Raw genomic sequence first — 57,671 nt, 5'->3', positions numbered from 1 at the left:
TCAGCCACGCCATATCCAGTGATCGCCATTTTGATTTCCAGAGGCGCGTATTCCGCAACGGGAATATTGGATTCGGCCAGCGCCAACAATATCACACCGCGCGCCTGCCCCACTGAAATCGCCGTAGTTACATTGCGCTGAAAAAAAAGTTTCTCCACCGCGCCGCGCTCCGGCCGGTGGAGAAACAATAATTCTTGCATTTTGTGGTACAGCTCCAAGAGACGCAGCTCCATGGGAGTACCGGCTTGGGTTTCGATCACACCGTAATCGGCTACAACCAGTTCACCGCGCTCGGTTTCATCCACAAGGCCAAAACCGGTGGTCGCCGTTCCCGGATCTATCCCCAGAACGCGCATGGACTAATCCTCTTCCAGCGCCGCCATGGCCTCCTCGGAAATGCGCATGTTCGAGTACACATTCTGCACATCGTCCAGGTCTTCCACAGCTTCAATGGTGCGCATCACTTGCAGCGTATCTTCAACACCCAGAGTGAGTTCTTGTTTCGGCACCATTTTCAGACCAGCTTCGTTGAATTTAATGCCCTGTTTATCCAGCAGGATGCTGAGCGCCTTGAATGATTCGACTGGGGCAATCACCTCAATGAGGTCGTCTTCCATGGTAACATCATCGGCTCCGCCTTCCACCGCGATCTCGAAAATCTTGTCAAAATCAACGCCTTCCGCGGGGATTTCAAAAAACGAGACGCGATCAAATTGCCACGCGACAGAACCCGATTCGCCCAAACTGCCACCCGACCGTGAGAGCACATGGCGTAACTCAGCCACCGTGCGGTTTCGGTTTTCTGTGAAGCATTCAATCATTAACGCCACAGCGTTAGGACCGTAGCCTTCATAGGTGATCTGCTCGAAAGTCTCACCGTCTTTGCTCTCACCCGTGCCACGTTTGATGGCCCGGTCTATGCTGTCTTTGGGCATGTTCTGCAGGCGCGCTTTATCAACCGCAAGCCTTAACCGGAAGTTGGCGTTCGGGTCTCCCCCGCCTTCGCGGGCTGCCATAACAATTTCGCGTGCCAGTTTGGTGAAGATCTGACCACGTTTTGCGTCAGCTGCACCCTTCTTCCGTTTAATGGTTGACCACTTAGAATGACCAGACATACCTTTTTCTCCACAAAGATCCTAAACAGGATGAATATGATTGAACAAATTATACCATGCAATCCGGCGGCGCACCTCTTCGTTAAGCGTCTCAATCCAGACTGGACATCTTCCCTCTCAACGCCGCCCCCCTGCCGGCGATCCGTCCGCTGGTGAGCGCCCAATGCAGGTTATACCCTCCACACGGGCCGTTCACGTTCAGCACTTCTCCGGCAAAGAATATCCCCGGGACGATTTTTGACTCCATCGTGCTTCCATTCACTTCAGACACGGCCACACCGCCAGTCGAACATTGCGCGTGAGAATAGCCCTTTACCCCCAGCACTTTCAGCGAGGTGGAGGTGAGCTTCCGGGCCAACGTGTTAGCCTGCTCTGGGGACAAATCACCTGCTAACTGGTTGGGTTCGATATCCAGGCCATCCATTGCCCAGCTAACGACCTTCTCAGGCAGCAGTCCCAACAACACGGCGCGGGTGCTCAATCCATTTTGCGCTCCTTGTTGAAGAAAATCAAAAAGAAGCGATTCCTTGCCTGGCAGAAAATTAACGACAAGCCGGTAATCTTCCTGCTCAGGTTTTTCTATCCAGTGGCTAAGGTCCATCACGCCGGGTCCATTCATGCCCCACTCGGTGAAAATGACGTTGCCAACCGTGGACTCAACGACCTTTTCATTCTTCACCAGCATACAGCCGGCGTCCAGGCGAACCCCTTTCAACAAGCTAGTTGTCCCGCCTTCCAGCAGCACAGGAGCCAGCGCAGGACGGGTAGGTAGAATTCGGTGTCCCAGCCCGCGAATGATGGGAAAGAGGCTGCCGTCGGACCCTGTTTGCGGATAAGCCTTCCCTCCGCTCGCCACGACCAGGCTGTCCACGTACACCGGCTTCTCTTTATTCCCACAATAAACCTTGAAACCGTAACCAGCCGGAGAAATCTGAACCACTCTGGATTCAGGGACGAACTCCACCCCGGCCGCCACCAGAAGCTCGATCAAAATTTCCGCCACATTCGCGGCCGAATTGGAAAGTGGGTAATACCAGCCGTCGTCTGTTGCGTAAAGCGGAATGCCCAACTCACCAAGCAGATTGACTAAATCAGCTTGAGAAAACTCTGCCCAAGCCCGGCTTAAAAAATCCGATTCGTCGCAGGTATAACGCTCTGGGGCGCATTTCGTATTGGATAAGTTGCATCGTCCACTGCCTGTAATCAGCAGTTTTTTACCGGGCCGTGCGTTGGAATCAAAAAGCACCACCCGCGTGCCGTGCTTTGCGGCCTGCCAGGCGGCCATCATTCCTGCCGGACCGGCTCCAATCACACCTACCCGCATCGCCCACCTAAATTTTGCATAAATATCATCCGGATTCGCTGGCTATTTTACTGATTTCGTATTACAATCAAACCAGTTCATTACCTGAAATTCACACCTTTTACTGGTATCACCACAGTGATTTTGGTAACGATCATTATTAAACAATTTTTCTGGTCATCATAACGGTATTGAGGAGTTTTAACACCCCGCCAGACGCTGCCGCTTCATTGCACTATCCAAGCCAACACTCCTCGCCCTGCCCTCAAGGCAGGGCTTTTCATTTCTGCGCGGGAACAGCCACAATAATCAAACGGTGTGTGTTCGATTCAAACGGCCAGCAAGTAACCAGGGTAAGCCTCTCATCGTCGGATTTCATAATCCAGCGAGCGTTTTCCAAACGAACTTCAGGCGCCGCGTTCTTTTCAGGCAAAATCATCTTATTCACCACCACATAAGAAAAAGGAATTCCATTCCCGTACACTATAATTTCATCACCGGTCTCCAATTTTTCCAGGTCGCGAAAAACTTGACCGTGGATGTTGTGGTGACCATTCAGAACCGTGTTTCCAACCTCTCCCAAACGGGCCGAATCGCCATGCCAGCCAACCGCGAACTCATCGGGGGCCAGCCATTGTTCATACTGCTCGGCTGCCATCCAGGTTTTCCGCGATTTTGCCTCAATCACTGGGGCAACCAGTTCAATTTTTGGAATCACTACACGGTTGGGATCAGCGGGCGGTGGCGGTGTAGGTGTAGGCATCGGCGTTGCCTGGTCATCTTCCTTCCCTGAGAGGCGGATATCCGCCTTTTCGATCATAGGCGCCAGCCCCGAGCCGCCTTCGAGTTTGGTAGCTTCTTCCAGAATAGCCAGGGATTCTTCGTCCAACGGCACAGAATACGGCACAAATCCCTCGCCATCGGCCTGCACGCCGCCGTTGAAGATATTCTGCAACCCTCCCGATTCAAACACCCCTGCCGCGCCAATCACCCCCCAAACGACCAGCACTAAGCCAACCATGACCAGCCAGTTTTCGTTGATGCTGAATTGCCTGGGCGTTTTCATTTTGACACCTTTAACTCCACACGCGGCAGATTCCTGACAGGATAACGATTAATTCTCCGTTTGCAGTTTGTATCCCAGGCGGTCCACATTGAGAATCAGCTGGGATCCAGATGAAATCTTATCAAATTTTTGGCGCAAAAGATAGATCAGATATTTGGTGCGCTTGCGCACGTCCGATGAATCTTCTCCCCATACCAGGTGGGAGATCTTTTCGTACGGCACAATCGCCGGCGCGTTTTTTGCCAACACCGATAACACCGAAAATTCTTTGGGTGTCAGGCGAATACTGTTGCCCAAAAGCTCAACTTCCTGATTAATCAGGTCAATCGTCAGGCCCACCGACGGAAAGACCAGGCGCGTAATTTCTTGCGGCCGGTTGGTGCGGCGCAATACGGCGTTCACCCGCTCAATCACCTCAGCGTTATAAAACGGTTTGGGAATATAGTCATCAATCCCCTGCCGCAGCCCATCAACAATATGATCTTTGGAGGTCAGCGCGGAAACGACAATCACCGGTACATTGGTCATGCGCTTTAAATACTCAAAAGTCTGCCATCCATCCATCTCCGGCATCATGATGTCCAGCAAAATCAAGTTTGGAGAGTATTCCATGGTCTTCTTGATGGCTTCGGCGCCATTTGCCGCCGATAAAACGTTGTACCCGGCAATCCGTAAAATTTGTTTTAAGAGATAGCTGGTATCGGCCTCATCGTCAATCACCAGAATTCGCTGCCGCTCCTGACCGTCAACCTGGTCCAAGTCGACGCCAATACCACTCGATACTTCTTGTTTTACCTCTTTGGATGTCAATTCTTCCATGCAGTGTTTCCCTCCTCAAAGATATGCTGAATTAAACAAAAACGGCCGCTAAGGCCGGTTTCGCTACTTTGCTCCCCAGACACTCCGCTCAATGTGAGCAAAGCGACCAATTAAAATGTCTGGATCGACGCATCCTGTAATGAAATGCAGGGGTTTACTAATTATGTGATTAGCAAATTTTTACCTGTTAAATAATAAATCAATTATAAAAAAATTATACAAACGCAACCAATAATTGTCAACTTTTTCACCACAACCAATCCTCTTCTCTACATGCCAACCCGATATCCTGTAACCACCCCATAGTAAGATTCCATGTTCAAATCTACACGCCGTTCAAATACATGCCCTTTTATGTGGAAATCTGCTTTCTTAAAGAGTATAATTCTCCTCAATGGGAGATATGCTTTCATCCATTTTCATCCAGGGGAGGCAAACCCCATCAGGTATTATTTACTTTCAGTTGAAATGAAGTAATTCCCAAGAAAAGGAGCGTAATTCAATATGAGCAACAAAAAAGTACGCGTAGCGATCATTGGGGTTGGTAACTGTGCCTCATCGCTCGTGCAAGGTGTCCATTTTTATCGCAATGCCAAAGACACCGATCAGGTTCCCGGTTTAATGCATGTTAACCTGGGCGGGTATCATATTAGCGACGTCGAGTTTTCAGCTGCCTTTGACGTTGTTACTACCAAAGTGGGCAAAGACTTGTCTGAGGCGATATACGCTTACCCAAACAACACTTACAAATTCTGCGACGTTCCGCACATGGGTGTTAAAGTCAACCGAGGCATGACCCATGATGGTTTGGGAAAGTATTTATCGGAAGTGGTAGAAAAGGCGCCTGGCCCCACTGACAATATTGTGCAAATTCTCAAAGACACCAAAACCGATGTGGTGGTCAACTACCTGCCGGTTGGCTCCGAGATGGCCACCAAATGGTACGTTGAGCAGGTATTGGAAGCCGGCTGTGCGTTTGTGAACGCCATTCCAGTGTTCATTTCCAGCTCGGAATACTGGTCGAAGCGCTTTGTTGAGCGCGGACTGCCCATCATCGGTGACGACATTAAGAGCCAGGTTGGCGCCACCATCACCCACCGCGTGCTGACCAGCCTCTTTGTAGACCGCGGCGTGCGCCTCGACCGCACTTACCAGCTCAACTTTGGCGGAAACACCGACTTCCTCAACATGCTCGAGCGCGAGCGCCTAGAATCCAAGAAAATTTCCAAAACCGGCGCGGTAACCAGCATGCTGCCTTACGAGATTGACCACAACAACATTCATGTTGGCCCTAGCGATTACGTGCCGTGGCTGACTGACCGAAAATGGTGCTACATCCGCATGGAAGGCACGACCTTTGGTGAGGTGCCGCTCAACGCCGAACTCAAGCTTGAAGTGTGGGATTCGCCCAACTCTGCCGGCGTGATCATCGACGCCGTCCGCTGCGCCAAACTGGCGCTGGACCGCGGCATGTCCGGTCCCATTTACGCCCCCGCGTCTTACTTCATGAAGACTCCACCCAAACAGTTCAAAGACTCAATTGCCCGCGATATGACTGAAGCCTTTATCCGCGGCGAGGTCAGCGAGTAAGTAGAGATTAACGGTTCCTATTTTTGAAATCTTTAATGCGATTTCCACAGAGCACTTGGATCAGGCGGCTTCTCGCGTTGCCAGTATGCTTACTGGCAGGTGGGCTGGCCGCCTGCTCTGCTTCCTCCAGCCAGGCCAGCGCGGACCTGACTGCAACGCAGGTCTTTGAATCGGCGCTGCTGACGGCGACTTGGTCGGTGCCGACAGCCACACCCCTGCCGACTCAAACCCCCACCCCTCAGCCAACTCCCACCGTTGTGCGAACGCCGCCCGCTTTGCCGGGTGTCTTTCAGACCAGCCTGCTCAACAAAGCAGACGCTCCCCGCTCCTACGAACAGGACGTGTGCGCGTACTTAAAAAACCGCCTCGACCCTGCCAAAGCCCAACCCGGCACCGTGGTGATGCCGATCATGTTCCACTCCATCACCGACGGCCCGGCCGATAAAGTTTATCAGATCTCCCATGAGACCCTGGACCGCTTGATGCGCGACCTGAAAGATCAGGATTTTGAAATTATCAGTATGGATCAACTGGTCGAATTTTTATATGAAAACGAATGGATACCGCCCCGATCGGTTGTCTTGATCTCAGACGACCTCCACTTTGCTGATTACTATGAAAGTCATTTCAAACCATTTCTCGCGGAGAGCGGCGGTGTGGTCGTTAACGCCTGGATCAGCAAAACAGACCCCAACCCGCAGGTAATCCAGGAAAACCAGCGCCTGCAAACCGAGGGCTGGGTGGATCACCAGGCGCACGGCGTTGTGCACAATATCAATATTTCCGCCCTCTCTGATGAAGCCTTTATTCGTTCCGAACTGCAGGGCTCCCGCGATTCGATTCTGGCAACCTTTGGCAAGGCCCCGGTTGCTTACATCTGGCCGGGCGGCGGCTTCACCCCCCAGGCTGCCGAAATTGCCCTGGAATTGGGATATAAGGTGGGCTTCACCACCAACCCGCGCGGTCCGTTGATGTATAACTGGATTCCCAACGCGCAAGAAAAAGACGCCAACCGCCCCGCGCTCATTCCCGAAGGGGACGTTGCCAACCCGCTGATGGTTCTTCCTCGCTTTTGGGACGCGGACGCTTCCCGCTATATCGATATAGTCCGCAGAATTGGGCAAGACGCGGCTCTGGCCGCCCAGGAAACCCACGCGGTGGAGATGGAGTATTACCAGATTGTTTGTCAGGAAGAATACGGGGCTCTTTCCGTTGAGCCGGAATAAAACCACCGGCATAGATCTTGCACATTTTTACAAATGGACACCTGCGTTTTCTGCAAAATTGTCGCGAACGAAATTCCTCATCGCCGCTTTTATCACGATGAGCTGGTAACCGCGTTCGAAGACCGCTCTCCAATCGCGCCGGTGCACATCCTTATCGTTCCCAACCACCACATTGAATCGCTGAACCAGGCCCAGGCCGGGGATGAACAGCTCTTCGGTCACATGCTGCTGGTCGCCCGGCAAATGGCCGCTCAAATGAAACTGGATCAATCCGGCTACCGGCTGGTGATCAACACCGGCCCCGACGCCGGGCAATCGGTATTTCACCTCCACCTGCATATCATCGGCGGTCGCAAATTGTCCTTTTCTGGCCAATGAAAACAGGATACTTCCTCCAGCGTGCGATTACCTTCATTACCCTGACCGTTCTCGGGGTCAGCGGCGTCGCTGGCTGTACCACCGGACCGGATGAGATTGATCCTCAATGGCAAGCCACGCTGCAAATCACACCGGCCAACTTGCAGCCCATCCAGCCCGATGTTGCGCACTCCATCCTCAGCACCTTGCTGCCCCCCACCCGCGTACCTGGTTCGCCATATCTGACCCCTACGCCAGACCCCACCCGTGAGCAGCCCACCCTGCGCATCGAGACCCTTTCTTATTACGTCCAGCCCGGCGACTCGCTGGCGCAGATCGCCTGGGCGCATAACGTTTCGGTTGAGGCGCTGATCCAGGCCAACCAGCTTCTCAACCCAGACGTCATCGAGGTTGGGCAGCTCATCCTGATTCCGCCCCCAACCCCGCGCGGCGAAGGCCCATCCTTCAAAATCATCCCCGACTCCGAGCTGGTCAACGGCCCGCTGGAAGCCATCATTGACTTTTCTGCCTGGGTCGAGCGCCAGGGCGGACGCTTGAGCAGTTACCAGATGATATTGGACGAGGAGCCCTACACCGGCGCGGAAGTGCTGCTGCGTATCGCGCGTGAATACAGCGTCAACCCGCGCCTGCTGGCCGCGATTCTCGAATACCAGAGCGGTTGGGTGACCAACGCCAACCCACCCGCCGAATTTGAAGATTACCCCTTTGGGTATTTTGACCCACAAAAAAGCGGCTTGTATCACCAGGCTGCCTGGGCGGCCAACCTGCTCAACCGCGGCTACTATCTTTGGAAAATCAATGCCATTTCAGGATATGTGCTCACCGATGGCTCGGTGGTTCCCCCCTCGCCAGCCATCAACGCGGCCACGGCCGGGGTGCAGAATTTATTCAGCCACTTATACAACTACGACGGCTGGTTGGCTGCCGTGTCTGAAAATGGCCTTTTCTCAACCTACCGGGGATTGTACGGCTATCCTTTTGATTTTTCCATTGATCCTCTGCTTCCCGCCGATCTCATCCAGCCGCCCATGCAGCTTCCGTTTGAACCCGGGGCAGTCTGGTCTTTCACCGGCGGGCCGCACGGCGGTTGGGGTGACGGTTCCGCTTGGGCTGCCATCGACTTTGCCCCTCCCGGCGGTGGGCAGGGCTGCGTGCCGAATGATGCCTGGGTAACCGCTGTTGCCGATGGCGTGGTTACCTATGCGAAAAACGGGCTCGTTCTGCTCGACCTGGATGGCGACGGTCTGGAACACACCGGCTGGACCGTAGTTTATTTACACATCGCGTCCTATGATCGGGTCAATGCCGGCGACACCCTGCGGACAGGTGACCGAATTGGACACGCCTCCTGTGAAGGCGGTTTTTCCACCGGCACCCATATACACCTCGCCAGAAGGTATAATGGTGAGTGGATAGCTGCCGACGGCGACCTGCCCTTTAACCTGGATGGCTGGATCTCGCAGGGCGCGGGTGTTGAATATAACGGATCATTGGTCAAGAGTGGTCAAAGCGTAGAGGCATTGGATTACCGCAGCGATGCAAACCAAATCTGGCGTTAAACCCTTCCTGAAAATATGCCTGCTCCTCAGCGCCGGTCTGACACTGCTGGCTTGTGGTGTGTTTAATCCCTCTGCCAACCGCACCCTGCTGCCAACGCCCACCTTTGCGCCAATGGCCGTTGCCCTCACCCCCACCCCGGTGGACACGTCCACCCCCACACCAGATCCGCTTCAACCCACCCAGCCTTCTTCGCTGGGCACCGGCGGGGCTGCCGAGGCTACCCCTCTCGCGGAATACACCCCCTCCATGCAGTTGTACTACACTCAATCCGGCGACACCCTGCCATCTTTAGCTTCCCGCTTTGGCGTCCTACCCAATCAGATTACCTCGCCCGAAGCCTTGCCCCCTGATGCTTTGCTCAATCCGGGCCAGCTGCTCATCATTCCGGCGATATTTGAAAAAACCAGCCCGTCCGCTCAGCTATTGCCTGACAGCGAAATTGTTTTTTCACCTTCCGCCGTGGATTTCGATGTGCAGGCGTATGTCAATGAGGCCGGTGGATATCTGAGCGAATATCGCCAGGAATTAACCACCGGCTGGCTGTCTGGCGCGCAGGTCATAGAGCGCGTCGCCATTGAAAATTCCATCAATCCGCGCCTGCTGCTTTCCATTCTGGAAGTTCAATCAGGCTGGGTTTTTGGCCAGCCCACCAACCTTGCCCAGGAAGATTACCCGCTGGGCTGGACTGATTACCGCACGAAAGGTCTGTACAAACAGCTCAGTTGGGCCGTGCAGCAGCTTTCCATCGGCTATTACGGTTGGCGCGCTGGCATTCTTAACGACCTGACCTTTCCCGATAAGACTATGCTGCGCATTTCGCCGGATTTAAATGCCGGCAGTGTCGCTCTCCAGGTTCTCTTCTCAAAACTGCACAACCAGGACGATTGGAACGCCTATTTATACGGGCAGGAGAGCCTGCCAGCCGTCCACGAGCAGATGTTTGGCAACCCCTGGGTGCGCGCCCAAACCGTGGAACCGCTTTACCCGCCAAACCTGAAACAGCCCTTGCTGGAATTACCCTTCACGCCCGGGCACACCTGGTCGTTAACCGGTGGGCCGCATTCCGCCTGGGGACCCGACGGCGCCCTGGCGGCCGTGGATTTTGCCCCCATGTCGGTTACTTCCGGTTGTGTCCCTTCGGATGAATGGATTGTCGCATCCGCGCCCGGCCTGGTGGTGCGGGCGGAAAACGGCGCGGTGATCGTGGATCTGGATGGTGACGGCCGCGAGCAAACCGGATGGGCTTTACTGTACATGCATGTTGCCAGCGAAGGTCGCGTAAGCGTGGGGACCTTCCTGGACCTGAACGATCCCATTGGCCACCCATCCTGCGAAGGCGGCGTGTCGACCGGTACGCACGTTCACTTCGCGCGTAAGTATAATGGGGAATGGATTCTGGCAGACGGCCCCATGCCAATGAATCTCAGCGGCTGGATCGCCCATGCCGGCGGCAAGCCCTATGAGGGCAGTATGACCAACGCAGACAACACCTGCACCGCTTCGGTTTTCGGCTCATTTGAATCACGCATAAAACGGCCGAACGGTGATATCATCGAATAAACACCCATGAAATTCAACTTACCTTATTGGTTCCCTCAACGCCTGAGACATAACGGTCTCAAGATTCTTCTCGCGATCCCTGTTTTGATCTCCGCCTGCGCCCCCAGTTCTCCGCGCATTTCCTTTGACTTGCTTCAGGAACAAACCGAGCAGGCCGCTCAAGCCGAGAGTATCAGCCCCACCCCGCTGCCCACCCGCCCGGCATACGAGCCCGGCGAATTGGTTGAGTATTCCGTCCAGCCCGGAGACACCCTGCCAGCCCTGGCCGTGCGCTTCAACACCACCGAAGCCGAAATCCGCGAAGCCAACCCCATTCTGCCTGCCGAGCTGTCTACCCTCCCCCCTGGCATGCCCATGCAAATTCCAATCTACTACCAGCCGTTGTGGGGCAGTTCGTACCAGATTTTGCCCGACCGGTTGTTTGGCTACGGGCCAGCGCAGGTTGGTTTTGATACGGTTGAGTTTGTCAACAGCCAGCCAGGCTGGCTGAAAGACTACACCGGCGTGGCGGGGGGATTGCCGAAATCGGGAGGTGAGCTGGTTGAAATTGTGGCCACCAATTTCAGCATCAGCCCGCGCCTGCTTCTGGCATTGATTGAGTACCAAACAGGTGGGCTGACCAATCCGCAGCAGCCCGACCCGGATAATCCGTATGTTCTGGGCTACGAGGATCGCAAGCATCCGGGCCTTTACCAGCAGCTGCTCTGGGCCGCCAACTTTTTGAACGATAAGTTTTACCGCTATCGCCTGGGGAAATTGACATCCTTTGAGCACCTCGACGGACGCCTTGAGCGCCCCGACCCCTGGCAAAATGCCGCCACGGTAGCCCTGCAGGTGTATTTCTCTACTATGCTGGATAAAGATCAGTATTTCACCGCCACTCACGGCGAAGGTCTGCAAAAGACCTACGCGAATTTGTTTGGTGACCCCTGGGCAGACACCACCCCCCACATTCCCGGCAGCCTACAGCAGCCCGCCTTTCGATTGCCCTTCCTGCCCGGAAAAGCCTGGGCGTATACCGGCGGCCCGCACACGGGATGGGGAAGCGACCAGCCATACGCCGCCATCGATTTTGCCCCGCCCAACGTGGTTGGCGGCTGCTCGCCCACCGAAGAGTGGGCCATCGCCATGGCTGACGGTACCATTGTGCGCACAGATACCGGCGTGGCCGTCCTCGATCTGGACGGTGACCAGGACGAGCGCACCGGTTGGGTCATCTTTTACCTGCACCTTTCCACCAAAACCATACCGCCAGTTGGCACCGCGCTAAAGGCCGGTGATCCGATTGGACAACCCTCTTGCGATGGCGGTACCTCGACCGGCACGCATGTGCATATCGCCCGCAAATACAACGGTGAATGGGTCCCCGCAGACAGCCCCGTTCCCTTCAACATGGAAGGCTGGATCACAAAGGATGGAAAAGCCCCCTACCAGGGATTGTTAGTGCAATACGGGCGCACCGTTATCGCTTGCGACTGCTCCAACCAGGAAAGTCTCGTCCAATCGCTTGGCCCTCTTCCTTAAATAAAAAAGGCTGGTCTGGTAAACATCAGACCAGCCTCTTGATTCTGCTTTTCAAACCGATCTACGCGGATTCGTGATCTTCAAGGAAGCGCGTGGCCTGAATGGCCGCTGCCGCGCCCATGCCCGCCGAAGTAATCACCTGACGGTAATTGGGGTCGTTGATCTCACCGGCAGCGAAAACGCCCGGCACACTGGTGCGCATCAATAAATCCGGCACAATATATCCCTTCTCGTCCATCTCCAACTGGCCCTTAAACAACTGCGTGTTGGGGGTATGTCCGATAAAAATGAACACGCCGTCCACCGGAAAGTCCGATTCCTCACCAGTTTTCACGTTTTTGAGATTCAAGGAATTCACTTTCTCAGAGCCGTTGATGCGGGTAACAATGGAATCCCAAATGAAACGCATTTTTTCGTTCTTTTTTGCCCGCTCCTGAAGGATCGCCCCGGCGCGCAATTGATCGCGGCGGTGAATAATCGTTACGCTCTTTGCATAACGGGTCAGGAACAGACCTTCTTCCAGGGCGCTGTCACCGCCACCCACCACGGCCACGTCCTTGTCCTTGAAGAACCAGCCGTCACATGTGGCGCAGTAAGAAACGCCGCGCCCGGTCAGTTCTTTCTCGCCCGGCACATTCAGATGATTCGGGCTGGCTCCGGTCGTAATAATCAGCGTATCCGCCAGATATTCCTTATTGTAACTTTTTAAATAAAAAGGCCGTTTGGAGAGATCCACCTCGGTCGCCACGTCAAATTCAAAGCGCGCGCCGAAACGCTCGGCTTGTTTCTTAAAAAGTTCTGCCAGGTCGCTGCCGCCAACCCCATCCGGAAAACCGGGGTAATTCTCAATGATGTGTGTCAGAGCAGCCTGACCGCCAAATTCCATGCCGCCCAACACCACCGGATTCAATTCAGCGCGCGCCGCGTATAACGCCGCCGAAAGCCCTGCCGGCCCGGACCCCAAAACCAGCACACTGGTATGTACTTTTTCTTGTTTATTGCTTTCTGAAGAAATATTGGACAAATTAAATTCCATGATCATTCGCTCCTGCGTAATCTGTATTCAGGTAATTGGATTCAAATTACCTCGGAAAAGTTACATATTCAATTTCACGATTTCGTGATCGACCTTCGTCAACGCCTTATCGATCAGCGCGAATCCCTCGCGCAGCTCTTCAGGCCGGATAATCAGCGGTGGTATCAACAAAAGAACATTCCAATGCGCATGTATATACAAACCTGCCGATTCCAGGTCATTTACCAAGGTTTTTATCGTGGGGCTGGAGGCGTTATAGTCGGCCAGCGGCTCCCGGGATGAACGATTTTTAACCAATTCAATCGCCCCAAACAATCCGATACTGCGCGCTTCGCCAATGCAGGGATGCTTCTCCATCAACTGTTTTAATTCTTGCGCGAAGACCTGACCGGTCTGCGCTGCCCGATCCACGATATGATCATCCTGCATCATTTGAATGGTCGCAATCGCGGCCGCCAGCGAGACCGGATGCCCATTAAACGTCAACCCGCCCTGATACACTTTTTCATTATACGCCGCGGCCACCTCGGCTTTCATAGCCACCGCCCCCAGCGGAGCGTACGCGCCTGTCAGCCCTTTCGCCATGGTCATGATATCCGGAGTTACGCCCCAATGCTGGCAGGCAAACCATTTTCCCGTGCGACCAAACCCGGCCATCACCTCATCCAAAATCAGACAGATATGGTAGCGGTCACACAACGCACGCACCCCGGCCAGATAACCGTCCGGTGGGATCAGAACGCCGTTGGTTCCGGTAACACTTTCCATCAAAATACCGGCGATGGTTTCTGGGCCTTCAAAGCGGATGATGTTCTCCAGGTGATGCAGATAGTCCCGACAGAGTTGCTCATCCGATATTACTTCTCCGCTTGCGTGCAGCGCGGAACGGTAGCGGTATGGACCAGAAAAATGCACCACGCCGGGCATCACCCCTGGCTCCCAACTTGTGCGCCGCGGATCGCCGGTCAGCGCCAGCGCGCCAAAGGTCGCGCCGTGATATGAGCGGTACTGGCTCAAAATCTTGAACTTGCCAGTATATCCACGCGCCAGCTTGACCGCGTTCTCATTCGCGTCCGCGCCCCCCAGGGTGAAGAGAAATTTCTCCAGCCCGGCAGGCACAATTTCCAACAGCTTTTGGCAGATCCGCGCCCGCGGCAGTGTGGCCATGTGCGGGCCGGCAAAGGTCAAGGTTTCAATCTGCTCGATCATCGCCTGCCGAATGCGCGGCTCGCCATGCCCCACATTGGCACACATCACCATGCTGTTGAAATCCAGGTAGCGTTTGCCGTCCATATCCCAGAAGTAAACGCCCTCCGCCCGCTCCACCGCGATGGGGTGCGCGTGGTTTTGCGCCGACCAGGTCCAGAAATTGTGTTTCATGCAGGTCGCTAAAACTTCATCTTTGTCCATTTCAAATCCTTTTGAGATAGAACCAGATTGAAATTCTCACAGGATCATCATACCATCCCAGCCAGGCCAATCCACATTAATCCAGCAATCACATTGCTTCCAATACCATCCGGGCAGGCGCGCCATCAGCCGCCTTTAGCTTCATGGGCAGGCAAATCATGCGATACATACCAGCGGGCACTTCAGCCAGGTTGACACCCTCAACGATCACTACCCCCCGGGTCAACAATGCCACATGAGTTGGCACACCCGCGTCAAACGGAGCGATGGAGAGGTAATCAATCCCCACCAGTTGAATGCCTGCATCCACCAGAAACAAAGCCGCGTCTTCGCTCAACGCCACAAAATCTTTTTGAAAACGGGTCTCACCTCGCGCCCAAAGATCGGAGTTGCGCGTTTTGAACAACACGCGCCTGACGCCGGGATTGATGGTTGCGCCACGCAGCACATCCGCCGTGATCTGCCCTACCGCCCTATCAATCTCGATCACCTGGGCAATGCCGATCAGCACATCCAGCGCCAGCGACTCTACCGTGGCGGCTCCGGCGACAAAGTGGAACGGCGCGTCCACATGCGTGCCAGTATGCACCCCCATGCTCATCCGCGACACGTTGGCATTTTCACCATCCTCAATTCGGGAGATTAAATCCAGCGACACCAGCGGATCTCCCGGCCAGACCGGCATCCCCGGCTGAATAGACAGGCTTACATCATAAAATTTGGCCATGATCATGCCTCCCAATGAAAATTTGCTGGTCTACCAACCACTTCGTTTATATGCTTCTCTCAAAAATTGGTCTCTTTCTTCGTCTGTCATCGGACGCGGGCGGGCGTAATCTTCCAACACCGCCGTGTACAGTTCCGTGCCCAGGTATCTTCCTTCATAGAAAATGTGGCGGTCCAAAAATTCCAACCGCACACCGGCAATCGGCAGGCCGGCCGAGAAGAACTCAGGCGCGGCGCCATCCGGCATGCGCATCTGGTCAAAGAAGAGGTTGCCCAATCCATAATGAATGAATCCACCCTCATTGGTAAACGCCATCCCCTGCGGGTGATGCGCCTGGCTGCCGCTGACGATCACCGCGCCCGCGTCGGCCAGCATGTTAAACACCCGAATTTGCTCCGCGCCCGGCTCAAACCCATACGACTCAAAAAACTGCTGGGTGGCAATCACCAGATAACCTTCCTCACGCAAACGGCGAATTTCGGCAGCCATCCAATCGTAATCACAGGTTGCCACACCCGGAAATTCCTCAGTTGCCCACACCCGCGCCGGCCCCGCCGGGTTACAGCTGATGAAAGCCAGGTGGTTGCCGTGATGCTCCAGCAGCAGCGGTTGGCGCGCCTCTTCCAGGTTGGCCCCAGCCGCGAACGTTTTCCAACCGCGTTCCTGGTAGATCTGCATCGACTGCGTGAACGGGTCCCAACCCCAATCCATCAGGTGATTACCGCTCAACTCCATAATATCCACGCCGATATAATCCAGCAGTTCCAGATACTCAGGCCGGCTGCAAAACTGCAGCGCTGTTTGGCCAGGGTTGGCCGGCGGGCAGGTATCGGTAAAAGACACTTCATTGCTGATATGCACCAGGTCGGCCTGTTCAAACCAGCCAATCACATCCACCGCCGGGTAGGTCATCCCCTCGGTTTCCATTTTCTTGCCTGTGGCGCGCGTTAACGCGGTAACCCCGGTCATCAACAGGGATGTCATCTTCTGCGTGTCGCGGTTGGAGGGCGGCAATTGAATGGAACCAGCCGCCACCGCGCGCGGACCGGGCAGTAGGCCGTAATGAACGGTCAGGGCGTACGCCTGCGCCGAGAAATCCGCGTCAAATGGAGAAACGCCGTCCACGCGCAACACCTTCCAGCGCGGGTCCAACCGCTCAAACGGCACAATCGCCCAGGCGGTTTTGGCCTGCCACGCCAGGTCTAAAAGGGCATCTGCCGCCGCAGTCTCAACCAGACCGCTGGCAGGTTCGCCCCACTGCGCTTCCAAAGATAATCGGGTGGCCTCATCCACATGTAGCGGCTGCCCTTGCAGATCATCCAGCGGCTCACCGCGCCATAATCCTTTCAACTCCTCCAGCGAGACACCATCCCGCACCGTCGGGAACGGCGCGACCAGCGCGTAAACCCACGCGCTCAAGCTCTCATCCGCGCCCACAACCGAGATCACGGCTTCAGCAGGCTGCCCATCTGGCACCCATGCCACTCCGCCGTTAAGCTGAATGCTGTCTTGCAGAGCCGCCGGAACGCTGCCGTCGACACCCAACCGCACAACCTGAGGGGTGGGTGTTAAAGTTGGCACGGATGGCTGGAACGGCGTCAGCGTGCTTGATCGTGAAATCTCGATTCCCAAGTCTTCCGCCCGCCCTGCTGCACTGCTGGCGCAGCCCGCCAGGCACATACCGGCCAGCAACAACCATAATACGCCCCTATTCTTCCGCATAGAAGCTCCAATCCGCCGCCTGGAAGACGGCGCTCAGCAGTTCGCTGCGCTCTTTGGAAGTCATCGGCCGCGGGCGGGCAGCGTCTTCCAGGCGCGCCGTGTAAAGCCGCGTGCTGATATACCTGCCGTCATACACGAAATGCAAGTCCAGAAATTCACGGTCATATCCGGCGAACATCTGGTCAAAAAACAAATTTCCCAGACCGTAATGGATGAAACGCCTGCCAATCAGGGTCATGCTCTGTGGGGAATGCGCCTGCGATCCGCTGACAATATCCGCGCCAGCGCGCGCCGCGCGTTGAAAGTCAATCCGCTGGCTGGATTGGGGTTTATATTCATCCAGTTCAAAATGCTGAAAAGTGGCGATCACCACATACCCCTCATTTTTTAAGCGTCGAATTTCGCTTTCCATTTCATCCAGATTGCATTCAGCCGGCCCCGGCTGGGTATCGGTTGCCCACACCTGCTGTGGACCAACCGCGTTGCAGCCCAAGAATGCAATTTTATTCCCGTTTTCCTCCAGCAGCAGCGGCTCTCTTCCAGCCTGCGGATTAATTCCCCCACCATAATAAGCATATCCCTTTTCGTCGTAGAGTGCCAGCGTATCCAAAAATGCCTCGGGGCCCCAATCCAGCAGATGATTGCCCGTCAGCTCAATCACATCCACCCCGCTATATTCCAGCAGCTCAATATAGCGCGGATCGCTGCAGAAGCGGGCTTCTTCCCGCAGCGGCACGGCTGGCGGGCAGCCAGTAAACAGCGGAACCTCGTTGCTGATGTGCGTAATATCCGCTGATGTCAGCCACTTGCGAATGTCCCTGGCCGGGTAGGTAATGCCTTTCTCTTCCATCACAAAGGCGGTCGTTCGCGACAGCGCCGTGGTGCCGGTCAGTAGCACCGAAGTCAGCCGGTTTTCATCCCGGTTGGTGATCACGGGCGGCTGTGGCCATGTTACCTGCGCGGACCTTGCCGCGCCCGGGTTTTCCAGCAGACCATAGCGAATCACCAGCGGGTAAGCCTCGCTGTTCAAGCCCTTGTCCAACGGATTCATCCCATCCACCGCCAGCACCTTCAGGCGCGGGTCAAGCGCTTCGAAAGGCACCAGGCCCAATGAACCGCTCGTTTCCCACAGCATGGAAATCATTTCCTCCTGCCCATCCACTTGCTGCACACTGGAAGGGCCCGCTTCTCCCCATATCTGGTTGAAGGCGAGAAGTCCCTCTTCGGTCGTAAAAATCACGGTTTCTCCACTGCTGGCAGAACCTCGCCAAATATCTTTCAACGCTTCCAACGCCAACTCATCCGCGATGGTCGGGAAAGCCGCCGTCAGCGCAAAAACCCGGTTAGCGATTTCAACGCCCTCTCCGCGTGGCAGCACAGTCAGCATCGCATCGGCCTCGCCGGCTGCCGTGGTCGTTTCAAACCCCGGTTTGCCAACAAGCAACGCGCTCACCTCTGGCGGTGTCTGGGCGTCAACCCACACACGCAGCGGACTGGTTTCAGCGCTCTCTGTCGCAGCCGGCAGCGGAGCGGCTACCACCGGTTCTGTGGGTGCGCTTAAAGGCTCCCCCGGCTGCGGCGCGCAGCCAGTCAGGCATCCGACCCACAGCCACATACAGACAATTCGAATAAATCGAGACCTCATACAGTTAGACTTTCTATCGATGCTGGGGATGGCTGTATTATACTTTAGGCGGCGGATAAGATTGATAGTTTCTGATAGAATTTTGTTCTATAATTCAGCTAAATCTTCTTTCAAAGAGGTTGACCATGCGTGAAGTGGCTGTGATTGGAATCGGGCAGACGAAAATTGACGAGCACTGGGATTCTTCGCTGCGTGTGCTGGCTGGAGATGCGGCATTGGCCGCCATCCATGATGCCGGTGTATCCGGTGTGGAAGCGGTATTTGTGGGCAATATGATGTCCGGGTCTGCCAACCACCAGCAACACCTTGGCGCTTACATCGCCGATTGGATTGGCTTGCGCTACACCGAAGCCGTGCGCGTGGAAGCCGCCTGCAGTTCGGGCGCGGCCACTTTTCGTTCCGCTATCATGGCAGTCGCTTCCGGAGAAGTCGATTCAGCGTTGGCAATTGGCGTGGAAAAGATGACCGATTCACCCGGCGCCGAAATCACCGCCGAACTGGCCACCGCCGCCGATGCCGATTGGGAAGGTGAGATAGGCATTTCATTTGTTGCCCTCAACGCTCTGGTGATGCAGCGCTATATGTACGAATACCAATGGAAGCATGACGACTTTGCCAATTTCTCCATCAACGCGCATGCCAACGCCGTTCACAACCCCAACGCGCGCTTTCGCAAAGCCATTTCCTTTTCCACCTATCAAAAATCACCCATGATCTGTGAGCCAATCAGCGTGATGGACGCCTCTCCCATGGGCGATGGCGCCGCCGCTCTGGTCATTGTGCCGGCCGAAATGGCGCGCCGCATCAACCGCCCGGTGATCCGCGTGGCCGGTTCAGGCGCCGCGACCGACGCGCTCGCTGTGCATGACCGCCGCGATCCGCTCTGGCTGAGCGCAGCGGAAAAATCGGCCAAACAGGCTTATCAGCAAGCCGGTATTGGCCCTGAACAAATTAATTTCTTTGAAGTCCACGACGCCTTCACCATCATGGCCACGTTGTCCCTGGAAGCCTGCGGCTTCGCGGAGCGCGGCCAGGGCGTGCGCCTTGCGCTGGAGAATGAAATCACGCCCACCGGGCGCATACCAATTGCCACCATGGGCGGCCTGAAAGGCCGCGGCCACCCGGTTGGCGCGACGGGCATGTACCAGCTTGCAGAAACTGTTATCCAATTGCGCGGCGAAGCCGGCCCCACCCAGATAGAAAACGCCCGTTTTGGCATGACCCAAAACATCGGTGGCAGCGGCTCCAATATCATCACCCACATTCTGCAGCGCGAATCTTGATTCAGAGCCAGCCATGCCCGTCATTTCCCTCCGGCAACTGCAAGCCCACCGCGAAGAGACTTTCCGCCTCCGGCCAGAAGCGCGCCTCCACTCCGCCCAAGACGCGCTCGAATTTGTCAACCAGCGCGGTTTTGTCTTCTTCTGGCCTAATCAAGGCACCATCCTGCCCAGCATCTGGAATGCCACCGTGGGAGACCGCCCGGTGCCTGACAACCACGATGACCCCGGGCATGTAACCTGGGGCTGGAAAGATGACCTCTTGGATAAGCGCGTCTGGTTTTACGGGCGTGTCATTCGCCGCCGCAACGCCATGATCGCCCTGAATCTACTCCCTTCCTTCTACGCGCTGTCCCCTAATTACGGCGATCCCGAACACGACTACCTGGACCAATACCAGCAAGGCGTAATGACCTTTGAAGCCAAATCCATTTATGAAGCCCTGCTACACGAAGGCCCGCTCGACACTCTCTCACTGCGCCGCGCGGCCCGTCTCTCCAGCGAGACCAGCAGCGCGCGCTTTTCCCGCTCGCTGGATGACCTGCAGAAGGAATTCAAAATCCTACCGGTTGGCGTAAGCCGGGTTGGCGGCTGGAATTACGCCTTCATCTATGACATTGTCCCGCGTTATCACCCCGAGCTTCAGGAGCAGGCCCGCTACATCTCGGAATTGGAAGCCCAGCAAACCCTGGCAGCCGTCTACCTGCATTCCGTGGGAGCCCTCCGCGCCAGAGACCTGGTGCACCTTTTCCGCTGGAGCCCGGCAGACGCCGCCCGCGCCCTTCAACGCCTGGCAGCCACCGATCCAGAACTGATCGCTTGTTCCCATCCGACCGAAAAAGGTGAATGGCTGGCTTTGCCCGCGCTGGTCGAATGAGAGCGGGCTGCAAAAAACACTGTCCCCTTTCCTTTCCATGCCATCTGCGGCACAATTGAACCCGGCAGTATAGGAACGTTACCCACTGCTGGATTTCTTGCTGAAAGCTGCAAATGACCATCTTGCAGCGATTACTCGATTCAAAGGGGGATATACTATAATCAAAATACATTTGTTCGTTAAGTCTTTTCATTGGCTAGCACCTGCACACTTTTTAACCACCAGGAGACAGCAAAATGGAGTTTCATATTTCGCGCCAGGCTCGTGACCGGTATGAGTTTGATCAATCCTTATTTGAACTGAATGGCAATGTAATTTTTGCCAATTTTCACGCCGTGCGTAAGTTCACCCAAAAAATGAACCAGAAACGCGACCTGGTGAATTACCCTGAAACCGCTGTCAAAGCCGGGAACATCAACGCCATGGGGCTGATCGATGAGATATTACATTTCGTCATCGCATTGTACCGCCAGCAGAAGAACCCACAGGCCATGCGCCAGGCGTTGTTGTTCATTGAGAGCGCCGTGGGCGCCGAACAATTGGACCGCGTGCTGCTTTATTTTGCCTCCGAATTCCCCGCGGTGGCCGTCTACCAGCGCCAGATCACCCCCAAAGCCTACCTGGAAGGCGAAACCGATGGTGTGCCCAATCGCGAAATCGTCCTGGAAGAAATGATCATGTTGTGGGTCACCAACCGCAACCCGGCCATTTCACCTTACCTGGAACTGTTTGACGACAGCGACCTCTCCTTAAACACCGCCTACCGCCAGGTGATGGAAAGCGCCAGCGATTTCTTCAACACCCAGCCAGCCTTTGGCCCAGAAAACCAGCACCTCATCCAACTTCTTCGCATCCCCGCGATTGCCGTGCCCCATTCGCTTCCCGGCCAGCTTGAATACATCCGTGAGCGCTGGTCCGTTTTCTTGGGCAAATACCTCTACCGGCTGCTCTCCAGTTTGGACCTCATCCGTGAGGAAGAGAAAATGCGCTTTTTTGGCCCCGGAGAAGTGCCGGTGCCCATCTACGATCTATCCATGCTGGAAGACGCTGAGCGCTTCAGCCCCGACCGCGAGTGGATGCCCCGCCTGGTGATGCTGGCAAAAAACACCTACGTCTGGCTCAGCCAGCTTTCTCGCCAGTATAAAGAAGATATCAACCGCCTCGACCAGGTACCCGATGAAGAACTGGACCGTCTGGCGCGCGCCGGCTTCACCGGATTGTGGCTGATCGGCTTGTGGGAGCGCAGCCACGCTTCCGCCAGTATCAAGCGCATGTGCGGCAACCCCGAAGCCATCGCATCAGCCTACTCCTTGAAAAACTACGAAATTGCCTACGATCTGGGCGGTGAAGAGGCATACCAGAACTTGCGCGACCGCGCCTGGCAGCGCGGCATCCGTCTGGCCAGTGATATGGTTCCCAACCACATGGGCATCGACTCCAACTGGGTCGCCGAACACCCTGAGTGGTTTGTTCAGCTCGATTACAGCCCCTTCCCTTCCTACTCTTTCAACGGGCCGAATCTCTCTTCGGATGACCGCGTAACCATCCAGCTTGAGGACCATTATTTCAACCGCACCGACGCCGCGGTTGTGTTCAGGCTCATCGAAAACCATACCGGACGCCACCACTTCATCTACCACGGCAATGACGGCACCAGCATGCCCTGGAACGACACTGCCCAGCTAAATTATCTCATTCCGGCCGTGCGCGAAGCCGTCATCCAGACCATTTTGCACGTCGCCCGCAAATTCCCTATCATCCGCTTCGACGCCGCCATGACCCTGGCGAAAAAGCATTATCAGCGCCTGTGGTTCCCCGAGCCCGGCTCTGGTGGAGATATCCCCTCCCGCGCTGAGTACGGCCTCACCAAAGAGCAGTTTGACCAGGCTTTCCCGCAGGAATTCTGGCGCGAAGTGGTAGATCGGGTAGCCGTAGAAACCCCCGACACACTCCTGCTGGCCGAAGCCTTTTGGCTGATGGAAGGTTACTTTGTGCGCACTTTGGGCATGCACCGCGTGTATAACAGCGCCTTTATGAACATGCTGCGTGACGAAAAGAACGCCGAATACCGCCAGTTGATTAAGAACACCCTGGAATTTGATCCGCAGATCTTGCGCCGCTACGTCAACTTTATGAACAACCCCGATGAGCGTACTGCCATTGACCAGTTCGGTGACGGCGACAAGTACTTCGGAATCTGCGCGCTGATGTCCACCCTGCCGGGCCTGCCCATGTTCGGACACGGGCAGATCGAAGGCTATGCCGAAAAGTACGGCATGGAATTTAAGCGCGATTACTGGAACGAACCCGTCAAAGAATACCTGGTAGACCGCCATCAGCGCGAAATCTTCCCCATCTTGCACCGCCGGGCGCAGTTCGCCGATGTGGTAAATTTCAATCTGTTTGACTTTTTCACCACCGGCGGCGGGGTCAACGAGAATGTGTATGCCTACACGAATGGATTGGGCGATTCCCGCAGCCTGGTGGTGTATAACAACAGCTTCAACAGCACCCAGGGTTGGATTCGCCTCTCGGCGGCGGTATCCATCAAACAAGACGGATCCGACCAGCGCCGCCTCGTGCAGCGCAGTCTGGTAGAAGGTCTCAATCTCCATCCCCAGGCCGACCGCTATGTCATCCTGCGTGACTCACCCCATCACCTCGAATATATCCGCCCCTCGCAGGAACTGGCGCAGAACGGCCTCTACCTGGAATTGGATGGGTACAAATACCTGGTCTTCATGGATATTTCGGAAGTGCAAGACGACGCGGCGCAGTCGTACCGCCACCTTTGCGAGTTTCTTAACGGGCGCGGAGTCCCCAGCATCGAAGAAGCTCTGCAGTCCATGCTGCTCAAAGCGGTGCAAATCCCTTATCGCGAAATTGCCCACCCGGCCTACCTACAATACCTGCTTGATCAGCGCGCTGCCGAATTTGAGGAAGAGAACCGGTTGGCGCTCATCAATGAAGCTGTTGAAAAACAAAGCGGACTGCTGAAAGGCATTCAAACCCACACAAGTGAATTCAACGGCTACCCTGAATCATTGGATCAACTGGCGCGCGAGATGGAAGTCATTCTCTCCCTCGAAAAACTAGAAGCCCTCTACCCCCTGCCCGGCGCGAAGAAATACCAGGCTGCGCTTAAGCTGGTGCAAACCCGGCTGAAGGATGAGAAATATTGGAAAATTCTCTTTGGCTGGCTGTTTGTCAACCATTTGGCCGACCTGAACCCCCAATTGCCCAATACCACACTGTGCCTGAGCCGCTTCGATGAGTGGCAATTTGGCAAAATGCTGGCCTCCGCCTACCAGCAGATGGGTGAAGAGGAATCCGCTGCCTGGGCCATGGTGGCGCGTGTGCGTTTACTGATCTTATTGAGCGGTTGGAAGCTGGACCCAGCCGATCAAACCGCCGCGCAGGCGGTGAAAGCCTGGCTGGCCGAAGAAGACATCCGGCGCTTCCTGGACGTCAACCGATTCAAAGAAGTATTATGGTTCAATAAAGAAGCCTATGAGGAATGGTGCTGGTGGCTGCTGGTGCTGAAAGCCATCCAGAATGCCGCCAATCCGCAGGTGGATGCCAACCGGTTTGTGGAAGAAATGGTGAAAACCAGCCAGTTCATCCAGCAGCTACTGGACGCGAAAGATCAATCCGGCTATCAGGTGGCCGGTCTGATCGATGCTTTGGAACAGGCGGGCGAGTAAATCAGGCTTTTTCAGAAATAGGGCTGCCCGACCGGGCGCGTTGCAGGCGTTCATCAAAAACCACGTCGGCGCGCAGCCCGGTGCGCCAGCTTTGAACCGCGCGCAGATAACCGCGCGCTTTTTCACTTAAATCCACCTGCGTGGCCTGGTACGTCAGCCAGATGGCCTGGGCCGCATACGCCACATTATTGGCCGGCTCAATCCGGTCAAAATCGTCAAAGAACCACCCACAAGAAGTGTACATGCGCTGCCGTTCATATTGCGCCCGCAGCAGCAGATGAATTCGCTCGCTTTCCACTTGTGTCAGCCCGCCCCCCAATTCAGCGCGGACAAAGTCGTCCAGGCTCTGTTTCTGACACAGCACCCGCGAATACCGGTGGCGCAGTTCCCAGGCGTCTTGCGTATAAGGCGCCAACGCGCTGGTGTAAAGATCATCCAATTCCACCGAAAGCGCGTCAAACGCATTCCGCAAATAAGCCTTCCAATCACCGTGAGCGGCACACCCGCAGACACCCTTCCAGCGCATCACCCCGTGATGGCAGCTCCACGATGTGTTTTCTCGAATGCGAATTTCATCCACCGCCGGATGATTTTTAAGCCACAAAGCCGGGTAGGTTACTTCGATGCCCAGGTTATCAAACGACTCGCTCGTCAGATACTGGAGAAATTTGTCACGGAAGCGCTGGTGGTGACCGTACAGCTCGCCATCTGACGCGATCATGTACAGCTGGTCTTTCTGAGATTTTTCCGGGCCGTTGAAAAACCGAGGCTGCACATAATTAATGGCGAACCCATCCGCGTTGCGTGTGGCGCCCGGATCAAAACTCACCCGCATGCTCAGTTCTGCGTCATAGAAAAACACGGTAAAGCGCTTGCCGTCAGGCAGCTGAACCCAATACGGTTTGCTGACGTCCAGGTTCTCGCTGTCGGCTTGCCAGGGAGCTAAAATCGTAAACTCCAATCCGTGGTCGGCCAGCACCTGCAGCGATTTCAAGTCCGCGCCGGTCTCCGGCAGCCACATCCCCTGCGGCTTGCGGCCAAAACGGCATTCAAACTCATCGATTCCCCACCGCACCTGGGTCACTTTATCATAATCAGAAGCCAACGGCAGGATCGTGTGGTTATAGGCCTGGGCAATGGCGTTCCCCACCCCATTACGGCGAACATTCTCCTGATCGGCCTGGATTACCGGCGTAAAAAATTCGGGGTGCTTCTCCTCAAGCCAGAGGTTCAGTGTTGGCCCAATATTAAAACTGACCCGACCAAAATTGCCTTCAGCGGCATTCGGCTCGTAACAATGGGCATAAATCTTTTCATTCCAGTTTTCAAAAGGCGCAGCGCCCCGCTCTAGCGGAATTTCTCCGGTCAATGGGTCTTCTCTTGGCGGCTGGTAAAAATGTCCATGAATGCAAACCGCTTTTTTCCCTGTCATGCGAAAAGCTGCTCCTTATCATCCGTATATACTAATAATATCGTCATTTTTGCAAATAACCTAATAATTGCGTAAATCTGGCGGGCATCAGTCCAAACAAGCGCGGCAGTGTGTCCACGGCGCAGGTACGGTCTGCCGCCAGATAATCCAGCCAATAATAAGAAATCGATTGCTTTGGAGCAATTTGGTCCCAAAATAAACCAAGCAGGCGCAAATAAGCCGGTGACGCAGAGATAAAACCGCGCCGCTTGCCAATTTTTCCAAGAATCTTTTCCATCACTTCTCGAAAGCTCAAATACTCCGATCCCCCAACAGAAAGGGTCTGGCCCACCAGACTCTCATCGCTAAGCGCCAGTTCAAGGCACACCACCAGGTCTTCCACCCATAAAGGCTGGATCACCGTTTCCCCGTCTTCTGGGACAAAGAGGAAAAATGGAGAGGCTTTGATCAGGCGCAGCATCGCGGTGGTGAAGTGATCGCCTTCACCCACCAGCAAACCGCTGCGGAAAATGGTGTAGGGAACGCCGCTCTGCTGAATAGTACTCTCAGCCAGCGCCTTGGCTCGAAACACAGGATACGCCGACAGGCGGTCTGCGCCCAGATGGCTCAGGTAAAAAAGGCGCTCCACGCCAGCCTGCTGAGCTGCCCGCGCAAGATGTTCGGTGCCCTCCACATCCACGCCGTTCAGGTCTGCCTTCCCACCCTTGTGCTCTGCGGTTGCCAGGTGGAACACGGTGTCAACATCTTTCATCGCGGCCCGCAGACCGCGCTCATCCGACAAACCGCACACGGCCACTTCCACAGACAGGCCGCGCGGTAAATTGGGAGATTCCGCCGATGGGCGCAGCAATATTCGCACTGGCCGCCCTGAAGCCACCAGATGCCGCACAAGAGATCGCCCCACAAACCCGGTCCCGCCGGTTACAAGAATCATACGGACAAATTATAGCAGAGGTGAACTTTTCGCGTTGTTTTGGCATGCATCTTGCTACATTAGAGATTGTTAATTCACTGGCACCCAATAACTCCAGAAAGTTGACCGAATATGAGTGAACAAATCCATCCCACTTCTTCCAGCCGAATTGGTTTTCACTACTTCCAGGATCAGAACCACTACCGTGAATTTGACCTGTGCGAATGGCTGCCCCGCCTCCAATCACTCAATGCCTCCTGGCTGGTTTTGCAAGCGACCCTCAACCGGGCAGTGCCCGAAACTTTTCTGCGGGGGCTACTCTCAAGCGGCATCCAACCTGTCATCTTTTCTCCCATGGACCTGCAGAAGCCACCGGCTTTGGAGGAAATCAAGCCCCTATTCACTGCTTACGCCCATTGGGGCGCGCGCTATATCATCCTGGCAGACCAGCCCAACAATCGCGCCGCTTGGAACACCTCCGCCTGGGTTCAAGAAGACCTGGTTGAACGGTTCTTGGACCGCTACCTGCCGGCCGCCAACCTGGCCCTCCAGGAAGGTCTGCAGCCAGTCTTACCGCCGCTGACGCCGGGCGGCAGTTATTGGGATACTGCATTCCTGCGTTCCTTACTGGAATCGCTGCAGCGCCGGCGCCAGGTTGAGCAGTTAGATCACCTCGTTTTAACCGCCTATGCCTGGACGCACGACCGCCACCTCAATTGGGGCGCTGGCGGGCCGGAACGCTGGCCGGCCGCGAAGCCCTATCAATCCACTCCCAACGAGGAAGATCAGCTTGGTTACCACAACTTCGATTGGGTGCAAACCATTGCACGGGCAGTTACCGGCAAAGAGACGCCCACCCTGCTGCTGCAAGCCGGCGCGAAGGGTGTTACTTCCTCATCTGCCGCCGCCGTGGAAACTTCGCTGGTTCAGCAGGAACTGTTAAAAAACCTGTTGGGGCTGCCAGCTGTTGACCCCGCCGATACAGACATCAAGCTCGATCCCCTGCCAGAATCCATCATCGCGTGCAACTTCTGGCTGCTGGCAGATGAGCCCGGGGGAGAATTCGCGTCTGACACCTGGTTCTCAACCCAAGGTGAGCCGCTGCCAGCCGCCCATCTGTGCCAGAACATCACCACGGCTGCCCCTACCCCGGCAGACGAAACACCCGCCTGGATGCAGCAAGAATTTTTCGTCAAAGAAGAAAAAACTGTACAGCGCCGGCCGATCCAACATTACCTGCTCCTGCCGGTTCAGGAATGGGGCATCGCCGAATGGCACCTGGAAGTGATTAAACCGTTTGTCCGCAAACACAAAGCCACCATCGGATTTTCACTCAAAGAAGCTGTTTTGGCTTGCAAAGTAACTGTCATCGGCAATGAAGATGTCTTTCCTGAAAAGGTCTTAAACCAACTGCGCTCAACCGGCTGTCAGGTCGAGCGTATTCAGGGAGATGGCACAACTATTGCAACGATTCTGGCAGAGAGGTGAACCATGACTATGACCATGTCTACAAATCCTGTTGAACGAACACCGCTTGTCGCCCGCCAGCCCGTCCTGAAAGTCATTGGTCTGGGCGGTGGAGGTTCCAACGCCATCAACCGCATGATAGAGCTGGGTCTGACTGGCGTGGATTTTATCGCCGCCAACACCGACGCGCAGGCGCTCAGCCGATCCCTCGCCCCGCGAAAAATCCAGCTCGGCCCATCCCTCACTCGCGGACTGGGCGCGGGCGGAAACCCTGAGATTGGCGCGGCGGCGGCTGAAGAGAGTGTGCGCGAGTTGAAAGAAGCCATGACTGGCGCGGATATGGTGTTCCTTACCGCCGGGATGGGCGGCGGAACCGGCACCGGTTCAATTTCCGTGGCCGCGCGTGTCGCCCGCTCCCTGGGCGCGGTAACCATCGCCGTGGTAACCACTCCCTTCGGGTTTGAGGTTGGCCGCCGGCAGACCAATGCCCGCAATGGTCTCAACATGCTTCGCCCGCACACCGATACCCTCATCACAGTCCCCAATGACCGCCTCTTGCAGGTTGCCCCGCGCGACCTGACCCTGGAATTGGCTTTTCGCCTTGCCGATGATATTCTCCGCCAGGGAATTCAGGGCATCACCGAGCTGATCACCCAAACTGGTGTGATTAATGTGGATTTCTCACATATCCAGAACCTCATGCGCAATGGCGGCGGTGCCATCCTCTCGATTGGCTATGGACAGGGAGAAAATAAAGCCTTGAAAGCAGTTCATCAGGCGCTTCACCATCCCATTCTCGATTCCATCCCCGTGGAAAACGCCAGCGGCATCATTGCCAACTTCTCAGGCGCAAACGACCTCTCTTTCATCGAAGTTTCTGAAGCGCTCTGCCACCTGCAAGAAATGGCGGGCGCAGCCATTGAGATCATCCCCGGCGTGATGAGCGACGAGAACCTGCACGACCGCTGCCAGGTGATCCTGGTCATCACCGGCCTGGGCGCCACCGCGGTAGAAAACGTTCCCGCGCAAGTGACCCAACGGGCCGCCGCCAGTCCGGCAGCCAGTGTATTCCCCAGCAGCCGTCCGGCGAAAACACCCGTACCAGAAATGCAGCTGGCCGCTGCCCAATCAGACCTGGACATCCCCGCTTTCATGCGCCGCCGCATGCATTAATTCGCGCCGCGAGAAAACAGACATGGAAAAACAACTCCTCGACAAAATCTGCGAACAAATTTACCGCCGCTTTCCTGAGGTGAATGGAAAAAAGCCCACGGTCAAGTCTCAGCCCAATGAACAGGTCTTGCTGGTCTTTTCCGCAGTGGCAAAAACATCCGATGGTCATTCCATTCCGCGCACCGTCCGCGTGCTGGTATCTTCTAACGGTAAAGTCCTCAAAACAACCACTTCGCGGTAGTCTAAATGGTAAAAAGGAGTCTGAATGAACGTTCGCCTTACCCAGCAATTTGAAATCGCCTTTTGGGACCTGGTTACCCAATCACTCAGCCAGTCCCGCCTGGTTCGCTATTTTGTTTATCACTTCTACCATCTCTTCCACCAACAACCACCAGAAAAACTTATTTTGACTTTTGCCTGGGTTGGTGCCGCCGGCTTTTTTACCGGAGCTGTCTTAGGCGCGCTGCTCATCCTGCTGCAATGGGGTATGAAATAAAGGAACCATGACCCGTAAAGTCGTTTATCTCGCGCTTGCTCTCGCCCTGCTGCTGGCGGCCTTCCCGGCAACCACCGTGGATGCTGCCCGCGGTGAGCCCGGAAATCCCGAATTTGGCTACGGGATTACTCTTTCGGCCGCCGGTCCGATGGCGAACAACGCGAACTTCTCCACGTTTCAAAATTACGCCCAACAACTGAAACCGGATTGGGTGGCCATTGACTTTGATTGGTCGGCCATTCAACCAGAAGCGCGTCATCCGTTGGCACTCGACTCAATGGACGCGCTGATGAATCTGGCCGCAGAGAACCAGTTGCCCGTACTGCTCAGGTTGGTTAACGCCCCGCCCTGGGCACAAACCGCTTATGGTCCCGAACCGCAGCTGACGGAAGCGCTGCTCCGCGAGCTTTGCGACCGCTACCCCGGGGTGCTGCAAGCCATCGAAGTCTTTCCGGGCGCCAACACTCTTGCCGGTTGGGGCGCGCTGCCAGACCCAGCCGCTTACACCCGCCTCTTCAGCAGCCTGAGTCAGTCCATCAGCCAATCTACACAAGGGAAAGTATTTCTGGTCGCGGCCGGATTACAGATCACCGACCCGGCAAACCGTCACGGTCTGGACATAGACGCACTGGACTTTTTGACTGGGCTTTATCAGAGCGGCATTCAAGCCAGCATGCCTGTCCTCAGCCTGCAATACCAATCCACTGCCGGTGATCCGCTCGACCCCGTTCAAAGCGGCCAAACAACCCTGCGCTATTATGAAGAGGTGCGCCGCATCATGTTGGCCCACGATCACTCATCCGGATTGTTGTGGATCACCCGCCTTGCCACCCCGATTTCTACCGCCGACCCGATTGCCTGGATTGAAAACGCCTGCAAGCTTTTGCGCTCTCAATTGTATATGGGCGCCGTATTTATCGATATCCCATCCACCGCGGCTAGTCAGGCAGGCTCAAATGGAGCGCTGATCTATAATTTGAGCCACGCCGACAAGCTCATCCAGGTTCTGCGCCAATTAATCTTTCAAAACGCTCCCGAGGAATGGCTGACAACTGCCGTTCCATAGAAGTCCATGCAAATGGAAGGATAACTCAAAAATGATCCGATTTCGCAACATGGTTCTCGCCGTTTTTTTCGCCGCTTGCGCCTTGCCGGGAATGCTGCTCTCCAGCCAGATCATGCCTCTGCTAAAACCGGTGCCTCAGGCGGTTCATATAACGCCCGTGCCGCTCAACACCACACCAGAGAGCCAGCCCATTATCAGAGAAGATCAGAAGTGGGTTGTTGTCGCTGTATCGGAAGACGGCAGCAGCCAGCCGCAATTAGCCGCCGTTTGGGGGGTATTCATCAGCTTTGGCGACCGGTCAAACCTCACCTTCAAGGAAATTTACAATCCACACGCGGCCGACACCTATGGATTGGCATCCCAGTTCAACATTTCGCAAGACGGCGCAGTAGACCCCCGCTTTTCCAGCGCGCTCAAACAAATGAATGTCAATTGGAACGGCACCATCCTGATCAACGAGTCTGCCGCGACGATTCTTCGGAATTGGTTGGAACGCGGCCTGACCAACACGGAAGCGCTCTCATCCACCAGCTTGCCGCAGTCCATCTGCGCTTTTCTGACTGTTCCAAACGTAGAAAGACCGCAAACCAGCCTTCCCTGGGAATTGCTGCTCAGCGGCGGATTGAAAACCGATCTCCCCGCCGCCCAATTCACCGGCATTGGAGACCAGCTGCTGCAGGCCAGCCCAGCCCCGTTTTGTGAAGTCATTTCCATTCCTTAAAAAAATGATCTGACACAGTTGAAAGAAAGCGGCGCTCTCTCAGCGCCGCTTTCAATTTGGGGAGTTAAGAAATCATCTCGCGAGGTAAGAAGTCCACCCGGTTCAAATAAAAAATTCTGCGGCTGTCGGGGGTGATCTCCAGCCGCGAAATCGCCGCATTGTTGACCTCAAACCAAAGGCCATCGCTGTCCTCCAACCCAAACACGGCGCACAAAAAATAACGGAAGAAACACCCGTGGCTGACCAATGCTACCCGGTCATCTCCATCACCGTGCAAGCGCATAAGCTGCTCATAAACTCGCCGCGCCCGACCATACCACAACTCCTGGTTTTCATACGGACGGCTCCACCAGCCACTTTCTGGCAGCCCATCGGGCAGTTGAAGCAGCGGAAACCGCTCTGCCAGGGCTTTCGCGGTCTTCCCGGCCAGGCCCACACGCTCGCCGCTGATCTCATCATCCAGGTAAATGCCGCCGCATTCATGCAAATCAACCCACCCGCGCACCGGCAGGCCAATTTCTTCAGCAATGCAATGCGCTGTGCTCAACGCACGGGTCATCAAGCTCGAATACAGGTGGGTTATCTCTAGACCGTTCAGGTTTTGAATATCCGCCGGGTCTTGAACTGCCCCGCCTGGAGTAGAGTTGACAAAATCGGCGACGATCCTGGCCTGTCTCCAGCCCAGATCGGTCAGTTCTGGATCTTCGCTCCGGCCCAGGCTGCTTCCGGTGTTAACCCATAAGGCGTTATTGGAGGATTGCGCGTGACGGATGAAATAAACTTGCATGGTTGGCTCCTTTGAACATGAACTTCTAATTTTACCAGCACCCAGAGCCGCCAGTACCCCAATTTTTCCCTCGCAAACTCAAAAGAAAAGCTTCCCCGATCACGCTGCATTCATGATAGAATCAAGCTCAGAAATTGGCGTATACGAGAATGGAGACTTGAATTGAATAACAAATCCGTACCCACCGTTATTGAAAATGATGTGGTCGTTACCATGGACTACGAACTACTGGTCGATGGTGAATTAATCGATTCCTCGCAAGAAAACGGTCCGATTGATTTTCTGCAAGGGCATGAGAATATTGTCCCCGGATTGGAACGCGAGCTGTACGGCCTTAAAGTGGGTGATAGCGTTTCTGTCACAGTTTCACCGGAAGACGGCTACGGAGAGTACGACGATGACGCGGTCATTGAAGTGCCTCGCAGCGAATTTCCGAATGATTTCACACCAGAACCGGGCATGGAACTGGAAGTGCGCGACGAAGAAAACGAACTTCACGAAGCCACAATTTTGGATGTAACCGACGACGTTGTCGTGTTAGACTTCAACGACCCGTTGGCCGGTGAAACTCTGCAATTCCATGTAACCATCCTGGAACTGCGAGCCGCCACTGCGGAAGAACTGGAACACGGGCACGTACACGACGCCGGGCACGAACACTAGACCGCACACACCGATCTAAGACCACAGACACCCCGCCGGCCGGGGTGTCTTTCATATCGGCCTGTGCTGTATTGGATTATCGCTTGAAACAAGTATAATGGAAAAAAAGACGGCCAATAGACCGATAAGGAGAAGGACGGGGTAATGAACATTTCATATCACCGCTGGTTCAGTGAAAACCTCAATCAGGATATGGAAATCAAAGTATACGGTTCGAAAGGGGTGGCCTTGCTGGCATTCCCTACCCTGGGCGGTCGATTCTATGATTTTGAAAATTTTGGCATGATCGCCGCTGTCGAGGACCAGATCGAGGCGGGCAATCTCACCTGCTTCACTGTCGATAGTTTTGATCACCAATCATGGTTGAATACCAGCCTTGAACCGGCTGAACGCGCCCGGCTGCATGAGCAGTACGCCACTTACATTTTTGAAGAAGTGGTTCCGTTTATCCACCGGCAGTCCACGGACCAGGTCAAAATCTTGCTCACCGGCTGCGACATGGGCGGCTACCACGCCGCTAATTTCTTCTTTCGCCGGCCAGACCTGTTTGCCGGATTTATCTGCCTCAGCGGATTCTTCGATTTGCAGCGCTTCACCGATAACTTTGTCGATGAAACCATTTACTACAATTCGCCCTTGCACTATCTGCCGCGCTTAACCGATATCTGGTATCTGGACCTGTACCGCCAGTCTCATCTGGTGGTGTGCACCGGGCAGGGCATGTGGGAACGCCAGATGGTGGCCAACGCCCATGCCCTTAAACGCGTCCTTCAAGAAAAAGACATTTCTTGCCGTGTGGACTTCTGGGGCTTTGAAGCGGACCACGACTGGTCGTGGTGGAGAAAACAGCTCCCTTATTATCTAAAACCCATCCTCGCGGCTATTGCCTCATCGGAAAATACCGGCGAAATGAACAACCCAACATAGAACTACGGTAAGGCGCCGCAATTCTGTTTTTTCACGGGCGCGGTCAATTTCGGCTAGACGGATCATCAAATCCCCATATAATTAGCATAATTTTCAAGAAGGTTTTCTATGCTCCGAATCGTTGGCGATACCACAAGCGTCCTCCCTCCCAAAATCAGCGCAGAACACGGCATTACCATCATGCCGCAGATCATCAATTTTGGCAGCAAATCTTATCGAGACGACACCGAGCTGGATACAGCCACATTCCTGCGCTTGTTGAGGTCCTCGCGCGATCTGCCTAAAACCGCCGCACCCCCACCCAGTCTTTACACCCCGGTCTACCAGCAGGCGCTGAACGCGGGCGACCAGGTGTTGGTATTGTGCCCTTCTGCCGACACCAGCGGCACCTTCCGCAGTGCGCAGTTGGCCGCGCAAGAATTCAACTCCCCCGATATTCACATCATGGATACCCGTCTGATTGCTGGAGGATTGGGCCGCCTGTTGATCCTGGCGTCTCAATGGTCCAAACAGGGCCTGGATGTAGAAACCATCAAAACCCGCCTAGAAAGCTGGCGCAAGCGCGAGCGCATCTACTTTGTAGTCGACACCCTGGAATACCTGGCCAAGGGCGGCCGCATTGGCAACGCCCAGGCCTTACTGGGCGGCTTGCTGCAATTAAAACCCATTCTCACCATGGAGAACGGAGTCAACACGCCGGTCGAATCACAGCGCACTAAAAAGCGCGCCATCAGCCGCTTCAAAGAATTGGTGCTTGAGGAATGCCCGCCCACCCCCGACTCATACCTGTGCGTCATCCACTCAGACGCAGAAGAAGTAGCCCGCCAATACGCAGCAGAATTTTCTCAAAAATTGGGCATTCCCGATGTTCCCGTCTATGAGCAGTGCGCCTCGATTGTCGTGCACGTTGGCCCTGGTGTGATAGCTGCCAGTTTCTTCTGTCCGGAATAACCCCGCCTTATAAGTAGAATCCTTCGTAGTTATGGATTCTTGAGAAAGAAATCGAACGTTAAAGAAAGTCCTGTCCAATGCAATCCAATCAAGAAACCCTCGTGATGAAATTTGGCGGCACTTCCGTTGGAAGCGCAGACGCCATGGCCCAGGTCGTTCAAATCGCTTTAGAGGCGCGTAAATCCTGGTCAAAAGTTATCCTGGTAACCTCGGCCTTATCTGGGGTAACCAACCTGCTGCTCGACAGTGCCAGCCAGGCCGTTAATGGTGACACGCAAACCTACACCCAGGCAGTTTTTAACCTGCGCCAAAAGCATTTTGAAATTGCCGACCAGCTCATCACCAATCTGGCCCGCCGCGACCAGGTGAAACAAGAAATTAATCACCTGATCAGCGAGTTTTCCAATCTTTGCCACGCCATCTCTGTTTTAGGAGAGGCTTCTCCGCGCGCGCTGGACGCGGTAGCTGCCCTGGGAGAACGCATGTCGGTGCGCCTTCTGGCCGCTGCTACCGAGTCTGCCGGGCAGCCGGCCCAGTTTGTTGAAGCATCTCAATTGATCGTAACCGACCGTCAGTTTCAATCTGCTCACCCCATCATGGAAGCTTCACGGGAAAAAATGCGCGCGGTGTTGAACCCGATCCTCGATGAAGGTGCCATCGCTGTGGTTACCGGTTTTATAGCTGCCACCGAAGATGGCATCATCACCACCCTCGGACGCGGCGGGTCCGATTACTCCGCCGCGCTGGTGGGCGCGCTCCTCCCCTCACAAGAAGTCTGGATCTGGACCGACGTTGACGGCGTCATGACTGCCGATCCGCGCTTGGTGCCCGACGCGCACACCATCCCCACCCTTTCCTACCGCGAAGTGGCCGAGTTGGCTTATTATGGTGCGAAAGTCTTACATCCGCTGACCATTCGCCCGGTTGTGGAAGCGGGTGTAGGGCTGCGAGTGCTCAACACCTTTAATCCTGCCAACCCCGGCACCGAAATTGTGCGCGATATGCAAACCGACTCAGGCAAAGTCATCAAAGCGGTTACCGCAATCAAAGGCTTGCGCCTGATCACGGTTGATGGGCGCGGCATGCTGGGTGTGCCTGGTGTTGCGGCGCGCACCTTTGGCACTGTAGCTGCCACGGGGATCAGTGTTCCGCTCATCTCGCAGGCCTCTTCCGAGCAGTCCATTTGCTTTGCCGTTCCCGCCGAGTCTGCCGACGAAGTGGTTGCCGCCTTGCAAAACACATTTGCTCGCGAAATTGAGCGCAGAGATATTGACCGCATCTGGGCCACCCACAATGTGGGCACCATTACCGTCGTCGGCGCGGGCATGAGTTCCACGCCGGGCGTCGCTGGAAAGGTCTTCAGCGCCTTAGGCAGCAATCAAGTTAACGTCATCGCCATCGCGCAGGGTTCATCCGAAGTCTCCATCAGTCTGATGGTAACCGAAGAAGAGATCAAGCGCGCTGTCGTTACCCTGCACTCGCTCATCGCATAACCTCTGGAGGAATTTTCATGGCATCAAAAATCCCTGTTGTTGTCCTGGCGGCTACTGGCAGTGTTGGCCAGCGATTTGTCCAACTGCTCGACCAGCACCCCTGGTTTGAAGTCGTCGCGCTGACCGCCTCCGAGCGTTCTGAAGGAAAAACCTACCAGGAAGCCTGCAACTGGCTGCTCTCAACCCCCATGCCCGATTGGGCGCGCAGCATGCCCGTTCTGCCTACCCACCCCACCGGTATTCAGGCGAAAATCGCTTTCTCTGCTCTTCCTGCTTCTTCAGCCAAAGACATCGAGCCTGAATTTGCCCGTGCCGGCATGGCGGTCTGCTCCAACGCAGCGGCCTACCGCCGAGAGCCAGACGTGCCCATTTTGCTGCCTGAGATCAACGCCGAGCACATCCACCTGATTCCCGCCCAGCGCAAAAACCGCGGCTGGGACGGCTTCATCACCACCAACCCCAACTGCTCCAGCACCGGCATGACCATCGCCCTGCGACCCATTCTTGACCAGTTTGGCGTGAAACGTGTCTTTGTTACCACCTTGCAGGCTATCTCTGGCGCGGGGTACCCCGGCGTGGCCTCAATGGATATTCTGGACAATGTTGTGCCCTATATCGGCGGCGAAGAAGAAAAAATTGAGTGGGAACCGCGCAAAATGCTTGGAAAAGTGCAGGGAGATCAAATTGCCCTGGCCGATTTTCGCGTTTCCGCTCAGGTGAACCGCGTGCCGGTTGTCGATGGTCATCTGGTTTGCTTATCCATGGAATTGGAGAAGAAAACCTCTCCCGATGAGGTCATCCAGGCCTTGCGCGCCTACCAGCTTCCCGAACTTTGTCAGGGGCTGCCATCCGCTCCCCAGCCGCCGATTGTTGTAATGGACGAGCCCAACCGTCCCCAACCGCGCCTGGACCGCATGAGAGGTGACGGCATGACCACCACCGTTGGCCGAGTGCGTGTTGATCCCTTGCTGGACATCAAAATGGTTGTGCTTTCACACAACACCATTCGTGGAGCCGCAGGCGGTTCCTTGATGAACGCAGAACTCCTGGTGAAAACCGGGTTTGTAAAGTAGCACCAGAGCCGCGATAATCATGAAAACACGATAAGAAAAGCATCGCCTGGTTTGACTTGTGGCAGAGGAAACACACCTCCGTTTCGTTGGTTCAAACCAGGCGATTGATTCAAGCCCTAATCGGCGCATCCTCATACAAGGAGACAAATTTGTCTGATCAAAACACCGGCTATCCAAAGCGCAAGATTTTCATCTGCTCCAACGGCAGTTGTATCGACTCTTCCGTGTCGAGAGATATTTACGCCCAGCTCACCAGCCTGATTCAGGAGCACGGCCTGGATTCTTTTGACGCACCTCGCCAGGTGAAATGCGCCCTCTCTGGCTGCCTGGACCGCTGTATCAACGGCCCGGTGATGGTGGTTCACCCGGACGGCATCTGGTATGAGCGGGTAACTCCCCAGGTTCTGGCTCAAATTTTCAATCAACACATCCTCCACGACCAGCCGGTGGAAGAATATATCTTTCGCAAAAGCAAACCCGCCGGAGACCATTAATCACCCGGCATGAGCAAGAATCTTTTTCCCGTAAAGGTTGCGCCCGCCCATTGGGCAGAGATAGCCTCCGCATTCCTCTGGTTAGGCCTGACCGCTTTTGGCGGACCGGCAGCACATATCGGTATTATGCAAGATGAATTTGTCCGCCGCCGAAAATGGGCAGACGACCGGCAGTTTCTGGATTTGTTGAGTATCACCAACCTCATTCCGGGGCCAAATTCCACAGAAATGGCCATGCACATCGGCTACCTGCGCGCCGGCATACCTGGGTCGCTCCTGGCCGGAGCAGGCTTTATATTCCCTTCCATGATGATGACCATGCTGTTCGCCTGGTTGTATGTTCAGTTCGGCGCGCTTCCGCAAATAAACGGTGTGCTCTATGGCATCAAACCAGTTGTGATTGCCATTATTTTCAATGCGTTCCTCTCCTTTGCGCCAAAAATTCTGAACAATTGGAAGTTAACAGCCATCGGTCTTGCTGTGATGACCTTGTACTTATTGGGAATCAACGAGCTTGTTCTGCTCGCTGTGGGTGGAATCGGATTCATGTTGTACCGCAACTGGAGAAAAGCGGCTTCATCTATCTGGCTGGCCGCCCTTCCGGATTCGTTTCTGCCTGCCGTCTCACTCGCCAGTAAAATACCTTACACGCCTCAGACGCTTTTTTTTACTTTTCTGAAAATAGGGGCGGTTCTCTACGGTAGCGGATACGTTTTGCTGGCTTTTCTACATTCCGACTTTGTCCAGCGCTTGGGCTGGATCACCGACCAGCAGCTCCTGGACGCGGTGGCTGTCGGTCAGGTAACCCCCGGCCCGCTTTCCACCGCCGCCACCTTTATTGGCTTCTTGATGGACGGCATTCCCGGTGCACTGCTGGCAACCCTGGCATTTTTTCTACCGGCAGTCCTTTTAGTTTGGGTGGTCAATCCCCTTGTTCCAGTTCTGAGAAGCTCGCCCTGGACATCTTCCCTTCTCGACGGACTTAATGCTGCTTCGCTGGGCTTAATGGCCGCAGTTATCTTGACACTCGTACCAACCTCCCTGCCAAACTTGCCCGCGGGGTTCATCCTGGCCATTGCAGCCCTCTTCCTGGTGAAATGGAAAGTGAACGCGACCTGGTTAATCCTGGCTGGCGGACTGGCCGGATGGCTGCTAACATCTTTGGGTTGAGCGGCAATCTCCCCCTGGTCCAATAAGAAAGCATGCCCATGAAAAGTTTGAACGCAATCAAAACCGCTCATATCCTTTCCACCCTGGAGGATGCTTACCGCCTTACCAAAAAAGGATTGGGCTCCCTTTTCCTCGTGCTGCGCACCGCTTACCGCAGTTTTAATATCACCATGTCTGGCGAGACGACCGCCAGTCTGGCCTATTATTCCTTATTCTCCATTTTTCCCCTGGCGCTGCTGCTGATCGCGGTTGCCAGCAACTGGCTCACCGCTCAAACCGCCCAACAGCGCGTCATCGAGTATATTTCCGAAATCATCCCCATTTCCCAAGATCTGATCTTTAATGTCATTAAAGAAGTCGTTCATCGCCGCGGGGCGTTTACCCTCATCAGCCTGGGCAGTTTGGTCTGGTCATCCTCCGGATTTTTCAACTTATTGGTACGCAATATCAACCGCCCCTGGATCGGCATGAAACCCCGCCATTTCGTAAAGACCCGCCTGCAGGCGCTTTCCATTGTTCTGGTGCTGGGTTCCCTGTTCCTCGTATCCATCCTCTCAACCACCGGGTTTGAAATGCTCAATAAGATCAACTTTCCCCTGTGGCGGGAGTTTTTGGCCCAAACTACCTTACGGTCTTTCCTATCGCAGTTTTTGCCTCAGATTGTGCGCCTGGCCTTGTTGTGGTCGCTTTATTATTGGGTTCCCAACACCCAGATTCCGCGCCTTTCTGCCCTGGCGGGGGCGGTATTTGTATCCGTGAGCTGGTGGCTGCTCAACAATGCCTTCACCTGGTATCTCAACAGCGGCTTTGCCCATTACGACTTGGTTTACGGCTCGCTAGGGCGCACCATCACCCTTATGCTGTGGTTTTATTTTGGCAACTACATTCTGGTCTTTGGCAATCATCTCAGCGCGGCCATCGCCCGATTGACCAGAAAAGACAACATTACCCGCTCCAGCATGGTAAACTTTGATGAAGACGACGAATCAGAATAAGGATGAACCGCCATGACCTTACGCACGCATCTCCAAAATCTAAAATCTGAGGCGCGCATTCTCGAAGTGAGCGCGCCCATTTCCAAAACCTACCAGATAGCCGGGGTGCTCAAGCAAATTGAGCCGCGCCCGGCTATTTTTTCCCACGTCATCGAATCAAAGTTCCCGGTAATGGGCAACCTGTTCTGTTCCAAAGCCAGTTTTGCCAGCTATTTCGGCGTTCCAGTCCATCAGATCATTCCGCTGCTGGCTGGCGCGATTGAAAATCGCTCTGCCTGCGAGCGCGTCAGCGCAGCCCCTTGCCAGGAAGTGGTCAACCTCTCCCCCGACCTGGATGAGCTGCCCATTTTGAGACACTGCGAAAAAGACGGCGGCAATTACATCAGCTCAGGTGTCTTCGTCACTCGCCACCCCCAATACGGCCAAAACCTGGATTTTCACCGCTGCATGCAGCTTTCAAAAACCGAGATGTCGGTGCGCGTGGTTAAGTCCCGCCATTTTGACGCCTTTCTGGAAGACCTGCGCGACCTGGACGTGGCCATCTGCATAGGCAACGCCCCCAATGTGCTGGCCGCTGCCGCCACTTCTGTTGAATTGGGTGTAGATGAGCTGGAAATTGCCAATGCCCTCGAACCGCTCCAGGTAGTCAAAGCCAAAACGGTGGATGTTTGGGTGCCAGCGGAATGCGAATTCGTGATTGAAGGCACCGTCCACCTTGACCGCCTGCGTGAAGAAGGGCCGTTTGTCGATCTCACCGAAACGTATGACATCGTCCGCCAGCAGCCGGTGCTGGAAGTAAAAGCCATCACCCACCGGCGGGATGCCATTTGGCACGCCCTTTTGCCCGGCGCACTGGAACACAAACTGCTCATGGGCATGCCCCGCGAGCCAACCATCTTCCGCAAAGTCAACCAGGTTGCCCGCTGCCTGGATGTCAACATCAGCCCCGGTGGCACCTCCTGGCTGCACGCCATCGTCCAGATCGACAAACAGCACGAAGATGACGGCAGGAAAGCCATTGAAGCCGCTTTTGCTGGGCACACCTCCTGCAAGCATGTTTTTGTCGTCGACAGCGATATTGACATCTACAATCCCCTGGAAGTGGAATGGGCTATGGCGACCCGCTTTCAGGGCGACCGTGATCTGATCATCAAACCACCCTCTCCCGGCTCCAGCCTCGACCCCAGCGCCGAACCGGGCACCAAGAACACCACCCGCGTCGGCTTTGACCTCACCAAACCGCTGGAGACGCAAGGCAAATCCTTTGACCGGGCTGCTTTTCCGCAAGTCGACCTGAATCAGTTTGTGAAGGACACCCAATGAACCTGACGCCACTCCAAACCGCCATGCTCGATGGCGCACACGGCCGCGCCGCTCAAAAAAGCATGCAGATTCTCGCCGCTCTGGGCAAAATCTACGGCGCCGAAGAACTGATCCCGGTTACATCCGTGCAGATTGCCGGCGTGAGCTATGCCAACCTGGGCGAAGCGGGGCTGGCATTTCTTTCTGATATGGCGGACGGCGGCGGCAAAACCCGCGTGCTTACCACCCTCAACCCGGCGGGCATGGACATTGAAAACTGGCAGGCGTTGGGCATCAGCCCCGAATTTGCCCGAGACCAGACGCGTGTCATTGAGGCCTTCTCGCGCATGGGCGTGGTTGCCACCTGCTCCTGCACGCCCTACCTGGTGGGCAACGTGCCGCTCTATGGTCAGCACATTGCCTGGTCAGAGAGCAGCGCGGTGTGTTTTGCCAATTCCGTACTCGGCGCGCGCACCAACCGCGAAGGCGGCCCATCGGCACTGGCCTCCGCGCTGACCGGCTTTTCCCCCGCGTACGGCCTGCACCTTGACGAACAACGCGTGCCGCGGCTGCACTTCCACGTGGAAGCGCCGCTCTCTGGCACCTTTCAATTTGGCGCGTTGGGCAAAGTGATCGGTGAAATCATCGAAAAACGCGCTACCCGCCCGGTGCCATACCTCACCGGCATCCCCCAGGCCAGCCTGGAAGAGCTCAAATCCTTCTGCGCCAGCATCGCCACCTACGGTGGAGCAGGTTTATTCCACATTCAGGGTGTAACGCCCGAAGCCTCGCTCTTTGCCGTTCCGGCTGAATCCATAACCATTTCATCCCAACAGATCCATCAGGCGATTGAGCATCTCTCCAACGCCGCTGATGAGCCCGATTTTATTAGCCTGGGCTGCCCGCACCTGTCCATTGACGAAATTGCCCATCTGGCACAGCTGCTCGTCGGCCGCCAGGTGCGCAAAGAATTCTGGATCACCACCGCCCGGCCCATCAAGCAAATGGCCGACCGCATGGGGTACACTCGTATCATTGAACAAGCCGGCGCGAAATTCGCTGCCGACACCTGCTGTGTGGTCGCGCCCATTCAGGGCCGCTTCAAAACTCTGCTCACCGACAGCGCCAAAGCCTGTTATTACGCGCGTGGAAAAAACAAATTCAATACCCTCTACCGCTCCTTTGAAGAAGTTGTCAACGAGGCCACCCGATGAACCTTACCGGCAGAACCATTTCCAACGGCCAGGCGCAAGGGTCCGCGCTGGTATCGCAGATGGGCATCTCCTTTTTCGGCGGGGTAGACCCGGAAACCGGCCTGGTTACCGAAACCGGCCACGATTTATACGGCCAGTCCATCGCCGGGAAAGTGCTCGTGTTTCCCACCGGCAAAGGCTCAACGGTGGGTTCTTATACGCTTTACCGCCTAAAAGCCAACGGGCTGGCCCCCTGCGCCATCCTGAACCGCGAATGTGAAACCATCACCGCCGTCGGCTGCATCATTTCGGACATCCCCTGTGTCGATCTACTCGCCATTGATCAAATCCAAACCGGCATGCAGGTTGCGGTCAACGCCGACGAGGGCATCGTTACCATTACCCAATCCCCTTGCTTGCAGGAGACTACCTGATGAACCTCGCCCATTTTGAAGCCCAACTGACTGCCGAACAACTGAATCTATGGAACAGTCTGGACACGCCATACCGCATCCAGCAGTATCTTGACCAGATTCCCTACCGCCGAGAAGAGCGTGACCGCTCTCCACTCAATGTCCTGCGCGACAACCAGTCGCACTGCCTTGACGGCGGGCTGTTTGCCGCCGCCGCCCTGCACCGCATTGGATTTCCCGCCCTTATTTTGGATTTAGTGCCCGAACCGGGTACCGATGATGATCATATGCTGGCTATTTTCCAGCAGAACGGACTTTTCGGCGCCGTCGCCAAATCCAACTTTTCTGGCCTGCGCTTTCGCGAGCCGGTTTTCCGCGGCCTGCGCGAGCTGGTCATGTCTTACTTTGAGGTCTTTTTCAACGAGCACGGCCAGAAGACCCTGCGCGGGTACACTCGCCCGATGCGCATTTCCAGTCCTTACCCCATGGACTGGCTTACCGACGAGACCGCTGTTGCCCGCCTGGCGCGCGCCTTTTACCTCCGCAAAATGGTCCCGGTGCTGCCGGATTTGCCCATTCAACTCAACTTGCTCGATGAACGATCCATGCAGTCGGGCATGCTGGGCACCAATCGCGACGAGCTGTACCCCGGCTCCCAAGCTGGAGCCGAACATTAACATAAAACCCGCTCCCAATATAACGTTGGGGGCGGGTTTTTTTGCAACCTGAATTGGGGTTATTCTCCGTCGCCAAAGCGCTTGATCAACCGCGCAATGTGTTTGGCGCCCAGCAAATAAAGGTCTACACGCATATTTTCGTTGGGCGCGTGCATCTGCGCGCCAGGATGCGCCACCCCCGCCGAGATCACAGGCAGGTTCAGATGCTCCATAAAGATCGAGCTGGGGCCCGAACCGCCGGACATCGGTTCAATCTGCACCGCTTTCTGATACACCTCTTCCGCCGTAGCAACCGCCAGCTTCACAAAATCATCATCAGGGTCGGTGCGCGCCGGGGTATCCCCGCCCATAAACTCAATCTGAATGTCCTCAAAACCGTGCTGGTCCAGGTGCGCGCGCAGCTGCTGCAGCACTTTTTCAGGGCGCTGGTTGGGTACCAGACGGAAGTCGATCTTCGCGCTGGCTTTAGCCGGCAGCACCGTCTTCGATCCGGGACCCTGGTAGCCAGAGGTTAAACCGCATATCGTGCAGGTAGGCTCAAATACCTGCGCGGCTTTCAACGCCACACCGCCGGTCAATCCCTTGAGAAAGCCCTTCAAGCCATACTGCGTGCGGTATTGCTCTGCCGGGTCAGGCAGTTGATCCAACAAGGCCAAATCGCGGTTGGTGGGTGGCACAATGTCGTCATAAAAACCGGGGATCAAAATGCGCTCATTTTCATCTTTGAGGGTGTTCAGCGCCCATACTAGCCGCCAGGCTGCGTTCGGGAATATCGAGCCACCCAGCCCCGAATGGACATCCTGATTGGCTGTTTCCACCGACAGCTCCACATAGCAAATCCCCCGCAGCCCCAGCGATTGGGTCGGCTGGTCCAGGTGATCCACCCCGCCGTATTCCCACACGCACGCGTCCGCGGCCAATTTCTCTTTGTTGTTAACCACAAAATCATGCAAATGCAGGCTGCTGGTTTCTTCTTCGCCCTCCAGCACAAATTTGACCGTACAGGGCAGCTCGCCACCATTGGCATTCAGCAGCGCGTCCACCGCGAAGAGACGGCTGGTAAAGTGCCCCTTGTCATCCACCACGCCGCGCGCGTACATTACCCCATCGCGGATTTCAGGTTGAAACGGCGGGCTTTCCCATAACTCCAGCGGCTCACCAGGCTGCACGTCGTAATGGTTGTAGAATAAAAGCGTTTTACCTGATCTTCCCTTACGCTCACCAAACACCACCGGAGCGCCGCCAGTAGGCAGAACCTCGGTCGCGAACCCGCGCTTTTTCAGCATCTCCGCCACCAGATTCGCGCAGTCATCAATCCCCAGGTTCTGCGCCGAAACACTTGGCTGCGCGCACAACGCCGCCAGTTCTGCCAGGCTGCCGTCCAAATTGGCATCCAGATATTGATCAATTTTCACATCTTTTTCGTCCATGCTGTCACCACAGAGTCCTTTCATTAAGACTAGAAAATGCGCTCCAACCCGCGAATGATTGAAGCTCCTCCATACGCGAAAATCAACATCTTCAAAATTTTCCCGAACGTTGTCCACAGCAAAAAGCGCCACAGCGGCAATTTCAACACGCCCGCGGTAATTCCCGCCATATCAAACAGCGGATTGGGGATAAAGGCCAGCACCAAAATGGTGATGTCGCCGTATTTTTGCATCCAATCCACCATTTTTTTATGCCACTCTTTGCGCTCAATCACTGCCCGCCCGCTGTACCCGGCCAGGTACCCCGAGATCTCGCCCAGCGCCGCCCCGCTGCCCGCCGCGAGCGCCACACCAAACGGGTTAAACACCGCCGCCATCGCCGAAGTGATTACCACCCCCGGCAGCGGTAAAATCACGGTGGCGTTGGCCAGAATGGAAATTAAAAAAATGCCCGGATAACCGTAGGCTTCAAACCCCGCCAATTGGTCCCGGATGGTATAAATGTAAATCGACAGCCCTGTTACCAGCAGCAAAATCAAAACGCGCAGGATCAATTGCCTACGTTCATCATTCATTTATCTTCCTAAAGTAAAGACTCAATCCGCGCAATGACCATATCCAGCGCCACCGCGTTTAACCCGCCTTCCGGAATAATCACATCCGCGTACCGCTTGGATGGCTCTACAAATTCAAGATGCATCGGCCGCACCGTTGTGAGATACTGCTGGACAACCGACTCAGTTGTCCGCCCGCGTTCGGCAATGTCGCGCTGCAAGCGGCGAATAAAGCGGATATCTGAATCGGTATCCACAAAGATCTTGATGTCAAATAATTCGCGCAGCTTGGGCTCGGCAAAAATCAAAATCCCCTCCACCAGAATCACCCGCTTGGGCTCCACCCGCACCGTCTCACCCGTCCGGCTGTGCGTGGTAAAGTTATAAACCGGCAGGTCTACCGCTTGCCAGTTCTTCAGCTGCTGGATGTGATCAATCAGCAGCTCTGTCTCCAAAGAATCGGGGTGGTCAAAATTGACCAACGCGCGCTGGGCCGGCGGCAATCCAGTTAATTCACGGTAGTAAGCATCATGGGGAAGAAACGAGATCCGCTGCGGACCAACCCGCTGCAGAACCACATTCGCGACAGTGGTCTTCCCGCTGCCCGAACCACCGGCAATTGCCACAACCAGAGGAGTTTTCGAATAATTCATAAAGGAGAGTCTGCCTTGAAAAAGGATTTTCGCTCATTGAAAGTGAGAGAAAAGGCGATCGGCTGATATAATTCTACAACAAGAATGGATTAAATAGATTGAGCCACCGAAGGGTCTCGAACCCTTGACCTGACGATTACGAATCGTCTGCTCTACCAACTGAGCTACGGTGGCGTGCACACAATTATACCAGCACTTAAAAAATTTCGACAAGAGATTGATCAGATTTTCGAGGATTTGGAATGTCCCAATCACCATTAAGAATAGCCATGATCTCCTATCACACTTGCCCACTGGCCACCCTGGGTGGAAAAAACACCGGCGGGATGAACGTCTATGTTCGCGAGCTGACCCATTACCTCGGACGCGCCGGCGTGCATGTAGACGTCTTCACCCGCTCAGAAAATGAGCACGTCCCGCATGTGCTTCACGACCTGGGCTACGGTAACCGTGTGGTGCATATCCCCGCCGGGCCGGAACACCCGCTTCCCAAAGAGGAATTGGCCAGCCATATTCCACAATTTGCGGAGGGGATTCTAACTTTCACGCGAGAGAAGAACCTGCAATACGATCTGGTTCACAGCCATTACTGGATGTCTGGCATCGCTTCGATTGATTTGCAGAAAGAGTGGCGCGTTCCCATTATCAGCATGTTCCACACCCTGCAAAAGCTAAAGAACCAGATCGCCCGCTCAGCGGAAGAGCGTGAAGGCCAATACCGCATTGACGGTGAAGAGCGCGTCATCCAGCACTCCGCCTGCATTGTAACCGCCACCCCTGCCGAAGAAAAGCAGCTTACCGCGCTGTATCATGCCGATCCACAGAAATTGTGTAGCATTCCGCCCGGCGTAGACACCAGCCATTTCTACCCCATTCCCGCCGATGAAGCCAAAGCGGTGGTTGGCATCCCCGAAAAGGATCGCATGCTGTTATTTGTGGGCCGCATTGAACCACTGAAAGGCGTGGATACTCTGGTGCGTGCCATCGCGCACATGCGCAAGTTGGGCGTGTTAGGCAAATGCCCTCATTACCTGGCAATCATAGGCGGCGAACCAGACGTCTCACCCGAGAATATGGACGCAGAAATGAAGCGTCTTCAGGAATTATGCCAAACGTTGGGAATCGGTGACCTGGTTCTATTTTTAGGCAAGCGCGACCAAAACTTGCTGCCGTATTACTATTCAGCCTCCGAAGTGGTGATTATGCCCTCTCACTACGAGTCGTTTGGCATGGTGGCACTGGAAGCCATGGCCTGCGGTAAGCCGGTAGTAGCTTCGCAAGTGGGCGGGCTGGCCTATCTGGTGCAGAATAATGTTACCGGCATTCTCATCCCCGATGGCGACCCCATCGCCCTCGGCGAAACATTAACCCGCCTCATCCGCAACGACCATTTACGCGAGCAACTTGGCAATCAGGCAAACCAATACGCCCAGGCATACTCCTGGGAGATTATTGCCGAAAAGATGAAGAAACTTTACGATGAGATTTGCCTGGGCCAGCCGGTTAGCGGCATTGAATAACCTTCAGCTCAGAAAAGGGAAAAATGACCCCAGCGCCAGCACTGAGAAAAAGAACAGCCACAGCGCCGCCCATGTTCTCTCCAGGCGGCGTTGTGATTGAAGAAGAATCCATCCAACAACCAAAACAGCGCCTAACAGAGCGGCAATCCCACCAAGTGCAGGTCGGGGCTGAAAGCCGGCAGCCACACGCGAACAAACTCCTGGCCGGCAAGAATATATTTAACCAGCCAGCAGATGAGCACAACCATCATGTAAAATTTACCCCCAACACTCAATCCCTTGCGCCACAGCACAAACACAATTAGAAGGATCAAAATGAACAGCATCACCCCCGTCAGCGCCACCAGCGGGGTCTGCCCCACCATGCAGCTCAACTCCACCGCCGACCAGGTGAGCAAGCCGCCTACTGCTCCCAGCCAGGCCAGCGTCGTATCCGCTCTGCGCGCCGAGAGAGCCCGCTCCAGACAAAAAACAGCCAGCGCAATGAGAAACACATCATAATTAAGCAGTCCCAGCCGCCCAAAACGGTATCCAATCGGGTCTACGATAATTCTCAACACAATCAGAAGGAATAACAACAGCCATCCAGCAAAAAATCCATCCAGGATTTTGCTGCGTAAATCACGTTTCCAATTATGTTTTGCGCTGTTTTGGATCGTTTCCATTCTTATCCAGGCCCGGGTTTTCCTTTCGATGAAATCGTACTGCCTTTGCGGATCACTTTCTCGCCATAGCGGTCGCGCAGATCATCCAGGGTGCTTAATAACTTTCTTTCTTTCTCCCCGGATGGGTCAAATAAGGACAGTTGGTAAGCCGGTTCACATAAATTACTGGCACCCACCCCAATCAGTCGCACCAGTTGGCCGCTGGTAAAGTTGGCTCTTAACAATTGTCTGGCCGCTTCAATGATGACATGGTCCTGGTTGGTGGGCTGCTCCAGGCGCGTCTGGCGGGTAATGGTTGTGAAATCGGACCAGCGCAGCTTGATGCGCACCGTTCCAGCGGCCAGGTTCTGGTGACGCAGCCGGTAGCCCACCTGTTCCGCCAGGTCTTCCATCTTCTTTTCCAGGGTGCGAAGGTCGTGAACGTCCTTGGAGAAAGTAATCTCCTGGCTGACAGATTTGATATTATATTCCACTTCCACCGGACGGTCATCCCGCCCCTTCGCCGAGCGCGAAAGCTGCCCGCCCATCTTCCCAAAATGCTGGGCCAACAGCTTTTCCGGCGCAGCTGCCAGATCGCCAATGGTGTGAATTCCCATTCGCATCAGGCTTTCGGCTGTCTTCGGCCCAACACCCCACATTTCTTTCACCGGCAGGCTGGCCAGAAACTGCGCCTCTTCGCCTGGCTGCACCACCAGAATCGCCCGCGGAGGCGTAATTCCGCGGTGCCGCGACTTGCCGATGTTGTTGGCAATTTTTGCCACCAGCTTGTTGCTGGCCACCCCAATCGAACAAGGCAGTCCGGTTTCTTTCTGGATTCTTGCCTGCAGCCCGCGCGCGATGCTCTCCCCGTCTTCAGGCAAATCACTGACGTCAATAAAGGCTTCATCAATCGAAATCTGCTCCACCAGCGGAGAAATATCGCATAAAATGGCCATCACCCGTTCTGAGTGAACCCCATAATCATGGTGATTGCCGCGCACCACGATCAGGTTGGGGCAGAGCTTCAATGCTTTGGCCATCGGCATGGCCGAATGCACGCCCATCTGCCTGGCTGCGTAAGAACACGAAGAGACCACCCCGCGCTGGTCTGGCGCGCCGCCTACCGCGAAGGCCTTGCCCACCAGTTCCGGGTTGCGCAGTTCTTCCACCGCGCAAAAAAAGGCGTCCAGGTCCAGATGCAAGATCTTTCTAAATCCCATCGTTCATCATTCCAGCAAAATAATCCAGCAGCTTTGCGCAACCACAAAGCTGCTGAATAGATCTTCTCAAAACCATCCGTTTGATGTACCCGCGCCTATTGGAGAATCAACTCTCCCCAAGTGGTCGGGTTGGTCAGCCGCCGGGTGGCGATACTGGAAACCATGGTTTGCTGTTCATCCCACGAAACGTCGTTATCGGATGCTGATAGCGCGAACCCCAGGTGCATTCCCGATGTGGGGGTAATGCCAAACACACTCCACGGAATCGCCGCCTCAATTCGGTAAACGCCGTCCTCCAGCGACTTGCCGATCTGCACGCTGTCACGCAAGCCTGTCTTGCCGGTTGGGAACCATAAATACACTTCCTCGCCGTCATCGGTCCCGTTTTTGCCAGCCGAAATGCCTAATTGGTGATCGTCGGGCGAAAGCTCAGTGGTGTAAAAATCATCGTACAGATTGGTATCCAGCAGCAGCTCAATACTGTCGCCTTTATACATATCCGCGCCCGACGCGTGCTGCTCATATTGTTCATCCCGTACCTTAACGGCAATAAACAGGTAAGAGTTGTTCCAGCCAATCCGGTAAGACCCTTCCAGGTCTTCTTCACCGGTCCAATTGGATTTTCCGTATACCACGTTTTTCATCGGGTACGCTTTCGTGTTCCACTCATCCCACACGCCATCCAGGTCAATTCCGCCGCTCAAATAGGCCGCTGAGACGACCATTCCACGCGCCGGGATGCTGGTGGCGGTTGGAGCAGATGTATTCGTACTGGTCGCCGTCGGTGGCAGTGCCGTCGCGCTGGGGATCGCGGTAGCAGTAGACACAACCGGCGTGTTGGTCACCACCACAACGGGGGCGCTGGTCGAAGTTGCCAGTTCCGGCACCGAGAAGAGCGCCGTCATCGTCAGGTTGGGCGTTGGTTCCTCATCTCCTCCGCCAGGCAGGGCAATCGGCGCGGTGCAAGCCAATGAAACCAAGATCAAAATTCCAATGGCTGCCAACACCCGTGAATTTTTTTTCATACCTCCTCCTCATCATCCATGAACGTTAAGTGTATTATATTGTGTTTGCATTAATAATCAATCAAGCTATAATCGTCTTGAGGATAATCGGAATGGATCAACCAGACAAATCCACACCCACACAGGCGACCCAACATACCCTCGAAATTCGCCTGGTCATTTTTACACTGAAAGACAACCAGCTGGCTGTCTTTCTTTCTCCATCCAGCCTTCCTCAAGCTAATGACGTTTGGGAAATCCCCGGAGTTCCAGCCAATATCGAGCAAAACCTGGAAGAAACCGCCAACCAATATCTCCGCCAGAACATGGGCATGGATGAAGCCTATCTGGAACAGCTCTACACCTACGGAGACACCCAGCGCCACCCGCAGTATCCCCTGGTTTCGGTGGTTTTCTTTGCCCTCATCCCGGCGGATGCCAGCCAGAATGAGCTGCGCAAGCGCGCCGCATTGCGCTGCTTCCCGGTTAACGCCCTGCCCAGCCTGGCCCTGGACCACCCGCTCATCGTCGAGTACGCGCTGCGCCGCCTGCGCTACAAACTGGAGTACAGTGCGGTTGGCTTTGAGCTGCTGCCCGAAACCTTCACCCTGTCTGAATTGCAAAACACCTATGAAATCATCCTGGGGGTCAGCCTGGACAAACGCAATTTTCGCCGCCGCATTTTGGAAGCCGGCATTATTGAATCCACTCCCCATCGTCGCGCCGGCGAAGGCCGCCCGGCCCAACTCTACCGCTACCGCCCGGACGCCATCGCCGAGGTCAAAGCACGCCGGTTGTTTCCATAATCCATCGTCCGCATTGATCTCTTCTGCTTTTACGAAAAACGGATACCTGCCAAAACACCGCGAGACCCGTTCATTTAGGGTTCAGACAGGGGCAATCAAAAGGTTGGGGAGGGTTCCGCGATTTCTATTTTCATCTTCGGGTTTCAAATTGGTGCTTGATTCCTTTGTAAATGACACAGCCGATATAAAGCAGGCCCATGTACCCCACCAGTGGATAAAAAACTCCCAAGAGATCACTGAAAGAAAACAAGCCCAAAACAAAAATGAAAATGGCAACGAAAATGGCAAATAATCGATTACCCTGTTTGCCGCCCCATGTGAAACGATTACACACAGACCACATCATTGCCGAGCAGGAAGAAAACATACCCAATATCAAAACGATTGAAAATACTGCACCAATGGAATAAGAAATCTCTTTTGCTAAAAAAAGCACAGGGATTGCCAGAACCGCTGTATTTTCTGCATTCAGCAGTATCGCGGTGTTCATAATTGCAATAGACAAAACCAAGGCTGTGGCGCCTAATAACGCTCCATACTTTGCATCGTTTCGATGACCTGATGATTTTCCCAGTTCTGTGAAATATGTGCTGCCACTCAGAAAATTAAGAGATAAATATAAAATAGAACTAAGCGCCCAATGCGGTGAGGATTGCGATTCTCTTAATAGACCTTCAGAGTTGGAGACGGTCACAAAATGATCAAAATCACGGATCACCGAAACCGTTCCAACCATCAATGAAAAAAGAATAATGACCGGCCCTATCGTCGAAACGATTTTAATTAATCGCTCAAATCCAATCAAATAAGCACATAAGACCATTCCTGCCATTAGGGCTGAACCAATATAGTGGTTGATTCCATAATATTCAGAAAGTGTCGCGCCAGCGCCTGAAATCAACACAGGCATAACCAATACTAAAGTGATTGGGATCAACCACGAATAAAATGTTCCCACCTTTTCACCACAAAAGAATTTGAACTGGTTGAATGACTTTTCGGCTTTATGTTCATAACCCGTTATGAGTAAAACCTGCCCCAAAAATATGAAACCAATTAAATTCAACAATACAACGCCATAACTCAAGTACCCATAGCTTGTAAAAAACTGAAGCACTTCTTGCCCTGTGGCAAACCCAGAGCCAATAACCCACGCAATAAAGGCGCCGGCAAATTTCAGGATCGTCTTTGATCGATATACATTCTGGCTTTCCATTCTAAAATCCTCAACACTGCATATCCCTCTATTATGCAGTTCTTTCCATATTCGCGTACGTTGTTTTTAGCTTTTTTCCATTGACCAGGGAAAAAAGGAGCCTGGACGATTTTCTGAATATTCCGGCACCTTAAAAACGATAGATCAGGTTTTCTTTTAGGCCGCCAAACCTAAAACCATATTTTGATTTGCTCACAAACAATTACGGGGAATTGTTGAGGAAGGCTTGTATCAACTGCCGGAACTGCCCGAACGATGATCGACACGGCGATACCGGCGGAGGACAGCCAGCATAATCTGCTCAAGCGAGACTCCCTGGTGCCATCGCCGAATTCAAAGGACAGCGATGAAACCAATCACTGGTTTGTTCTTCCCGATGACATTTCAGCTCAAAAAAATGCCCTCTCATTGAGAAGAGAGGGCATTTTCAGATTACTTTGGCTGCACCGGTATCCAGATCTCACTCCGATAATTGGGCAAGCTAACATCCTTGCTTTCATTCCACAAAATTTCAGGGCCAGGGGCCAGCTCATAATTCGAGGAGGGAAACCATTCAGAGTAAATCCGCCCCCAAACGTTTTGCAGCGTCTCTGGGAACGGCCCAACCGCTTCAAAAACTGCCCAGGTAGAGGAGGAGACCTCCAGTGATTGAAAATGGTCTGGGCAGGCCTTGTCGGTTGTCACGCCAATAAAATGATCCAGCTCGCCCTGTTCTTGCATGCGTCCTTCTGAGAAGTGGGTAGACGCGCTGATCATCCCAACCGGCTCCACGTTGGACATAGCTTTGAGCTGTGTGATCATATCAGGGGTAAGGCTGTTCCACATCTCAGCAATCTCGGCATTGACACCGTTAAACTGAATCCGCACCCGTTTTTGCAGCCCCACAATCCTGAACGCTGCTTTCTCTACAATCCGAAAATTCATCTCGATGCCTCCTGTAATCGTCAATTGAAAAGTCAGTCTCGGAAACGCCTTGAGGGGGATTCCTTTTTTTCTAGCCTCCGATGGAAGTACGCCATGAAAGGCTTGAAAAGCTCTGGCAAAAGCATCCGCGGAGCTGTACCCATACTTTACCGCGATGTCCAGAACGCGCAAATCGCTCTGGCTAAGCTCAAAAGCGGCCAGGGTCAATCGTCTGCGGCGAATATATTCATTCAACGATATCCCTGCCAGAAAAGAAAACATATGCTGAAAATGATACTCTGAACAGATCGCCAACCGGGCAATTTCTTTCATTTGAATTTCGCCGGTAAGGTTCTCTTCAATATAACGGATAGCTTCATTCATCGCCTTGATCGAATCCATTCTTTGCGCTCCTTCGCCCTTAAGAATAACTGAACACAGCTGGCCGCATCCGACAATTCTTTGCCCAAGATTGTCGTTTCTGCTAATCATTGGTAATAAAAACGGGCAAGCTCAAGCCTGCCCGTGGAAATTGCACTTTACAGATCATCCGGCGTGGAATGTTGTCCGTACCATGCGCGCATTATAAAGATCGGTCAAACACCGCCACCGTTTCCACGTGATACGTCTGTGGAAACATATCAAAGGGCGTTGCCTGCGCCAGGGTGTAGCCTTTTTCGATCAACCGTTTCGCGTCCCGCGCCAGTGTCGATGGATCACAAGAAACATAAATAATTTTCTTCGGTGCTACCTTCACCAGCGCGTCCAGCGCCTCGCGCTGCAGGCCGGCTCGCGGCGGGTCAGCGATGACGATATCATATTTCTGGGTGAGGGCGGGCAGCACATCTTCCGCCGCGCCGACATATAAACTCACGTTGTCAAACTCCTGCAGGTTATCGGCAAAATCGTCGCAGGCGGATTCCGAAAGTTCAACACCCGTTACCTGGCCCACTTTGGACGCGGCAAACGCGCTGAACAGCCCCACCCCACAATACAGGTCCAGCAGGCTCTGCTGCCGGTCTGCGGGAATCAGGCTGATAACATGCTCAACCATTTTTTCAGCCACCCCCAGATTCACCTGGAAGAAAGACCCCGCCGAGACCTTAAACGTCCGCCCCAGCACTTCCATCCACAGGCAGTCGTCACCAGCCAGCACCACCTTCCCCGCCGGGTTAATCTGCACCGCCGAGACCGGCAAATCCAATTCCATCTCCGGCATCTCCAGGCTGCTGCTGTACAGGGTGATTAAGGCTTCCTCATCGGCGCCCTGGCTGACCTCGATCCGCTCGTACCCCGCCCCCGAATCAAACTCCAGTTTCTTCCACACCTCATCAATCACCGTCTCCGGCAGGTGGCACTCGCTGATCTCCACCACCCGATGCGAACCGGCTTCCAGAAAACCCAGCTTGCCCGTTTCAGACAGGTGAAATTGAATCGTGTTGCGGTAGTTCCAGGTTTTGGGCGAAGCCACCGTCGCGTCCACCCGCACATCCTTCACCCCCGCGATGCGCTCCAACTGCTCCTGAACCACCTCCCGCTTGAATTCCAATTGCTTTTCATAAGGAAGATGCTGGTAATGGCAGCCTCCGCACAGCCCATAATGCCGGCAGCGCGCCTCAATCCTCTCCGGCGAACAGCTTACCCACTCGCGGATGATGCCGCGCGCGTGCCCGCGCTTTTCTTCAACAATCTCAACCCACACGATTTCTCCCGGCAGACCAAACGGCACAAAAATCGCCCGGCCGTCGGCCAGCCGCCCCATGCCATCGCCGCCATAAACGGCCTTCTCAACCGTTACTTCTACCCAATCGCTTGCTTTCGCCATCTTCTCGTCTTTCATATCTTTACATTCCCGCAAAAGAAAAACCCTCTCGGTGTGAGAGGGTTTCTTCTGGCGGAGAGGGTGGGATTCGAACCCACGGAACCTTGCGGTTCACGCGCTCTCCAGGCGCGCGCGTTAGGCCAGACTACGCTACCTCTCCAGAATTGAATACTCAGTTGAGCGGCCAACATTATACCACAAAATTATTCATTTCCATTTCATTTTATTCCAAAAGGTCAAACTCAAATGAATAATTCTCTATATAATCAATACAAGCCTTCCGCACTTAATCCAACAAGGAGATTATCCAATGAAATCCCGCATCTCAATCCTGATTGTCTCTTGCCTTCTCATCCTGCTCATGCTCGCCTGCGGCACTTCCAATGAGCTGACCAACCCACCCGCCGGTTCCCCGGACTCCAATCAATCTGCCTCGGAGACCGCCGCCGCTCTGGCCAAGCAATCCGCCCAGATTGAAGCCACGAACGTCGCCATTCAGGCCACCAACCAGGCCATCCTCGATGCCCAGGCCACCCTTCTAGCCCCCACCGAAACGCCGGAAGACCCATTCGCCGGTGAAGACTATCAGGGTGAAGAAATTCCTTCCGACCCGGAGATGGTGGAAATCACCACCGAAGCCAGAGAAAAACTGCAGCCGCTCTTTGCCGAAGGCCTTCTCTCGGATGACGACCTGGAAACCGCTGAATTTTACCGGCTGGACGATTTTGACGAATCCTGGGCGCAAATCAACTGGTATCAGTGGTGGAACACCGGTTACCAGCCGCAAAATTTCATCATTCGCGTCGACTCCGCTTGGGAGACCGCCAGCAACACTGCCAACTGGTTTTCTTCAGGCTGCGACTTTGTTTATTCTGAATCGGATGAATCAAACCATTACATGACCTTCCTGGCCTTGGATGGCAACGTTCATACCTTCCGTAATCTGAAAAACAAATTCACAGAAATGAAGGGTGGCTATTACGGCAAAGTCGGCACGCCCAACGGAGACGCGGAACTGCTGCTCATGGTCAAAGACCAATACGTTACATTTTTCGTTAACGGACGCAAAGTGGTCCGCTTCCAAGACCCCAACCTCACAGCCGGCAACCTGGGGCTCACCCTTAATTCTGGCACCATCAAAGACTACGGATTTCGCTGCATGATGACGGACATAGACCTGTGGATTTTGGCCGAATGATTGTGCAACTCGATGAATTTTCCAGCGTAGATGATTGTGCAGACTGATTGCGAAGTATAATCAGGTCTAAGTTGTCAATCATCAAAGAATATTAGGGTAGGCTATGAAGAATAAAATGTTTACCAGAATGCTATCTGCTTTGGGTCTAATCGCTATGCTGCTGGCCGCCTGCGCGCCGGCTCAAACCCCGCCGCCAGCTACCCTCGCGCCCACCTCTACGCCCTTGCCCACCCGCCAGCCAACCAGCACACCACTGCCAACCGCCACCCTAACACCTATCCCGTCGGTTACGCCAACCCAAACCCAAACACCCTTACCCACCCCGCCCGATGACGCCGCTAAAGCTCGCCTCTTTGCCCAAGGGGAAAGACCTGGCTACCAGTATTTCCTCACCATCGAGTTCCCAGAGGCTATCCAGGGCAGCTATTATGCGCAGGTGGATCAGAATAAACCGTATCAATGCAGCCCCATCTCCGATCAGAAGAATCGTCTTTACTGCTACGGGCGAATCCCGGGTTACGATAAATACTTCACTTTCACGCTTTACGATCAGCAAACAGATTTGGAAATCTATTCCACCCAGTTTTTTGTCCCGCTGACGATTGCCGTTGAAGATTAACAAAACAGGGGCTGTCCAAAAAGTAGAGGACAGCCCCTTTACATTTTTAAAAAGCAATGATTCAATAAAGGAATGAGAAGAAAACAAGCCCACCCCGTGTTTAAGCCCTATGTAATGAACCAGGTAGCGCTGCT

53 protein-coding genes and 2 tRNA genes (1 of these 55 running past the window's edge) are annotated in these 57,671 nt (G+C 54.6%); 31 read left to right on the top strand and 24 right to left on the bottom strand.

Going from position 1 to position 57,671, the window contains the following annotated elements:
* From ruvC to ADN00_RS08235, 5 genes are all read right to left on the bottom strand, one after another.
* A protein-coding gene (gene ruvC, locus ADN00_RS08255; protein ID WP_075062495.1) for a crossover junction endodeoxyribonuclease RuvC crosses the window boundary here: on the bottom strand, positions 1-356 show its 5' portion. Its footprint begins 151 nt before the window's first position; 356 of the gene's 507 nt are visible here — the first part of the coding sequence; it begins with the start codon at positions 354-356; the stop codon falls past the left edge of the window.
* 3 nt (positions 357-359) lie between these two features.
* The gene (locus ADN00_RS08250) at positions 360-1,115 is read right to left on the bottom strand and encodes a YebC/PmpR family DNA-binding transcriptional regulator (RefSeq protein ID WP_075062494.1); all 756 of its coding nucleotides are present in this window, start codon (positions 1,113-1,115) and stop codon (positions 360-362) included.
* Between the two features lie 91 nt (positions 1,116-1,206).
* Entirely contained in the window at positions 1,207-2,439 is a 1,233-nt protein-coding gene (locus tag ADN00_RS08245; protein WP_075062493.1) for a BaiN/RdsA family NAD(P)/FAD-dependent oxidoreductase, read from the bottom strand.
* 259 nt (positions 2,440-2,698) lie between these two features.
* Positions 2,699-3,484 (bottom strand): sortase, encoded by a 786-nt coding sequence (locus tag ADN00_RS08240; RefSeq protein WP_075062492.1) that lies wholly within the window; start codon positions 3,482-3,484, stop codon positions 2,699-2,701.
* A 48-nt stretch (positions 3,485-3,532) separates the two neighbouring features.
* Complete coding sequence (locus tag ADN00_RS08235) at positions 3,533-4,303, bottom strand: response regulator transcription factor (RefSeq protein WP_075062491.1); 771 nt, start codon at positions 4,301-4,303, stop codon at positions 3,533-3,535.
* Positions 4,304-4,807: 504 nt separating this feature from the next.
* On the opposite strand from ADN00_RS08235, the gene ADN00_RS08230 reads away from it, so the two are divergent.
* The 6 genes from ADN00_RS08230 (at position 4,808) to ADN00_RS08205 (ending at position 12,141) form a co-directional block, all read left to right on the top strand.
* On the top strand, positions 4,808-5,893 hold the full coding sequence (locus ADN00_RS08230; protein WP_075062490.1) for an inositol-3-phosphate synthase: 1,086 nt from the start codon (positions 4,808-4,810) through the stop codon (positions 5,891-5,893).
* A gap of 77 nt (positions 5,894-5,970) precedes the next feature.
* Positions 5,971-7,119 carry a polysaccharide deacetylase family protein gene (locus ADN00_RS08225; RefSeq protein WP_152966293.1) on the top strand — a complete coding sequence of 383 codons (1,149 nt, stop codon included), beginning with the start codon at positions 5,971-5,973 and terminating at the stop codon, positions 7,117-7,119.
* Positions 7,120-7,152: 33 nt separating this feature from the next.
* Positions 7,153-7,497, top strand: coding sequence for a histidine triad nucleotide-binding protein (locus ADN00_RS08220; protein WP_075062488.1), 345 nt, complete (start codon positions 7,153-7,155; stop codon positions 7,495-7,497).
* Positions 7,494-9,056, top strand: a complete 1,563-nt coding sequence (locus tag ADN00_RS08215) for a LysM peptidoglycan-binding domain-containing protein (RefSeq protein WP_075062487.1) — start codon at positions 7,494-7,496, stop codon at positions 9,054-9,056. Before ADN00_RS08220 ends, ADN00_RS08215 begins: the two co-directional genes overlap by 4 nt.
* Positions 9,034-10,617 carry a LysM peptidoglycan-binding domain-containing protein gene (locus tag ADN00_RS08210; RefSeq protein ID WP_075062486.1) on the top strand — a complete coding sequence of 528 codons (1,584 nt, stop codon included), beginning with the start codon at positions 9,034-9,036 and terminating at the stop codon, positions 10,615-10,617. Before ADN00_RS08215 ends, ADN00_RS08210 begins: the two co-directional genes overlap by 23 nt.
* Before the next feature lie 6 nt (positions 10,618-10,623).
* A complete protein-coding gene (locus ADN00_RS08205; protein WP_075062485.1) occupies positions 10,624-12,141 on the top strand; it encodes a LysM peptidoglycan-binding domain-containing protein in 1,518 nt (505 codons plus the stop codon).
* A gap of 61 nt (positions 12,142-12,202) precedes the next feature.
* Here the strand turns inward: ADN00_RS08205 and trxB are convergent, their stop codons facing one another.
* The 5 genes from trxB to ADN00_RS08180 all read right to left on the bottom strand — a co-directional run bounded on the left by trxB (position 12,203) and on the right by ADN00_RS08180 (position 18,681).
* A complete protein-coding gene (gene trxB, locus ADN00_RS08200; RefSeq protein ID WP_075062570.1) occupies positions 12,203-13,177 on the bottom strand; it encodes a thioredoxin-disulfide reductase in 975 nt (324 codons plus the stop codon).
* 60 nt (positions 13,178-13,237) lie between these two features.
* Positions 13,238-14,587, bottom strand: a complete 1,350-nt coding sequence (locus tag ADN00_RS08195) for an aminotransferase class III-fold pyridoxal phosphate-dependent enzyme (RefSeq protein WP_075062484.1) — start codon at positions 14,585-14,587, stop codon at positions 13,238-13,240.
* An 88-nt stretch (positions 14,588-14,675) separates the two neighbouring features.
* A complete protein-coding gene (locus ADN00_RS08190; RefSeq protein WP_075062569.1) occupies positions 14,676-15,314 on the bottom strand; it encodes a cyclase family protein in 639 nt (212 codons plus the stop codon).
* 30 nt (positions 15,315-15,344) lie between these two features.
* On the bottom strand, positions 15,345-17,036 hold the full coding sequence (locus ADN00_RS08185; RefSeq protein ID WP_082389984.1) for a CapA family protein: 1,692 nt from the start codon (positions 17,034-17,036) through the stop codon (positions 15,345-15,347).
* Positions 17,023-18,681 carry a CapA family protein gene (locus ADN00_RS08180; RefSeq protein ID WP_082389983.1) on the bottom strand — a complete coding sequence of 553 codons (1,659 nt, stop codon included), beginning with the start codon at positions 18,679-18,681 and terminating at the stop codon, positions 17,023-17,025. The genes ADN00_RS08185 and ADN00_RS08180 overlap by 14 nt, the downstream gene beginning before the upstream one ends.
* A gap of 125 nt (positions 18,682-18,806) precedes the next feature.
* Between ADN00_RS08180 and ADN00_RS08175 the strand changes: the two genes are divergently transcribed.
* The 3 genes from ADN00_RS08175 to ADN00_RS08165 all read left to right on the top strand — a co-directional run bounded on the left by ADN00_RS08175 (position 18,807) and on the right by ADN00_RS08165 (position 24,542).
* A complete protein-coding gene (locus ADN00_RS08175; RefSeq protein ID WP_075062481.1) occupies positions 18,807-19,964 on the top strand; it encodes a thiolase domain-containing protein in 1,158 nt (385 codons plus the stop codon).
* A 13-nt stretch (positions 19,965-19,977) separates the two neighbouring features.
* Complete coding sequence (locus ADN00_RS08170) at positions 19,978-20,838, top strand: AlkZ-related protein (RefSeq protein WP_075062480.1); 861 nt, start codon at positions 19,978-19,980, stop codon at positions 20,836-20,838.
* Between the two features lie 236 nt (positions 20,839-21,074).
* Positions 21,075-24,542, top strand: coding sequence for an alpha-amylase family glycosyl hydrolase (locus ADN00_RS08165; protein WP_075062479.1), 3,468 nt, complete (start codon positions 21,075-21,077; stop codon positions 24,540-24,542).
* A 1-nt stretch (position 24,543) separates the two neighbouring features.
* Here the strand turns inward: ADN00_RS08165 and ADN00_RS08160 are convergent, their stop codons facing one another.
* Positions 24,544-25,974, bottom strand: coding sequence for a DUF3536 domain-containing protein (locus ADN00_RS08160; protein ID WP_075062478.1), 1,431 nt, complete (start codon positions 25,972-25,974; stop codon positions 24,544-24,546).
* Between the two features lie 43 nt (positions 25,975-26,017).
* On the bottom strand, positions 26,018-26,908 hold the full coding sequence (locus ADN00_RS08155; RefSeq protein WP_075062477.1) for an SDR family oxidoreductase: 891 nt from the start codon (positions 26,906-26,908) through the stop codon (positions 26,018-26,020).
* Positions 26,909-27,019: 111 nt separating this feature from the next.
* On the opposite strand from ADN00_RS08155, the gene ADN00_RS08150 reads away from it, so the two are divergent.
* The 6 genes from ADN00_RS08150 to ADN00_RS08125 are packed head-to-tail and all read left to right on the top strand — an operon-like array spanning position 27,020 to position 31,810.
* Positions 27,020-28,375, top strand: coding sequence for a hypothetical protein (locus ADN00_RS08150; protein WP_075062476.1), 1,356 nt, complete (start codon positions 27,020-27,022; stop codon positions 28,373-28,375).
* 9 nt (positions 28,376-28,384) lie between these two features.
* Positions 28,385-29,527, top strand: a complete 1,143-nt coding sequence (gene ftsZ / locus ADN00_RS08145) for a cell division protein FtsZ (RefSeq protein ID WP_160317490.1) — start codon at positions 28,385-28,387, stop codon at positions 29,525-29,527.
* Between the two features lie 22 nt (positions 29,528-29,549).
* Positions 29,550-29,768: a hypothetical protein gene (locus ADN00_RS08140; protein WP_075062475.1), complete on the top strand. Its 219-nt coding sequence runs from the start codon at positions 29,550-29,552 to the stop codon at positions 29,766-29,768.
* A 24-nt stretch (positions 29,769-29,792) separates the two neighbouring features.
* On the top strand, positions 29,793-30,023 hold the full coding sequence (locus tag ADN00_RS08135) for a hypothetical protein (RefSeq protein WP_075062474.1): 231 nt from the start codon (positions 29,793-29,795) through the stop codon (positions 30,021-30,023).
* A gap of 7 nt (positions 30,024-30,030) precedes the next feature.
* On the top strand, positions 30,031-31,089 hold the full coding sequence (locus ADN00_RS08130) for a hypothetical protein (protein WP_075062473.1): 1,059 nt from the start codon (positions 30,031-30,033) through the stop codon (positions 31,087-31,089).
* Between the two features lie 31 nt (positions 31,090-31,120).
* The gene (locus tag ADN00_RS08125; RefSeq protein WP_075062472.1) at positions 31,121-31,810 is read left to right on the top strand and encodes a hypothetical protein; all 690 of its coding nucleotides are present in this window, start codon (positions 31,121-31,123) and stop codon (positions 31,808-31,810) included.
* A 64-nt stretch (positions 31,811-31,874) separates the two neighbouring features.
* Here the strand turns inward: ADN00_RS08125 and ADN00_RS08120 are convergent, their stop codons facing one another.
* Complete coding sequence (locus tag ADN00_RS08120) at positions 31,875-32,597, bottom strand: histidine phosphatase family protein (RefSeq protein WP_075062471.1); 723 nt, start codon at positions 32,595-32,597, stop codon at positions 31,875-31,877.
* Between the two features lie 162 nt (positions 32,598-32,759).
* Here ADN00_RS08120 and ADN00_RS08115 point away from each other — a divergent pair, with 162 nt between their 5' ends.
* The 12 genes from ADN00_RS08115 (at position 32,760) to ADN00_RS08060 (ending at position 43,948) form a co-directional block, all read left to right on the top strand.
* Positions 32,760-33,260, top strand: coding sequence for an FKBP-type peptidyl-prolyl cis-trans isomerase (locus ADN00_RS08115; protein ID WP_201781167.1), 501 nt, complete (start codon positions 32,760-32,762; stop codon positions 33,258-33,260).
* A gap of 144 nt (positions 33,261-33,404) precedes the next feature.
* Positions 33,405-34,187, top strand: a complete 783-nt coding sequence (locus ADN00_RS08110) for an esterase family protein (RefSeq protein ID WP_075062469.1) — start codon at positions 33,405-33,407, stop codon at positions 34,185-34,187.
* A gap of 108 nt (positions 34,188-34,295) precedes the next feature.
* Positions 34,296-35,138, top strand: coding sequence for a DegV family protein (locus ADN00_RS08105; protein WP_075062468.1), 843 nt, complete (start codon positions 34,296-34,298; stop codon positions 35,136-35,138).
* Positions 35,139-35,215: 77 nt separating this feature from the next.
* Complete coding sequence (locus ADN00_RS08100) at positions 35,216-36,631, top strand: aspartate kinase (protein WP_075062467.1); 1,416 nt, start codon at positions 35,216-35,218, stop codon at positions 36,629-36,631.
* 17 nt (positions 36,632-36,648) lie between these two features.
* Positions 36,649-37,704 carry an aspartate-semialdehyde dehydrogenase gene (asd, locus tag ADN00_RS08095; protein WP_075062466.1) on the top strand — a complete coding sequence of 352 codons (1,056 nt, stop codon included), beginning with the start codon at positions 36,649-36,651 and terminating at the stop codon, positions 37,702-37,704.
* A gap of 149 nt (positions 37,705-37,853) precedes the next feature.
* Positions 37,854-38,198, top strand: a complete 345-nt coding sequence (locus ADN00_RS08090) for a (2Fe-2S) ferredoxin domain-containing protein (protein WP_075062465.1) — start codon at positions 37,854-37,856, stop codon at positions 38,196-38,198.
* Positions 38,199-38,207: 9 nt separating this feature from the next.
* Positions 38,208-39,368, top strand: coding sequence for a chromate efflux transporter (chrA, locus tag ADN00_RS08085; protein ID WP_075062464.1), 1,161 nt, complete (start codon positions 38,208-38,210; stop codon positions 39,366-39,368).
* A 38-nt stretch (positions 39,369-39,406) separates the two neighbouring features.
* Positions 39,407-40,363, top strand: coding sequence for a YihY/virulence factor BrkB family protein (locus ADN00_RS08080; protein WP_075062463.1), 957 nt, complete (start codon positions 39,407-39,409; stop codon positions 40,361-40,363).
* 12 nt (positions 40,364-40,375) lie between these two features.
* Positions 40,376-41,686, top strand: a complete 1,311-nt coding sequence (locus tag ADN00_RS08075; RefSeq protein ID WP_075062462.1) for a UbiD family decarboxylase — start codon at positions 40,376-40,378, stop codon at positions 41,684-41,686.
* Positions 41,683-42,879, top strand: coding sequence for an aconitase X catalytic domain-containing protein (locus ADN00_RS08070; RefSeq protein ID WP_075062461.1), 1,197 nt, complete (start codon positions 41,683-41,685; stop codon positions 42,877-42,879). Before ADN00_RS08075 ends, ADN00_RS08070 begins: the two co-directional genes overlap by 4 nt.
* Entirely contained in the window at positions 42,876-43,292 is a 417-nt protein-coding gene (locus tag ADN00_RS08065; RefSeq protein ID WP_075062460.1) for a DUF126 domain-containing protein, read from the top strand. Before ADN00_RS08070 ends, ADN00_RS08065 begins: the two co-directional genes overlap by 4 nt.
* On the top strand, positions 43,292-43,948 hold the full coding sequence (locus tag ADN00_RS08060) for a hypothetical protein (protein ID WP_075062459.1): 657 nt from the start codon (positions 43,292-43,294) through the stop codon (positions 43,946-43,948). Before ADN00_RS08065 ends, ADN00_RS08060 begins: the two co-directional genes overlap by 1 nt.
* 59 nt (positions 43,949-44,007) lie before the next feature.
* Here ADN00_RS08060 and ADN00_RS08055 read toward each other — a convergent pair whose 3' ends face one another.
* The 4 genes from ADN00_RS08055 to ADN00_RS08040 all read right to left on the bottom strand — a co-directional run bounded on the left by ADN00_RS08055 (position 44,008) and on the right by ADN00_RS08040 (position 46,759).
* Positions 44,008-45,378 (bottom strand): M20/M25/M40 family metallo-hydrolase, encoded by a 1,371-nt coding sequence (locus tag ADN00_RS08055; protein ID WP_075062458.1) that lies wholly within the window; start codon positions 45,376-45,378, stop codon positions 44,008-44,010.
* Positions 45,379-45,407: 29 nt separating this feature from the next.
* Positions 45,408-45,953 (bottom strand): VTT domain-containing protein, encoded by a 546-nt coding sequence (locus ADN00_RS08050; RefSeq protein WP_075062457.1) that lies wholly within the window; start codon positions 45,951-45,953, stop codon positions 45,408-45,410.
* An 8-nt stretch (positions 45,954-45,961) separates the two neighbouring features.
* Positions 45,962-46,585: a uridine kinase gene (gene udk, locus ADN00_RS08045; protein WP_075062456.1), complete on the bottom strand. Its 624-nt coding sequence runs from the start codon at positions 46,583-46,585 to the stop codon at positions 45,962-45,964.
* Positions 46,586-46,686: 101 nt separating this feature from the next.
* Positions 46,687-46,759 (bottom strand) — tRNA-Thr (locus tag ADN00_RS08040).
* A 68-nt stretch (positions 46,760-46,827) separates the two neighbouring features.
* Between ADN00_RS08040 and ADN00_RS08035 the strand changes: the two genes are divergently transcribed.
* Positions 46,828-48,105: a glycosyltransferase gene (locus ADN00_RS08035; protein WP_075062455.1), complete on the top strand. Its 1,278-nt coding sequence runs from the start codon at positions 46,828-46,830 to the stop codon at positions 48,103-48,105.
* Positions 48,106-48,236: 131 nt separating this feature from the next.
* Here the strand turns inward: ADN00_RS08035 and ADN00_RS08030 are convergent, their stop codons facing one another.
* From ADN00_RS08030 to ADN00_RS08020, 3 genes are all read right to left on the bottom strand, one after another.
* A complete protein-coding gene (locus ADN00_RS08030; RefSeq protein ID WP_075062454.1) occupies positions 48,237-48,770 on the bottom strand; it encodes a hypothetical protein in 534 nt (177 codons plus the stop codon).
* A 2-nt stretch (positions 48,771-48,772) separates the two neighbouring features.
* Complete coding sequence (gene dinB / locus ADN00_RS08025; protein WP_075062453.1) at positions 48,773-49,969, bottom strand: DNA polymerase IV; 1,197 nt, start codon at positions 49,967-49,969, stop codon at positions 48,773-48,775.
* Positions 49,970-50,064: 95 nt separating this feature from the next.
* The gene (locus ADN00_RS08020; RefSeq protein ID WP_075062452.1) at positions 50,065-50,994 is read right to left on the bottom strand and encodes a sugar-binding protein; all 930 of its coding nucleotides are present in this window, start codon (positions 50,992-50,994) and stop codon (positions 50,065-50,067) included.
* A gap of 92 nt (positions 50,995-51,086) precedes the next feature.
* Between ADN00_RS08020 and ADN00_RS08015 the strand changes: the two genes are divergently transcribed.
* A complete protein-coding gene (locus ADN00_RS08015) occupies positions 51,087-51,779 on the top strand; it encodes an NUDIX hydrolase (protein ID WP_075062451.1) in 693 nt (230 codons plus the stop codon).
* A gap of 130 nt (positions 51,780-51,909) precedes the next feature.
* On the opposite strand, the gene ADN00_RS08010 is transcribed toward ADN00_RS08015, so the two are convergent.
* The 4 genes from ADN00_RS08010 to ADN00_RS07995 form a co-directional block, all read right to left on the bottom strand.
* Positions 51,910-52,995 (bottom strand): YkvI family membrane protein, encoded by a 1,086-nt coding sequence (locus ADN00_RS08010; protein ID WP_075062450.1) that lies wholly within the window; start codon positions 52,993-52,995, stop codon positions 51,910-51,912.
* A 432-nt stretch (positions 52,996-53,427) separates the two neighbouring features.
* Positions 53,428-54,300: an AraC family transcriptional regulator gene (locus tag ADN00_RS08005; RefSeq protein WP_075062449.1), complete on the bottom strand. Its 873-nt coding sequence runs from the start codon at positions 54,298-54,300 to the stop codon at positions 53,428-53,430.
* Between the two features lie 181 nt (positions 54,301-54,481).
* Positions 54,482-55,738 carry a class I SAM-dependent RNA methyltransferase gene (locus ADN00_RS08000; protein ID WP_075062448.1) on the bottom strand — a complete coding sequence of 419 codons (1,257 nt, stop codon included), beginning with the start codon at positions 55,736-55,738 and terminating at the stop codon, positions 54,482-54,484.
* A 52-nt stretch (positions 55,739-55,790) separates the two neighbouring features.
* Positions 55,791-55,880 (bottom strand) — tRNA-Ser (locus ADN00_RS07995).
* Between the two features lie 150 nt (positions 55,881-56,030).
* Between ADN00_RS07995 and ADN00_RS07990 the strand changes: the two genes are divergently transcribed.
* Both ADN00_RS07990 and ADN00_RS07985 read left to right on the top strand, forming a co-directional pair.
* Positions 56,031-56,918, top strand: coding sequence for a LamG domain-containing protein (locus ADN00_RS07990; protein WP_075062447.1), 888 nt, complete (start codon positions 56,031-56,033; stop codon positions 56,916-56,918).
* A 115-nt stretch (positions 56,919-57,033) separates the two neighbouring features.
* Positions 57,034-57,537 (top strand): hypothetical protein, encoded by a 504-nt coding sequence (locus tag ADN00_RS07985; RefSeq protein WP_075062446.1) that lies wholly within the window; start codon positions 57,034-57,036, stop codon positions 57,535-57,537.
* The last annotated feature ends 134 nt before the right edge of the window (positions 57,538-57,671 follow it).

This window comes from Ornatilinea apprima (assembly GCF_001306115.1).
In the GTDB taxonomy this organism is placed as follows: domain Bacteria; phylum Chloroflexota; class Anaerolineae; order Anaerolineales; family Anaerolineaceae; genus Ornatilinea; species Ornatilinea apprima.
Note: the sequence above shows the minus strand (reverse complement) of the source record. Positions and strands in the feature narration are given on the sequence as shown.

Bases quoted from the DNA above. Each gene is read 5' to 3' on its own strand.
- ADN00_RS08250 (WP_075062494.1), bottom strand. From the start codon at position 1,115: ATGTCTGGTCATTCTAAGTGGTCAACCATTAAACGGAAGAAGGGTGCA.
- ADN00_RS08245 (WP_075062493.1), bottom strand. From the start codon at position 2,439: ATGCGGGTAGGTGTGATTGGAGCCGGTCCGGCAGGAATGATGGCCGCC.
- ADN00_RS08240 (WP_075062492.1), bottom strand. From the start codon at position 3,484: ATGAAAACGCCCAGGCAATTCAGCATCAACGAAAACTGGCTGGTCATG.
- ADN00_RS08235 (WP_075062491.1), bottom strand. From the start codon at position 4,303: ATGGAAGAATTGACATCCAAAGAGGTAAAACAAGAAGTATCGAGTGGT.
- ADN00_RS08230 (WP_075062490.1), top strand. From the start codon at position 4,808: ATGAGCAACAAAAAAGTACGCGTAGCGATCATTGGGGTTGGTAACTGT.
- ADN00_RS08220 (WP_075062488.1), top strand. From the start codon at position 7,153: ATGGACACCTGCGTTTTCTGCAAAATTGTCGCGAACGAAATTCCTCAT.
- ADN00_RS08215 (WP_075062487.1), top strand. From the start codon at position 7,494: ATGAAAACAGGATACTTCCTCCAGCGTGCGATTACCTTCATTACCCTG.
- ADN00_RS08210 (WP_075062486.1), top strand. From the start codon at position 9,034: ATGCAAACCAAATCTGGCGTTAAACCCTTCCTGAAAATATGCCTGCTC.
- ADN00_RS08205 (WP_075062485.1), top strand. From the start codon at position 10,624: ATGAAATTCAACTTACCTTATTGGTTCCCTCAACGCCTGAGACATAAC.
- trxB (WP_075062570.1), bottom strand. From the start codon at position 13,177: ATGGAATTTAATTTGTCCAATATTTCTTCAGAAAGCAATAAACAAGAA.
- ADN00_RS08195 (WP_075062484.1), bottom strand. From the start codon at position 14,587: ATGGACAAAGATGAAGTTTTAGCGACCTGCATGAAACACAATTTCTGG.
- ADN00_RS08190 (WP_075062569.1), bottom strand. From the start codon at position 15,314: ATGGCCAAATTTTATGATGTAAGCCTGTCTATTCAGCCGGGGATGCCG.
- ADN00_RS08185 (WP_082389984.1), bottom strand. From the start codon at position 17,036: ATGCGGAAGAATAGGGGCGTATTATGGTTGTTGCTGGCCGGTATGTGC.
- ADN00_RS08180 (WP_082389983.1), bottom strand. From the start codon at position 18,681: ATGAGGTCTCGATTTATTCGAATTGTCTGTATGTGGCTGTGGGTCGGA.
- ADN00_RS08175 (WP_075062481.1), top strand. From the start codon at position 18,807: ATGCGTGAAGTGGCTGTGATTGGAATCGGGCAGACGAAAATTGACGAG.
- ADN00_RS08170 (WP_075062480.1), top strand. From the start codon at position 19,978: ATGCCCGTCATTTCCCTCCGGCAACTGCAAGCCCACCGCGAAGAGACT.
- ADN00_RS08165 (WP_075062479.1), top strand. From the start codon at position 21,075: ATGGAGTTTCATATTTCGCGCCAGGCTCGTGACCGGTATGAGTTTGAT.
- ADN00_RS08160 (WP_075062478.1), bottom strand. From the start codon at position 25,974: ATGACAGGGAAAAAAGCGGTTTGCATTCATGGACATTTTTACCAGCCG.
- ADN00_RS08155 (WP_075062477.1), bottom strand. From the start codon at position 26,908: ATGATTCTTGTAACCGGCGGGACCGGGTTTGTGGGGCGATCTCTTGTG.
- ADN00_RS08150 (WP_075062476.1), top strand. From the start codon at position 27,020: ATGAGTGAACAAATCCATCCCACTTCTTCCAGCCGAATTGGTTTTCAC.
- ftsZ (WP_160317490.1), top strand. From the start codon at position 28,385: ATGACCATGTCTACAAATCCTGTTGAACGAACACCGCTTGTCGCCCGC.
- ADN00_RS08140 (WP_075062475.1), top strand. From the start codon at position 29,550: ATGGAAAAACAACTCCTCGACAAAATCTGCGAACAAATTTACCGCCGC.
- ADN00_RS08135 (WP_075062474.1), top strand. From the start codon at position 29,793: ATGAACGTTCGCCTTACCCAGCAATTTGAAATCGCCTTTTGGGACCTG.
- ADN00_RS08130 (WP_075062473.1), top strand. From the start codon at position 30,031: ATGACCCGTAAAGTCGTTTATCTCGCGCTTGCTCTCGCCCTGCTGCTG.
- ADN00_RS08125 (WP_075062472.1), top strand. From the start codon at position 31,121: ATGATCCGATTTCGCAACATGGTTCTCGCCGTTTTTTTCGCCGCTTGC.
- ADN00_RS08120 (WP_075062471.1), bottom strand. From the start codon at position 32,597: ATGCAAGTTTATTTCATCCGTCACGCGCAATCCTCCAATAACGCCTTA.
- ADN00_RS08110 (WP_075062469.1), top strand. From the start codon at position 33,405: ATGAACATTTCATATCACCGCTGGTTCAGTGAAAACCTCAATCAGGAT.
- ADN00_RS08105 (WP_075062468.1), top strand. From the start codon at position 34,296: ATGCTCCGAATCGTTGGCGATACCACAAGCGTCCTCCCTCCCAAAATC.
- ADN00_RS08100 (WP_075062467.1), top strand. From the start codon at position 35,216: ATGCAATCCAATCAAGAAACCCTCGTGATGAAATTTGGCGGCACTTCC.
- asd (WP_075062466.1), top strand. From the start codon at position 36,649: ATGGCATCAAAAATCCCTGTTGTTGTCCTGGCGGCTACTGGCAGTGTT.
- chrA (WP_075062464.1), top strand. From the start codon at position 38,208: ATGAGCAAGAATCTTTTTCCCGTAAAGGTTGCGCCCGCCCATTGGGCA.
- ADN00_RS08080 (WP_075062463.1), top strand. From the start codon at position 39,407: ATGAAAAGTTTGAACGCAATCAAAACCGCTCATATCCTTTCCACCCTG.
- ADN00_RS08075 (WP_075062462.1), top strand. From the start codon at position 40,376: ATGACCTTACGCACGCATCTCCAAAATCTAAAATCTGAGGCGCGCATT.
- ADN00_RS08070 (WP_075062461.1), top strand. From the start codon at position 41,683: ATGAACCTGACGCCACTCCAAACCGCCATGCTCGATGGCGCACACGGC.
- ADN00_RS08065 (WP_075062460.1), top strand. From the start codon at position 42,876: ATGAACCTTACCGGCAGAACCATTTCCAACGGCCAGGCGCAAGGGTCC.
- ADN00_RS08060 (WP_075062459.1), top strand. From the start codon at position 43,292: ATGAACCTCGCCCATTTTGAAGCCCAACTGACTGCCGAACAACTGAAT.
- ADN00_RS08055 (WP_075062458.1), bottom strand. From the start codon at position 45,378: ATGGACGAAAAAGATGTGAAAATTGATCAATATCTGGATGCCAATTTG.
- ADN00_RS08050 (WP_075062457.1), bottom strand. From the start codon at position 45,953: ATGAATGATGAACGTAGGCAATTGATCCTGCGCGTTTTGATTTTGCTG.
- udk (WP_075062456.1), bottom strand. From the start codon at position 46,585: ATGAATTATTCGAAAACTCCTCTGGTTGTGGCAATTGCCGGTGGTTCG.
- ADN00_RS08035 (WP_075062455.1), top strand. From the start codon at position 46,828: ATGTCCCAATCACCATTAAGAATAGCCATGATCTCCTATCACACTTGC.
- ADN00_RS08030 (WP_075062454.1), bottom strand. From the start codon at position 48,770: ATGGAAACGATCCAAAACAGCGCAAAACATAATTGGAAACGTGATTTA.
- dinB (WP_075062453.1), bottom strand. From the start codon at position 49,969: ATGGGATTTAGAAAGATCTTGCATCTGGACCTGGACGCCTTTTTTTGC.
- ADN00_RS08020 (WP_075062452.1), bottom strand. From the start codon at position 50,994: ATGAAAAAAAATTCACGGGTGTTGGCAGCCATTGGAATTTTGATCTTG.
- ADN00_RS08015 (WP_075062451.1), top strand. From the start codon at position 51,087: ATGGATCAACCAGACAAATCCACACCCACACAGGCGACCCAACATACC.
- ADN00_RS08010 (WP_075062450.1), bottom strand. From the start codon at position 52,995: ATGGAAAGCCAGAATGTATATCGATCAAAGACGATCCTGAAATTTGCC.
- ADN00_RS08005 (WP_075062449.1), bottom strand. From the start codon at position 54,300: ATGGATTCGATCAAGGCGATGAATGAAGCTATCCGTTATATTGAAGAG.
- ADN00_RS08000 (WP_075062448.1), bottom strand. From the start codon at position 55,738: ATGAAAGACGAGAAGATGGCGAAAGCAAGCGATTGGGTAGAAGTAACG.
- ADN00_RS07990 (WP_075062447.1), top strand. From the start codon at position 56,031: ATGAAATCCCGCATCTCAATCCTGATTGTCTCTTGCCTTCTCATCCTG.
- ADN00_RS07985 (WP_075062446.1), top strand. From the start codon at position 57,034: ATGTTTACCAGAATGCTATCTGCTTTGGGTCTAATCGCTATGCTGCTG.